At 39.6% G+C, this 57671-nt stretch carries 57 protein-coding genes (1 of these 57 running past the window's edge); 7 read left to right on the top strand and 50 right to left on the bottom strand.

Annotated elements, in window-relative coordinates; genetic code table 11:
- The 7 genes in view from BTO23_RS01920 to flhA are tightly spaced (at most 48 nt apart) and all read right to left on the bottom strand, a layout consistent with a single transcriptional unit that may run on beyond the window.
- On the bottom strand, window positions 1–346 hold the 5' portion of the coding sequence (locus BTO23_RS01920; protein WP_061002998.1) for a chemotaxis protein CheA. It extends 1844 nt beyond the left edge of the window; the window shows 346 of its 2190 coding nt (coding positions 1–346); its start codon is at window positions 344–346; the stop codon falls past the left edge of the window.
- A 9-nt stretch (window positions 347–355) separates the two neighbouring features.
- Entirely contained in the window at window positions 356–1072 is a 717-nt protein-coding gene (locus BTO23_RS01915) for a protein phosphatase CheZ (RefSeq protein WP_060991546.1), read from the bottom strand.
- A gap of 33 nt (window positions 1073–1105) precedes the next feature.
- Window positions 1106–1474: a chemotaxis response regulator CheY gene (cheY, locus tag BTO23_RS01910; RefSeq protein ID WP_011262352.1), complete on the bottom strand. Its 369-nt coding sequence runs from the start codon at window positions 1472–1474 to the stop codon at window positions 1106–1108.
- A 48-nt stretch (window positions 1475–1522) separates the two neighbouring features.
- Window positions 1523–2254 carry an RNA polymerase sigma factor FliA gene (locus BTO23_RS01905; RefSeq protein WP_060991547.1) on the bottom strand — a complete coding sequence of 244 codons (732 nt, stop codon included), beginning with the start codon at window positions 2252–2254 and terminating at the stop codon, window positions 1523–1525.
- Window positions 2247–3137 carry a MinD/ParA family protein gene (locus BTO23_RS01900; RefSeq protein ID WP_105062861.1) on the bottom strand — a complete coding sequence of 297 codons (891 nt, stop codon included), beginning with the start codon at window positions 3135–3137 and terminating at the stop codon, window positions 2247–2249. Before BTO23_RS01900 ends, BTO23_RS01905 begins: the two co-directional genes overlap by 8 nt.
- On the bottom strand, window positions 3134–4618 hold the full coding sequence (gene flhF, locus BTO23_RS01895; protein ID WP_060991549.1) for a flagellar biosynthesis GTPase FlhF: 1485 nt from the start codon (window positions 4616–4618) through the stop codon (window positions 3134–3136). Before flhF ends, BTO23_RS01900 begins: the two co-directional genes overlap by 4 nt.
- 34 nt (window positions 4619–4652) lie before the next feature.
- A complete protein-coding gene (gene flhA / locus BTO23_RS01890; protein ID WP_061003000.1) occupies window positions 4653–6746 on the bottom strand; it encodes a flagellar biosynthesis protein FlhA in 2094 nt (697 codons plus the stop codon).
- Window positions 6747–7010: 264 nt separating this feature from the next.
- Between flhA and BTO23_RS01885 the strand changes: the two genes are divergently transcribed.
- Window positions 7011–7682, top strand: a complete 672-nt coding sequence (locus tag BTO23_RS01885) for a flagellar brake protein (RefSeq protein ID WP_060991551.1) — start codon at window positions 7011–7013, stop codon at window positions 7680–7682.
- A gap of 28 nt (window positions 7683–7710) precedes the next feature.
- On the opposite strand, the gene flhB is transcribed toward BTO23_RS01885, so the two are convergent.
- The 40 genes from flhB to BTO23_RS01685 form a co-directional block, all read right to left on the bottom strand.
- Window positions 7711–8841, bottom strand: a complete 1131-nt coding sequence (gene flhB, locus BTO23_RS01880) for a flagellar biosynthesis protein FlhB (RefSeq protein WP_061003002.1) — start codon at window positions 8839–8841, stop codon at window positions 7711–7713.
- 30 nt (window positions 8842–8871) lie between these two features.
- Entirely contained in the window at window positions 8872–9654 is a 783-nt protein-coding gene (fliR, locus tag BTO23_RS01875; RefSeq protein WP_060991553.1) for a flagellar biosynthetic protein FliR, read from the bottom strand.
- 32 nt (window positions 9655–9686) lie between these two features.
- Window positions 9687–9956: a flagellar biosynthesis protein FliQ gene (gene fliQ, locus BTO23_RS01870; RefSeq protein WP_060991554.1), complete on the bottom strand. Its 270-nt coding sequence runs from the start codon at window positions 9954–9956 to the stop codon at window positions 9687–9689.
- Between the two features lie 9 nt (window positions 9957–9965).
- On the bottom strand, window positions 9966–10835 hold the full coding sequence (gene fliP, locus BTO23_RS01865; RefSeq protein ID WP_060991555.1) for a flagellar type III secretion system pore protein FliP: 870 nt from the start codon (window positions 10833–10835) through the stop codon (window positions 9966–9968).
- The gene (gene fliO, locus BTO23_RS01860; protein WP_061003003.1) at window positions 10822–11208 is read right to left on the bottom strand and encodes a flagellar biosynthetic protein FliO; all 387 of its coding nucleotides are present in this window, start codon (window positions 11206–11208) and stop codon (window positions 10822–10824) included. The genes fliP and fliO overlap by 14 nt, the downstream gene beginning before the upstream one ends.
- A 42-nt stretch (window positions 11209–11250) precedes the next feature.
- Window positions 11251–11634 (bottom strand): flagellar motor switch protein FliN, encoded by a 384-nt coding sequence (gene fliN, locus BTO23_RS01855; RefSeq protein ID WP_060991557.1) that lies wholly within the window; start codon window positions 11632–11634, stop codon window positions 11251–11253.
- A 21-nt stretch (window positions 11635–11655) separates the two neighbouring features.
- Entirely contained in the window at window positions 11656–12690 is a 1035-nt protein-coding gene (fliM, locus tag BTO23_RS01850; protein ID WP_060991558.1) for a flagellar motor switch protein FliM, read from the bottom strand.
- Between the two features lie 7 nt (window positions 12691–12697).
- Window positions 12698–13180, bottom strand: coding sequence for a flagellar basal body-associated protein FliL (fliL, locus tag BTO23_RS01845; protein ID WP_061013045.1), 483 nt, complete (start codon window positions 13178–13180; stop codon window positions 12698–12700).
- A 40-nt stretch (window positions 13181–13220) separates the two neighbouring features.
- On the bottom strand, window positions 13221–14456 hold the full coding sequence (locus BTO23_RS01840; RefSeq protein ID WP_061030204.1) for a flagellar hook-length control protein FliK: 1236 nt from the start codon (window positions 14454–14456) through the stop codon (window positions 13221–13223).
- Between the two features lie 129 nt (window positions 14457–14585).
- Window positions 14586–15026 carry a flagellar export protein FliJ gene (gene fliJ, locus BTO23_RS01835; RefSeq protein WP_060991561.1) on the bottom strand — a complete coding sequence of 147 codons (441 nt, stop codon included), beginning with the start codon at window positions 15024–15026 and terminating at the stop codon, window positions 14586–14588.
- A gap of 28 nt (window positions 15027–15054) precedes the next feature.
- Complete coding sequence (fliI, locus tag BTO23_RS01830) at window positions 15055–16374, bottom strand: flagellar protein export ATPase FliI (protein WP_060991562.1); 1320 nt, start codon at window positions 16372–16374, stop codon at window positions 15055–15057.
- A complete protein-coding gene (fliH, locus tag BTO23_RS01825; protein ID WP_060991563.1) occupies window positions 16374–17171 on the bottom strand; it encodes a flagellar assembly protein FliH in 798 nt (265 codons plus the stop codon). Before fliH ends, fliI begins: the two co-directional genes overlap by 1 nt.
- A gap of 119 nt (window positions 17172–17290) precedes the next feature.
- Window positions 17291–18343, bottom strand: a complete 1053-nt coding sequence (gene fliG, locus BTO23_RS01820) for a flagellar motor switch protein FliG (RefSeq protein ID WP_060991564.1) — start codon at window positions 18341–18343, stop codon at window positions 17291–17293.
- The gene (gene fliF, locus BTO23_RS01815) at window positions 18336–20069 is read right to left on the bottom strand and encodes a flagellar basal-body MS-ring/collar protein FliF (RefSeq protein ID WP_060991565.1); all 1734 of its coding nucleotides are present in this window, start codon (window positions 20067–20069) and stop codon (window positions 18336–18338) included. Before fliF ends, fliG begins: the two co-directional genes overlap by 8 nt.
- Window positions 20070–20086: 17 nt before the next feature.
- On the bottom strand, window positions 20087–20398 hold the full coding sequence (gene fliE / locus BTO23_RS01810; RefSeq protein ID WP_060991566.1) for a flagellar hook-basal body complex protein FliE: 312 nt from the start codon (window positions 20396–20398) through the stop codon (window positions 20087–20089).
- A 100-nt stretch (window positions 20399–20498) separates the two neighbouring features.
- Window positions 20499–21935 (bottom strand): sigma-54-dependent transcriptional regulator, encoded by a 1437-nt coding sequence (locus BTO23_RS01805; protein ID WP_105062860.1) that lies wholly within the window; start codon window positions 21933–21935, stop codon window positions 20499–20501.
- A gap of 2 nt (window positions 21936–21937) precedes the next feature.
- Entirely contained in the window at window positions 21938–22999 is a 1062-nt protein-coding gene (locus BTO23_RS01800) for a sensor histidine kinase (RefSeq protein WP_060991568.1), read from the bottom strand.
- 127 nt (window positions 23000–23126) lie between these two features.
- Entirely contained in the window at window positions 23127–24608 is a 1482-nt protein-coding gene (locus tag BTO23_RS01795; RefSeq protein ID WP_060991569.1) for a sigma-54 dependent transcriptional regulator, read from the bottom strand.
- Between the two features lie 189 nt (window positions 24609–24797).
- Window positions 24798–25208 (bottom strand): flagellar export chaperone FliS, encoded by a 411-nt coding sequence (fliS, locus tag BTO23_RS01790; protein WP_060991570.1) that lies wholly within the window; start codon window positions 25206–25208, stop codon window positions 24798–24800.
- A 15-nt stretch (window positions 25209–25223) separates the two neighbouring features.
- Window positions 25224–25514: a hypothetical protein gene (locus tag BTO23_RS01785; RefSeq protein ID WP_061003009.1), complete on the bottom strand. Its 291-nt coding sequence runs from the start codon at window positions 25512–25514 to the stop codon at window positions 25224–25226.
- Window positions 25515–25573: 59 nt separating this feature from the next.
- On the bottom strand, window positions 25574–27541 hold the full coding sequence (gene fliD / locus BTO23_RS01780) for a flagellar filament capping protein FliD (protein ID WP_061003011.1): 1968 nt from the start codon (window positions 27539–27541) through the stop codon (window positions 25574–25576).
- Window positions 27542–27588: 47 nt separating this feature from the next.
- Entirely contained in the window at window positions 27589–28008 is a 420-nt protein-coding gene (locus BTO23_RS01775) for a flagellar protein FlaG (protein WP_061003013.1), read from the bottom strand.
- A 124-nt stretch (window positions 28009–28132) separates the two neighbouring features.
- A complete protein-coding gene (locus tag BTO23_RS01770) occupies window positions 28133–29269 on the bottom strand; it encodes a flagellin (protein WP_060991574.1) in 1137 nt (378 codons plus the stop codon).
- A gap of 244 nt (window positions 29270–29513) precedes the next feature.
- Window positions 29514–30641: a flagellin gene (locus BTO23_RS01765; protein WP_060991575.1), complete on the bottom strand. Its 1128-nt coding sequence runs from the start codon at window positions 30639–30641 to the stop codon at window positions 29514–29516.
- 450 nt (window positions 30642–31091) lie between these two features.
- Window positions 31092–32225, bottom strand: coding sequence for a flagellin (locus BTO23_RS01760; protein WP_060991576.1), 1134 nt, complete (start codon window positions 32223–32225; stop codon window positions 31092–31094).
- A 347-nt stretch (window positions 32226–32572) separates the two neighbouring features.
- A complete protein-coding gene (locus BTO23_RS01755) occupies window positions 32573–33706 on the bottom strand; it encodes a flagellin (RefSeq protein ID WP_060991577.1) in 1134 nt (377 codons plus the stop codon).
- 318 nt (window positions 33707–34024) lie between these two features.
- Window positions 34025–35164, bottom strand: a complete 1140-nt coding sequence (locus BTO23_RS01750) for a flagellin (protein WP_060991578.1) — start codon at window positions 35162–35164, stop codon at window positions 34025–34027.
- Window positions 35165–35820: 656 nt separating this feature from the next.
- Window positions 35821–37014: a flagellar hook-associated protein FlgL gene (gene flgL / locus BTO23_RS01745; protein WP_060991579.1), complete on the bottom strand. Its 1194-nt coding sequence runs from the start codon at window positions 37012–37014 to the stop codon at window positions 35821–35823.
- A 17-nt stretch (window positions 37015–37031) separates the two neighbouring features.
- On the bottom strand, window positions 37032–38912 hold the full coding sequence (flgK, locus tag BTO23_RS01740; RefSeq protein ID WP_060991580.1) for a flagellar hook-associated protein FlgK: 1881 nt from the start codon (window positions 38910–38912) through the stop codon (window positions 37032–37034).
- 260 nt (window positions 38913–39172) lie between these two features.
- Entirely contained in the window at window positions 39173–40177 is a 1005-nt protein-coding gene (gene flgJ / locus BTO23_RS01735; protein ID WP_060991581.1) for a flagellar assembly peptidoglycan hydrolase FlgJ, read from the bottom strand.
- A 118-nt stretch (window positions 40178–40295) separates the two neighbouring features.
- Entirely contained in the window at window positions 40296–41417 is a 1122-nt protein-coding gene (locus tag BTO23_RS01730) for a flagellar basal body P-ring protein FlgI (RefSeq protein ID WP_060991582.1), read from the bottom strand.
- 2 nt (window positions 41418–41419) lie between these two features.
- On the bottom strand, window positions 41420–42211 hold the full coding sequence (gene flgH / locus BTO23_RS01725; RefSeq protein ID WP_060991583.1) for a flagellar basal body L-ring protein FlgH: 792 nt from the start codon (window positions 42209–42211) through the stop codon (window positions 41420–41422).
- 12 nt (window positions 42212–42223) lie between these two features.
- Entirely contained in the window at window positions 42224–43012 is a 789-nt protein-coding gene (gene flgG / locus BTO23_RS01720; protein WP_060991584.1) for a flagellar basal-body rod protein FlgG, read from the bottom strand.
- A gap of 55 nt (window positions 43013–43067) precedes the next feature.
- On the bottom strand, window positions 43068–43817 hold the full coding sequence (locus BTO23_RS01715; RefSeq protein WP_060991585.1) for a flagellar basal body rod protein FlgF: 750 nt from the start codon (window positions 43815–43817) through the stop codon (window positions 43068–43070).
- 213 nt (window positions 43818–44030) lie between these two features.
- The gene (gene flgE / locus BTO23_RS01710; RefSeq protein WP_060991586.1) at window positions 44031–45329 is read right to left on the bottom strand and encodes a flagellar hook protein FlgE; all 1299 of its coding nucleotides are present in this window, start codon (window positions 45327–45329) and stop codon (window positions 44031–44033) included.
- Between the two features lie 163 nt (window positions 45330–45492).
- On the bottom strand, window positions 45493–46203 hold the full coding sequence (gene flgD / locus BTO23_RS01705; protein WP_060991587.1) for a flagellar hook assembly protein FlgD: 711 nt from the start codon (window positions 46201–46203) through the stop codon (window positions 45493–45495).
- 15 nt (window positions 46204–46218) lie between these two features.
- Entirely contained in the window at window positions 46219–46635 is a 417-nt protein-coding gene (flgC, locus tag BTO23_RS01700) for a flagellar basal body rod protein FlgC (RefSeq protein WP_005420405.1), read from the bottom strand.
- A 2-nt stretch (window positions 46636–46637) separates the two neighbouring features.
- Window positions 46638–47033, bottom strand: coding sequence for a flagellar basal body rod protein FlgB (gene flgB, locus BTO23_RS01695; protein ID WP_060991588.1), 396 nt, complete (start codon window positions 47031–47033; stop codon window positions 46638–46640).
- Window positions 47034–47227: 194 nt separating this feature from the next.
- Window positions 47228–48055 carry a CheR family methyltransferase gene (locus BTO23_RS01690; RefSeq protein ID WP_060991589.1) on the bottom strand — a complete coding sequence of 276 codons (828 nt, stop codon included), beginning with the start codon at window positions 48053–48055 and terminating at the stop codon, window positions 47228–47230.
- Window positions 48056–48126: 71 nt separating this feature from the next.
- On the bottom strand, window positions 48127–49047 hold the full coding sequence (locus tag BTO23_RS01685) for a chemotaxis protein CheV (RefSeq protein ID WP_060991590.1): 921 nt from the start codon (window positions 49045–49047) through the stop codon (window positions 48127–48129).
- 95 nt (window positions 49048–49142) lie between these two features.
- Here BTO23_RS01685 and flgA point away from each other — a divergent pair, with 95 nt between their 5' ends.
- From flgA to BTO23_RS01670, 3 genes are all read left to right on the top strand, one after another.
- A complete protein-coding gene (gene flgA, locus BTO23_RS01680) occupies window positions 49143–49865 on the top strand; it encodes a flagellar basal body P-ring formation chaperone FlgA (protein WP_245922068.1) in 723 nt (240 codons plus the stop codon).
- A gap of 218 nt (window positions 49866–50083) precedes the next feature.
- Complete coding sequence (gene flgM, locus BTO23_RS01675; protein ID WP_060991591.1) at window positions 50084–50395, top strand: flagellar biosynthesis anti-sigma factor FlgM; 312 nt, start codon at window positions 50084–50086, stop codon at window positions 50393–50395.
- A gap of 48 nt (window positions 50396–50443) precedes the next feature.
- Window positions 50444–50872 (top strand): flagella synthesis protein FlgN, encoded by a 429-nt coding sequence (locus tag BTO23_RS01670; protein ID WP_060991592.1) that lies wholly within the window; start codon window positions 50444–50446, stop codon window positions 50870–50872.
- Window positions 50873–51093: 221 nt separating this feature from the next.
- Here the strand turns inward: BTO23_RS01670 and BTO23_RS01665 are convergent, their stop codons facing one another.
- Window positions 51094–51528 (bottom strand): LPP20 family lipoprotein, encoded by a 435-nt coding sequence (locus tag BTO23_RS01665; protein ID WP_060991593.1) that lies wholly within the window; start codon window positions 51526–51528, stop codon window positions 51094–51096.
- An 8-nt stretch (window positions 51529–51536) separates the two neighbouring features.
- Window positions 51537–52172, bottom strand: a complete 636-nt coding sequence (locus BTO23_RS01660) for a FlgO family outer membrane protein (RefSeq protein ID WP_060991594.1) — start codon at window positions 52170–52172, stop codon at window positions 51537–51539.
- Window positions 52173–52340: 168 nt separating this feature from the next.
- Here BTO23_RS01660 and BTO23_RS01655 point away from each other — a divergent pair, with 168 nt between their 5' ends.
- The 3 genes from BTO23_RS01655 (at window position 52341) to BTO23_RS21275 (ending at window position 55875) form a co-directional block, all read left to right on the top strand.
- Window positions 52341–53477, top strand: coding sequence for a flagellar assembly protein FlgT (locus BTO23_RS01655; protein WP_060991595.1), 1137 nt, complete (start codon window positions 52341–52343; stop codon window positions 53475–53477).
- Window positions 53478–53929: 452 nt separating this feature from the next.
- Window positions 53930–55561 carry a tetratricopeptide repeat-containing diguanylate cyclase gene (locus BTO23_RS01650; protein ID WP_181044587.1) on the top strand — a complete coding sequence of 544 codons (1632 nt, stop codon included), beginning with the start codon at window positions 53930–53932 and terminating at the stop codon, window positions 55559–55561.
- A gap of 146 nt (window positions 55562–55707) precedes the next feature.
- Window positions 55708–55875, top strand: coding sequence for a hypothetical protein (locus tag BTO23_RS21275; RefSeq protein WP_170066686.1), 168 nt, complete (start codon window positions 55708–55710; stop codon window positions 55873–55875).
- Between the two features lie 100 nt (window positions 55876–55975).
- On the opposite strand, the gene gltX is transcribed toward BTO23_RS21275, so the two are convergent.
- Window positions 55976–57403: a glutamate--tRNA ligase gene (gltX, locus tag BTO23_RS01645; protein WP_060991596.1), complete on the bottom strand. Its 1428-nt coding sequence runs from the start codon at window positions 57401–57403 to the stop codon at window positions 55976–55978.
- Window positions 57404–57671: the final 268 nt, after the last annotated feature.

Below are 57671 nucleotides of genomic sequence, written 5' to 3'. Positions count from 1 at the left end.
CAGCAGGTTCAACTGCTTCGCCATTTTGAACCGCGCTGAACATTACATTTACACTATCAAGCGTTTCTAAAATAGTATCCATTAACTCAGAGGTAACTTTACGTTTACCGGTTCTAAGAATATCGAACACATTTTCAGCACCATGACACGCATCAACCAGTTCTGTTAATGAAAGGAAGCCTGCGCCCCCTTTTACAGTATGGAAACCACGGAAAATAGCATTTAATAAATCAGAATCGTCAGGACGTTGTTCTAATTCAACTAATTGTTCAGAAAGTAGCTCAAGAATTTCTCCTGCTTCAATTAAGAAATCTTGCAGGATGTCTTCATCCATTTCAAAGCTCATAATATTCCTCTAAAATCCTAGACTGGCTAATAGGTCATCAACGTCATCTTGAGATGCAACTGCATCTTCACGTTCATGTGGGTTTAAAATAGGACCTTCAGCTTGGGAAGGTTTATCAAGTTCGTCTTGTTCACCAAGTCGCTCTTCTACTTTAAACAAAGTCAAAATATCAACCAATCGGTCTTCAACTTCTTGAACTAACGTAATTACTCGTTTAATAATTTGACCGGTAAGGTCTTGAAAATCTTGCGCCATCAAGATGTTAGTCAGCTCATTACGTAGTTCTGAACTGTTCCCTTCAACTTGAGTAAGTAGACCATCAATGTTGTGGCATAACGCTTTAAATTGAGTAAGCTCAATTCTGCCTTTCATTAAGCTGTTCCATTGAGGACGTACTTGAAGTAGTCCCTCATGCAACTCGTCAGCAATAGGAAATGAACGGTCAACAGCATCCATTGTTTTATTGGCTGCCATTTCAGTCTTATCAATCACATATTGCAAACGATCACGTGCATCAGGGATCTCATCATTAGCAATAGCGACAACTCGATGATCAAGCTTGAAGTTCTTTAATGACTCATGAAGATCACGAGTTAAAGAACCAATTTCTTGAAGCATTGGAGGTTCGCTAGCAACCGCTAATGAAGCGACGATTTGATCCGCTTCTTCTTGCTTGCCTGCTTCTAATAAAGCAACAAGCTCTTTGGCATCAGTTAATGAAATCATCTTATTGCTAATCCTTCACCGCGCAACATTTACTTATAAACGTTCAAAAATTTTGTCTAATTTTTCTTTTAATGTTGCAGCCGTAAATGGCTTAACAATATAGCCATTAACACCAGCTTGAGCGGCTTCAATGATTTGCTCACGTTTTGCTTCTGCAGTGATCATTAATACTGGTAAATGTTTTAATTCGTCATCGGCACGAATCGTTTTTAGCAAGTCGATCCCTTGCATACCCGGCATGTTCCAATCGGTTACAACAAAGTCAAAACCGCCTTTTTTAAGCAGTGGTAACGCTGTTAAACCATCATCCGCTTCTTGGGTGTTATTAAAACCTAGGTCACGTAATAAGTTTTTTACAATACGGCGCATTGTTGAGAAATCGTCAACAATAAGGATCTTCATGTTTTTATTCAAAATCGCCTCCAGTGAGGGCAAAGTAACGGGATTTAATTATTCTACTGTCCAAGTTGATAACTTGGCCCGTAGTCGTTGCATTGATTGGCTGTGAATTTGGCTGACACGAGATTCGCTGACACCAATAACCGCACCAATTTCTTTAAGGTTTAACTCTTCATCATAATAAAGAGATAAAACCAGAGCTTCTCGTTCAGGAAGCGTTTTAATCGCTTCCACAAGAGCGACTCTAAAGTGTTCATCGGCAACACCTTGAAATGGAATATTATCGTCAGCGTGCTCTTCTGTTGTAATCACATCATCAGAAACGCCTAAATCTTCCATACCGACTAGTTTACCGCAATTTACATCATTAAGTATCTGATAATATTGATCTAACGGTAATTCTAAATATTCTGCTATCTCTTTATCGACCGGTTCACGAGAAAGTTTAGCCTCAAGTGCTTTAATTGCAGAATTAATCATACGACTGTTTTTATGAACAGAGCGAGGAACCCAATCACCACGTCGGATTTCATCCAGCATCGAACCGCGAATTCGGATCCCAGCGTAAGTTTCAAAACTTGCGCCTTTACTGCCATCGTAATTCTGTTGAGCTTCTAACAGACCGATCATGCCAGACTGAATAAGATCATCAACTAGCACACTTGCAGGTAATCTTGCCATTAAATGGTGAGCAATTCGTTTCACTAAATCAGAATAGCGCTCTAAAAACGCTTTCTGACTGTTTACGTTGCCTTTATGATCGTAAGTTAGCCCATCAGACATAATCGTCCTCAACTTCACTTGCTTTATCTCCTCGTAATAACTTTTCTACGAAGAATTCCAAGTGACCACTTGGCGCTTTAGGTACAGGCCAAGTCACTACTTTATTCGCTAATGATTTCATCGCTAACGCTGCAGGAGAACGAGGATAAGCATCAACAACTACTTTTTGTTTTCTAACAGATAAACGCACTTTTTCATCTAATGGAATACAAGCTACCAATTCCATATTTGCAGATAAAAAACGGTCAGTTACTAACGTTAATTTAGCAAATAATTCACGACCTTCACGGTAGCTTCTCACCATGTTAGCAACAATTTTAAAACGTTGAACGTTATGCTCACGACTTAATAATTTTATTAAAGCGTATGCATCTGTTATTGATGTTGGTTCATCACAAACAACAACAAGTACATCTTGAGCAGCACGAGAAAAACTCGTCACCATGTCAGAAATACCTGCTGCAGTATCAATAAGAAGTACATCGATATCATCTTCTAAGCTACTGAAAGCTCGTATTAATCCTGCGTGCTGTGCAGAGCTTAACTCCGCCATCGATTTAGAACCCGATGTCGCTGGAATTAATTTTACCCCATAAGGACCTTCTACGATGATGTCTGCTAATTCGCATTCTCCATCAAGAACGTGCCCTAGGTTTTTATGCGTTCGAATGCCAAGCATGATATCTATATTTGCTAAGCCGAGATCGCCATCTAACACCATCACTTTCTTTCCTTGTTGAGCAAGTGATAATGCTAAATTCAATGTTACGTTTGTTTTACCCACGCCGCCTTTACCACCCGTCACGGCAACCACTTTGGTCAACGTAGGTTTGGTCAGTCGTCGTAATCCACTAGCCTGATCGTATATATTATTATCAATCATAAGTTGTCTGCCTCTGGCATGTCGCTATTCCAGAAATGAGGGTCCTTTTCCGTCGTTTTTTCTAGTAATTCGTTTGCTTTTGCTACTAAGTATTTTGGTTGAGCCAGTACAATGTCTTCAGGTACTCGCTGTCCATTTGCTATATAGGCTATTGGCAATCCATTTTCAATTGTCACACTGATTAACTCACCTAAACTTAACGATTCATCGATCTTACTCAAAATACATCCAGATAATGGGATACGTTTGAAGTGATCAATGGTTTCTTGTAATACTCTTCGCTGTGCCGTTGCTGGCATTACCAAGTAGCTGCTGATTTGTGAACCACTATTTTCCATTAGTGTGTCAAGCTGCTCTGTTAATCGAATATCACGTTGACCCATTCCCGCAGTATCAACAAGGACCAAACGACGATTACGCAATTGATATAATACTGAAGCCAACTCATCAGCATCTTTCGCAATACGTACAGGACAGCCCATGATACGACCATAGATAGCCAGTTGCTCCTGTGCACCAATTCGGAAGGTATCTGTCGTTACTAGCGCAACTTGATCTGGTCCATATTCCATTGCTGCACGTGCAGCTAGTTTGGCAATAGTTGTTGTTTTACCTACGCCTGTTGGACCAAGCAATGCAACAATACCACCACGCGATAATGTATCTACTTTCGCTGTTGGGATTTGTTCTGCTAGTAATTTAAGTAGTGCTGACCATGCATCTTTTGGTTCTGTATCTTCTGGGATATAACACGCCAATTGGTCAGCAAGCTCTGCCGATAAACCCATTTTTTCTAAACGTTTAATCAACATTGCACGTAATGGCTCACGTCGCTCAACTTCTTGCCACATTAAGCCAGAAACTTGATGTTCTAATAAACGACGAATAGACGACATTTCTGAACGCATATTCTCTAAATCTTCATTAGAATCTTGCGTTGAACGTCTTCCTTTCTCATAACGAGAAGGATCTAATCTAGGCTGTGCAGGCTTACTTTGTTGTCTCATTGGATCATCAGAAATAAGGTGCGCTAAATTAGGATTACTTTGAATCGCACGAGTCATTTCTGATGTATCAAGCTTAGGAGCTTGAGACTTCATTGATTGATAAGAGTTTGACGGCTGCCCTTGAAACTTAGATTGGCGTTTTAGTAATGCCGCTAAACTGTCTTCTTCTCTTTCTGCTTTAACCGGTTCTGGTTCTTGAGCAGCCGAACCGCTATTAGAACCATATTGTTTGATCATGTTAGCAAAGCGTCGAGTCATTGAACCCTTTCCAACGCTTACTTTATCTTCTTCAATTTGGCGAGATGCAGGCGTAGGAAATGAACCCTGTTGAGAGTTAGGGTCAATAGCTGCAACGATCTCAATACCACCGGTTACTTTTTTATTTGACATAATGACAGCATCAACCCCTAGTTCTTCTTTTACTTGAACTAGAGCTGAACGCATGTCTTTTGCAAAAAATCGTTTAATTTTCAATATCGTATTCCTGCGCTAAATTAAGTCGACGCGGTTAGTTACCAACAGCTTGAACTATTCTAATTTGCTTCTCATCTGGTATTTCTTGATAAGAAAGCACTCGTAAGTTAGGAATCGTATTCTTAACAAACTTGGCTAATGTCGAACGTAATACCCCAGAGGTCAATAAGACTGCCGCCTCTCCTTTTAACTCTTGCTCTTGAGTCGCTAAAGTTAAAGAAGTTTGTAAGCGTTCAGCTAGCCCTGGTTCAATACCTGTGGTCTCACCACCCGATGCCTGCATTGTTTGATGCAATATTTGTTCCAATTCAGGAATTAATGTAATAACTGGCATTTCCGCCTCTACTCCATTGATTTCTTGGACAATTAGTCGTTTTAGTGCAATTCGAACTGCCGCCGTCAAAATGTCAGGTTCTTGACTCTTAGGCGCATATTCCGACAAAGTTTGGACAATGGTTCTAATATCACGAACTGGAATTGCTTCATTTAGTAAATTCTGAAGCACTTTAACCACCGCTCCTAACGGTAGCTGATCAGGCACTAAACCTTCAACCAATTTAGGTGAGCTTTGTGAAAGCAACTCTAATAAGTTTTGAACTTCTTCATGACCTAATAACTGCGCCGCATTATTGGTTAATAATTGACTTAAATGTGTTGCTAACACTGTCGCGGCATCCACTACAGTATAGCCCAGAGCTTGAGCATGTTCTCTTTGCTCGCCATTAATCCAAACCGCTTCTAAACCAAAAGCAGGATCGAAAGTAGGCTCTCCTTCAATCGACCCATAAACTTGTCCTGGGTTAATCGCTAGTTCTTTATCTGGACGAATTTCAGCTTCGCCGCCTGCAACACCCATTAACGTAATTCGATATACGTTTGGTGGTAATTCTAAATTATCTCGGATATGCACAGCAGGAACTAAGAAGCCAAAGTCTTGAGACAGCTTCTTACGAACGCCTTTAACGCGATCAAGTAACTCCCCCCCCTGTTCTTTGTCCACCATAGGGATTAGACGATAGCCAACCTCAAGTCCGATAACATCAACGGGTTGCACATCATCCCACGACAGCTCTTTAGGTTGTGATGACGACATCTCCATAGGAGGCGCAGCTTTCTTGTTTTCGTTCTCTTGACCTTTCTTCTTAGTCAAGTAATACGCCCAGCCACCAGCAAGAAGCGCAAGTAAAATAAATGGGAAGTGAGGCATTCCTGGAACTATACCCATTACAAACATGATCCCAGCAGTTACCATCAATGCTTTTGGATTATCAACTAATTGAAATACTAATTGTTCACCCATGTCTTCGTCTGTGTTTTGACGAGTTACCATGATCGCGGCGCCGATAGATAATAATAACGATGGGATCTGAGCAACCAAACCATCACCAATCGTCAGCAATGTGTATATTTGAATCGCTTCACCAAAACCTAAATTAAATTGCGCCATACCGATAATAAGGCCGCCAATGATATTGATGAACAGAATAAGAATACCTGCAATGGCATCCCCTTTTACGAATTTAGACGCACCATCCATTGAGCCGTAGAAGTCAGCTTCTTTGGTTACTTCAAAACGACGAGTCCTTGCTTGCTCTTGATCGATCAAGCCCGCATTCAAATCGGCATCAATCGCCATTTGCTTACCCGGTAATGCATCCAAGGTAAAACGCGCACTTACTTCAGAAATACGACCCGCACCTTTGGTTACAACCATAAAGTTAATGATCATTAAGATAATGAATACGATTAAACCGACCGCATAGTTACCACCGATAACCACATTACCAAACGCATCAATAACGTTACCTGCAGCTCCTGGTCCTTCATGACCATGCAGCAGTACCACACGAGTTGAGGCTACGTTCAAGGCTAAACGAAGTAACGTTGAGACCAAAAGAATGGTAGGAAATGCAGCAAAATCCAACGGGCGACGCGTGTAGATAGTGACCAATAACACCACCATTGCCAAAGCGATGTTAAAGGTAAACATTAAATCGAGTAAAAATGCAGGTATTGGCAATATCACCATCGCTAAGGTAGATAACACTAATATTGGTGCACCTACTGGCGGTAGTTTTTTACCTTTTAAGGCAGACAGCTTGTTTGGAAGGGGCATTTGAAATTTCATTACTTCTGCTTCTTATACTCGACGTTATTATTGAAGATTATCAATAATAAATAACTGATAACATGATGACTTCCCAAATAAAGCAAGTTTCGAGCCAGATTAATGTCACTTTTTTGGCTTTACTGGTCCAGTTTTCTGACAGATATAACAATAATCACAAAGTTTGAATTAACCACTTAATTCTTAAGGAAAAAGATCAATCAAGATTGAAAATCATGACGTCCTTTGTATAATTAGAAGCTTATTTTTTCACTTGGTAGTTGTATGACTGACGTATCGCTTAGTACGGATCAAAACGTGCTTAATAAAATGGATATTGGTGCTAGAGTCATTATCGAAATCACTTGCCCTAATGGTCAATCAGCCCAAGCAAGTTCAACTCTGATTGGCTTTAAGAAGGGTCAATACGTCTTTATTGAATATCCTATTTCACCTCCTTTAGAGTTTAATAAGATCTATCTAGAAGGCGCTGAAGTTACCTTTCGATCAATTACCAATACGACGCATCGCGATGTCATCGCATTTAGGACACAGGTTCACTCTGTTATTTATCGTCCAATGGAAATGATTTGTCTCCATGCCCCAAAAAGTATTTCAATGAGACAAATCCGAACTCACCAACGTCTTGAAACTAAGTTTTCATGTAATTTAGCGGTTGGAAGTCATAACCTAACGGGTGTAATGACTGATTTTTCTGTCGGTGGGTGTGCGGTTTCACTTCCTGCGAAGTTAAATTCAAATAATCTTCTGAACCAAAAAGTCAGTGTCTCTATTGAGTTAGAAACAGTAGCTCCGATTACGGTTACTGGTGAGATAAAAAATGTCGACGCAAAAGAAAAGCAATCCAAACTTGGGGTAATGTTTGATTCTGGCAATATGAGTGAATCAGATCTTCAAACTCTTCATCACCAGTGCATTCTTAAAGGTTGGAGTTAATGAAGAAATAGGAATTACCTTGTTATTCCTATTTCTTTAGCTCATCAGGAATGGTCAGGGTATCTTCATCAAGCTCAGGCTTGGTTCCACCCTTTTTCTTATATTGCTTCATCTGAAATATATACGCTAATATCTGCGCTACAGCGGCAAATAATCCATCTGGGATCTGTTGCTCGACTTCTGTTGAGTGGTATAACGCACGGGCTAACGGCGGCGCTGGTAAAATATCAATATTATGTTCACGCGCAATTTCTCGAATTTTCATCGCAACGTGATCAACCCCTTTGGCGACAACTATCGGCGCGGAGTCTTTGCTTTGATCATAACGCAAAGCCACGGAGTAGTGCTCAGGGTTGGTAACAATAACATCGGCTGATGGTACATCTGCCATCATTCTTCGCTGAGTCATTTCACGTTGCAACATACGGATACGGCCTTTAACTTCAGGCTTACCCTCTGTTTCTTTATATTCATCTTTGATTTCTTGCTTAGTCATTTTCAACTGATTGGCGTGTTGCCAAATTTGAAAAGGAATATCGATAGCAACAACGATCAATAAAGTACAACTTATCAATAAGATAAAATTCAATAAGATATCAAGAGAATGAAAGATATTAGATGGATAAGTATCTAAACTCAGTTGGAATAAGTCCGCCTTACTTTTATCTATCAAATAATAAGCAGTTCCACCAACCAGTGACACTTTTAATATCGATTTTAAAAGCTCAACCCAACTCTGCATACCAAACATACGTTTAATACCTGACATAGGGTTCATCTTCGATGGTTTAGGCATAGCAGCTTCTGCTGAAAAACTAATACCTCCAAGACCTGCGGCACCGATTAATGCTGCAACAAATAAGGTAACTAATATCAATAATACAGGAAAAACTAATGCACCTAATGCGCCACCAACAATCTCTAGCAATTTATTGGTGTCAAAAATCTCTTCTCGAGAAAGGGAGAATAGACGCTCCATGATAGAGAAAAGAGCTTTAGCAACATCTTCACCAAACCACATTAGCGCTACTGAACCACATACGAGTACCGATACTGACGCTAATTCTTTTGACCTTGCAACCTGCCCTTTATCTTTGGCTTGTTGCAAGCGTTTGGACGTGGCGTCTTCCGTGCGTTCTTGACCGTCACTTTCAGCCATGGCTGACCTCCATTACTCTTAATTCAGCCATTAGCAATCTAGCCTTATCATGCTGCATATTTGTGCCTCAGCTCGACCCCAATGTAAATCATAGTGAGTAAATAAACCAAGGATAATATAAGAAGTCAGTAATAAACCCACAAGTAATGCAAACGCAAAGCCTAGAGAGAATATGTTCAACTGAGGAGCAGCACGAGTCATTACACCAAACGATAAGTTAACCGTTAATAAGGCAATAATTCCAGAAAGAGACATACTTAAGCCCGCTTTCATCATTATTCCAAGCCAACCGGCTAACGATTGGTAATCAACGCTAGTTAACTTTCCTACACCTACAGGTAACGTAGTAAAGCTCATCACCACAAAGTTAATCATTTTTAAATGGCCATCTGTTCCCAAAAAAAACAGGATAGACAGAAACATAAATAATTGACCAAGTAAGGGAGTGTTTTGTCCATTCGCGGGATCGACCATTGAGGCAAAACCTAGACTCGATTGCATACCGAGAATTTGCCCAAGTAAGACAAAGGTTTGGGTAACAAAAACAGTCACCATCCCCATCGCCACACCTATGATTATTTGTTCCGCGGTGGTCATAAAACCTTGAAAAGAAACCAATTGAATTTCAGGTGGCATGGCTGGTATTGCAGGCATTACCGCAAAAGTAATACTCAATCCCAGATAGAGTCGAATTCTTGGCGACACAAATCGAGCCCCAAATACCGACATCACCATTAACATGGCAGAGATGCGCGTATAGGGCCAAAAGTAGGTCGCTATAAAATCTAAAACTATTTGAGTTGGGTATTCCATAACATCAGCTCAGCGTTATTCGTTAGTATTCATTAATACAAGATCGTCGGCATTCGCGCGATCAACTCGAAAAAATACTCCATTAGCATTCTTGTCATCCAATGCCCGAACAGCATCAATGCTAATAACGTTACGATTAAACGCGGTAAAAAACTCAACGTTTGTTCATTGATTGAGGTTGCCGCTTGAAAGACAGCAACCACTAAACCAATTAATAAACTTGGGATGATAATGGCACACACCATGATAAGCACCATGTACAGTGCACCGCGGAATAGCTCTATCGCCATTTCAGGGGTCATGTTGGCTCCTTAAGTTGTAAAGCTACCAGCGAGAGTTGAAAGAATTAAATTCCAACCATCAACCAATACAAACAACATCAATTTAAACGGTAACGATACGATCATAGGCGAAAGCATCATCATACCCATGGCCATCAAGACTGAAGCCACCACTAAGTCGATAATTAAGAACGGCAAGAAAAGCATAAAACCAATTTGGAATGCAGTTTTTAGCTCGGAAGTAATAAATGCAGGAATGATGACGGTAATAGGAACATCTTCAGGATTTTCTGCTTCAACACCTGACATATTAACAAACGTTTCTAAATCTTTAACACGAGTCTGCGCCAACATGAATTCTTTCATTGGTACTTGAGCAACGTCGAACGCTTCACGAGCACTAATTTCTTCATTGATATAAGGCTGAATCGCCGTGTCATTCACTTTATCAAACACGGGTGCCATAATGAAAAAGGTCAAAAACATTGCGATACCAATGATAACTTGGTTTGATGGCGTTTGTTGCAACCCCATTGCTTGTCGAAGGATCGACATCACAACAACGATACGGGTGAATGAGGTCATTAAAATAACCATTGCAGGCAAGAAGCCTAGCATGGTCATTAAACCTAAGATCTGAAGATTAACCGAATAATCTTCACCGCCATTAGCATTGGTTGTCATGGTAAAAGCGGGAATGCCACTACCAGAACTACTGCCTTTAGCTATCGTTTTTGCGGCACCAGAATCTTTTTCCATCGCAGTCACGGTCATGCTTTCACCGCTGGCGGCAGTCGCAGGAATAGAGCTTGCTAAATCATCAACCGCCCACGCAGAAGATGCCATGAATAAGAGTGAAAAAACCGCCAAAGTGGCGGCAATTAATTTAGTTTTTAGCATTTTTTTTCATCAGTTGGCTTAGTTGTGTTGAAAATGGCGTTAGCGTTTTTTCAGTAACTTCTAACGGTTTTTCAAGTTTGCTCAGCATATTGATATTTTGAGAAGTGATCCCAATTAGGAATTGCTCTTCTCCAACTTGAACAACGGCAATGCGTTCTTTAGTCCCAACAGGCAGCTGTTTTACAATACTCATTGCACTGCCTGAACCACCAGCGACACCCGGAACTCTCATTCGCTTTAGCAACCATGCAAAAAATAAGATGAGTGCGATAACAAAAATAAGAGATCCCAAGGTTGCAGCTAAATCAACATTGGTACCGCTTGCAGCGAACAAAGGAAAGGGCACGAAGGCCAATAACCATAGCTGTTTCATATTCCTTTCCTTTTTGTTCAAGTACTTAGCTAAGTGGGTAAATTAACGTAGCTTTTTGATACGTTCAGTTTGGCTAATAACGTCAGTCAGACGAATACCAAACTTATCATTCACGACAACAACTTCACCGTGAGCAATAAGCGTACCGTTAACCATAACGTCTAGTGATTCACCAGCGATACGGTCAAGCTCAACAACTGAACCTTGGTTAAGTTGTAATAGGTTACGAATACTAATATGCGAGCGCCCTACTTCCATAGAAATAGTTACTGGAATATCTAGAATTGTATCAAGCTTGCGACGTTCATCTTCGTTAAACGCAGGCGCTTTTTCTTCTAGATCTTCTAAAGGTGCTGATACTGCTTCTGCACTTTCACTTAACGCTGCTGCCCATTCGTCAGCCATTTGTTGTTCATTTGAATCCATGATCCATTACCTTCTTTTATCTTATTCTTCGTCGTCTAGATCAAACAATACGTCTTTGCCTAAGAAGGCTAAATCCGTTTTTACCATATCAGGGCGTTTGATTTTCTCAGTGATCTGTACCGCTAATTTATCGTTAGATTTTCCTACTTTACCGCGATAGGTAGGCAGTTCTTCTACAAATACAGTTGCAGCTTCTGGCATCTCAACAGGGATTATATCGCCCGCTTCTAAGTCCATTAGGTCTCGTAATGAAATTTGGCTTTCTAATAGATTAACCTTCATTTCAACAGGCACATCCATGATTTCATCACGCAGCGCCTTACTCCAACGAACGTCGGTATCCATCTTGTCACTTTGAACACCGGCATCAAGTAATTCACGGATCGGTTCAACCATTGAATATGGGAACACAACGTGGAAATCACCACCGCCGCCATCCACTTCAATATGGAACGAACTGACTACGATAACCTCTGTTGGGCTCACAATGTTTGCCATGGTTGGGTTAACTTCTGAATCTAAATATTCAAATTCAACCCCCATGACTGGAGACCAAGCTTCTTTATAATCTTCAAAAACTACTTTTAGCAATAATTGAATGATACGTCGCTCTGTTGGTGTAAATTCACGGCCTTCGATCTTGGCATGGAATCGACCATCACCACCAAAGAAGTTTTCCACTAGAATGAAAACTAAACGCGCTTCCATGGTTACTAGTGCCGTTCCTTTTAATGGACGGAAACGCACCATATTTAAACTGGTTGGTACATAAAGTGTATTTTGGTATTCACCAAATTTCACCATTGATACGCCATTGATTGAAACTTCAGCCGTCTTTCTTAGCATATTAAATAAACTAATACGCATATGACGAGCAAAACGCTCATTAATCAATTCCAGTGTAGGCATTCGACCACGAACGATGCGGTCTTGTGATGAGAAATCAAAGTTCTTCATTGAACCTACGTTTTCATCACCACCTGGCACTTCATCTTCGACGTCATCTACACCGTGGAGTAGAGCATCAATTTCATCTTGAGATAATAGATCTGTCACATTGAACCTATTGCATTACAAAGTCAGTAAATAATACTTTTTCAATTACAGGTTTAGCTGTAATTTTGGTAAAGGCATCTTGAATATCACGCGTTGCCTGCTCTCGAAGATCAATACGACCACGAGGCTCTCTTAATTGCTCAACTGAAGCTGCGGCAAAAGTAGATAATAAGGCACTTTCAATTAAAGGAGTGTGTTGTATTGCAACGGCTTCATTATCTGCACCTCGCATTACAACTTGAACTTTCAATTGTACTAGACGATCTCGTTTATCACCTGTCACATTGAAAATAAATGGTTGAGGTAGGTTTAAATATAACGCCGGCATTTTTGCTTCTAGTGCAGCAATATCTTGCTCTGTTGGTTCTGCTTTTGGTTCACTCGACATAAAGAACCAAGCCCCTGCACCACCAATAAGTAATAATACAATCAATGCGATGAGAATGATCAGTTTCTTTTTATTTTTTAATGAGGCACCTTGATCAGCCATTGTTTTTCCTTTTGGATAAATCGTAAATTATTATTCTAAATTAGGCGTAAAAACTAATGCCGTCATTTGGTTTTGATACTTGAACACTGACTTCATGCTCTTCAGAAGACATTTCACTAAAACCAGAACCTTGACGAGAAGACTCTTCTTTTTGATAGCCATATTGTGAAGAATCGCCAGAGCTTTGTTGCTGAACTGATGTATCGGCCAATTGAATGCCTTGTTGAGCAAACATTTCACGTAAACGCGGTAAACTTTGCTCTATAGCATCACGAGCATGTTGATTCGATACTGTAAACTGAACTCCAGCACTATCAGCCCCCATATTCAAACGAATATGCATGCGTCCCATTTCTGGTGGATCCAATCGAATATCAACATGCTTTAAGTTTTTTGCCATCATCATATTGATGCGCTCTGCAACTTCATCACTGGCCATTTCTTGACGGATATTTAAAGGCACATTCATCGGATCTGTTCGTTGCGCTTGAGCTGCTGCCGCTTGTTGTGTTGCTGTCGTCCCTGATGCCGTTGCTAATTGCTGAGCAAAAGAGTCTGTTGTTTTTGATTCAGTTAAATTAACTGCGTCACCGTTAGCGACCTGTGTCATTCCTAACGCTGATATATCCATTTTAGCTTTTTTTGCATCGGCTAATTTACCAGACTCGGCTTCTGCTTTTCCGATAAGAGCCGTTGAAGTTAACAGCTCCTTGGTTGATTCTTTATTACCAGAAGCTTCGCCTTTAGTTTGAGCTTCGCCATTCGCAACTTTAGATTGCTTACCCCATTGAATTTCTTGGGTAGGGTCTGACTCATCACCAACGGTTTTACTGCTTTCTTTACCAGCAACAGCACCAACTGTCGCTTGAGTAAGCATGGCTTCTTTTCCGTCTTCCTGATCTAGCTCTTCTTCACTAGATCCTGACGTTTTATCTGCATCTTCTTTGTTTTTCTTACTATCAACAAGCGTACCATTTGCTTGATCAAGGCGAGATAATAACTCAGAGCCTTCACCTACTTTGTCTTCTACGCTGTCTTCTTTTTTTTCTAGTTCGTCGGCTTTTTCTTTTTTCTCTGCCTGACTGACTTCATCAGCTGCCGATTTTTCTTCAACCGCTGCTTTTTTGGCGGCTTCTTTTTCGCTTAATCCCATCAGTTCTTTTAGCTCTTCAACAAAGCCTTCTGAATCTGTTTTTTCTACGGCAGCCGTTTTCGTATCAGGCTTTATAGGCACATTTTTATTGATACTGTTTAATGATAAGTCATGACTGCTCATAGTATGTTCTCTACATTGAGTGTGGATTTTTTGACAAGAGCGATAGAGGCTCAACGTTTGATATTTTAAAGCAAATATTAAGCCAATTTTAATAATAGAAAGGAAATCACAAACAAATACTCAGAACCATTAAGATTGAGAACGACGAGAAAACTGTAACGTTGAAAATTCATCCATCATGTTTTGTTCTTGTTTATCTAACATTTTCTGGCGTTCTGTTTTTTTCTTATCGATCATCCATTCATAAGAACGACGCTGTTTACGAGTTTCTTGCCAATAGGTTTGGCAATTATCCACTTGGGAAGTGAAATGAGATTCAGCACTCTTTTGCTTGGTTAAGGTTTCATCAAGTTGAACTAAAAACTTATTTAAGTGGCTATATTGACTCGCAGTCAATCCTTGCTGGCCACGCTGCAATAGTTGATTACAGTAATCGAGACGGTATTTCTCGATCTGCTTTACTTGCTCGTAAAAGTTCTCAAGCTCGGCTTTGGCTGTATTTAATGCCATCACTGCTTGATTCTCTCTTTCTTGAGATTGTTCTAATAAAAAATCAAACGTACTACTCATGATCTTTCTCTTTTTTCATTATTGCCATTTAGCCACTCAGCAACATTTTTAGCATACTTTTACACATATCAAATGGAACACTTTCTTTCATTCGCTGTTGTAAATACTCATCTAAACGCGGCTTCAACGTAAAGGCTTGGTCTATCGCAGGATCAGTCCCTGGCTTATATGCACCAATCGAAACCAAATCTTGGTTTTTACGACAGATAGACAGTACTTGTCTCACCGCTTTCGACATGAGCATATGCTCTTCGTCAGTAATTTGTGGCATAACACGACTGACTGACTTCTCGACATCAATCGCTGGGTAGTGACCCGCATCTGCCATTTCTCTTGAAAGTACAATGTGCCCATCAAGAATAGCTCGAGATGCATCCGCGATAGGATCTTGTAAGTCATCGCCTTCAGTTAACACGGTAAAAAATGCTGTAATGGAGCCTTGGTCATCATTGCCATTACCTGCTCGCTCTACCAATGCAGGAAGCTTAGCAAATACTGATGGCGGATAACCTTTCGTTGCTGGTGGTTCACCAACAGACAGTGCAATTTCACGCTGAGCTTGAGCAAAACGTGTTAAAGAATCCATTAAAAGTAGTACATCTAAGCCTTGATCACGGAAATATTCTGCAATTGTGAGTGCCGTTTGACAGCCTTTTAATCGCATTAATGCGGATGAATCGGCAGGGGCTGCAACCACAACAGAACGTTTACGACCTTCTGGACCTAAAATCTCTTCGATGAATTCTTTAACTTCTCGTCCACGCTCACCAATCAAACCAACAACCACGACTTGCGCTGTGGTACCACGGGTCATCATGCCAAGCGTTACCGATTTACCCACACCAGAACCAGCAAATAAACCTAAACGCTGTCCTTTACCTACGGTAAGTAGACCATTAATTGCTTTTAAACCTACATCTAGTGGTTCTGAGATCGGCTTTCTTGCTAATGGATTAATTGGTTCAGACGTAAATGAGGCAGTTTGTTCGGTATACAATTCACCAAGCCCATCAATCGGGTTACCTACCCCATCAACCACTCGACCCAATAATTCCATACCAACAGGGATACCACTGCCGCCCACTATTGGGGTGACTTTTGCACCTGGTAATACACCAGATACTTGTTCATTTGGCATTAAAAATAGATTTTCACCAGAAAAACCGACGACTTCCGCTTCAATTTCACCATTAATGGTTTCGACTAAGCAAGAACTACCAATAGGTGCTCGGCAACCTGTCGCTTCTAACGTTAAGCCAACAACACGCACTAATTTTCCTGATGCAATAGCACGAGTGGTTAGCCCTGTTGTTTTATATTGGGAAAGGCGTTCAGACAATGACAACATTACTGATTTCCTTGGTGACGGTTAACCCCACAAAATTTAGCTAATACGCTTTTGATACGTTCTTCTAATAAGTAGCTAACTTTAGAATCGGAAGCTTGGATATTAATGTCACCCACATTCATTGACGGTTCTGAAATAAGAGTCCATTGTTTTTGAACTAATACCTCTTCACCATAAGCATCAATAACGCGTTGTTGATCTTCTGGATTAAGTGAAATGGTGATCTCTCGCTCTGTCACTGGTAACGTTTCAACAGCCTCACGAACCGTATCAAGAAGCACTTGAGGGTTGGTTTTTACCTCAACATGAATCACTTCTTTTGTCAGAGCAAGCACCATATCTACTAGCTGCTTTTCTACCTGAGAGTCGACTAATTCTAATGGCGCTGAAAATTTATCTGCCATTTCAATTAACTGTTTAATTCGCTCTTCTATTTCAGCTTGTCCTGCAGCGATACCTTCGTCATAACCAACTTGGTAACCCTCTGGCTTACCCGCTTCGAATCCTTCTGCTTGGCCCTTTTCTAAGCCTTCTTTGTAACCAAATTCTTGGCCTTCTAACAAACCTTCGTTATAAGCACCTTGCTTGATCTGCTCAATGATTTCATCGGTAAGCACAAACTCTTCAGGCTCTTCTTCTTTAGGTAATGAAGGTGTCCAGCTAGGATCGTAATTTAATGCTGTTTCACGGGCTGGTTTATCTGGATCAGAGTAATCTGGAGATTCCCAAATATTAGTTCGTTGCAGTTCACTCTCATCGGTAATACGAATAAAGCCACGTTTTTTGCTGATACTCATGATGATAACCCGTAAAAATTAGAAGTTTAGAAAGCACAACGGCTATTTCAATAATACCAATCATGTTGATATCAAACCGAAATAGCCGTTTTATTATAACTTAACGCACTGAAAACGTATTATACGAATTCATCCGCACCACCAGAAAGCATTAGGTCACCAGAGTCTGCCATTCGACGTGCCACTGCCAGAATTTCTTTCTGTGCAGCTTCAACATCAGCAACTCGAACTGGTCCCATTGCTTCAAGGTCATCACGCATAAGCTCTGCCGCACGTTTTGACATACACTTAAACATTTTCTCTTTAAGTGCATCGTCTGCGCCTTTAAGTGCTTTTTGCAGCACTTCTTGCGGAACATCACGCAATAGCATTTGAATGCCTTGGTCTTGAACATCAATAAGATTTTCAAAGACAAACATAAGATCTTGGATCTGAGTTGCTGTCTCTTCATCTTGGTCACGAATTTGATCCATCAACATACCTTCAATACTGTTATCTAGGTAGTTCATGATTTCTGCCGCTGCTTTCAGGCCGCCAATTTTGGCTGCTTGAGCACCAGATTGACCCGCAAACTGTTTCTCCATGATTTCATTTAGTTCAGCCAGAGCTGAAGGCTGAACTTCTTCAAGGTGAGCAATTCGCATCATTAGATCAAGACGTACACGTTCAGGGAATTGAGATAAAATCTCTGCCGATTGATCTGGGTCTAGGTAAGACAATACGATAGTTTGGATCTGTGGATGCTCATTCATGATGATGCTTGCCACCTGACGAGGGTCCATCCATTTCAATGAATCCAAGCCTTTAGAACCACTACCAAGTAAAATCTGGTCAACAAGGTTATTTGCCTTATCTTCACCAAGAGCGGCAACCAATGCATTACGCATGAAGTCTTCGCTACCCATACCGATACTAGTGTACTTCTGAATATCTTCTAAGAAAGCACGGTGAATCGCTGACACTTTAACCTGATTTAAATCAGATACAGTTGCCATTGCTGCACCCACTTTCTGAACTTGCTTTGGCTCTAAGTGGCGGATAATGCTCGCGGCATCATCCTCACTCAAACTAAGTAGCAAAATGGCTGCACGCTCTGAGCCTGCGAGTGATGAAAGATCAAACTCTTGGTTATCTTCATCTTTTTTTTCTGCTTCTACAATCTCATTAGCCATTTTCAGATACCCAGTTTTTAACGACTTGCGCCGCAAGTTCTGGTTCGTTCGCTACAAGAGCACGAACCGCTTTCAATAAGTCTTCATCTTTGTGTAGGTTTGGAAGGTCGATACCTGAGCCGAACTCAAATCCATCGCCATCCAAATCACTGCCAATTAAGCCCATTTCACCATCAGCATGACCTTCGCCATTTGCCATCGCATCGTCTTCTGCTTGATTAGGGAATAATAATTTATTCATTGCAGGGCGAACAAGGATAAGAAGCACGGCAATAATAACAAGTGCACCAGCTAACCATTTAACCCAATCATTAAAGTTTGGATTTTCCCAAATAGGAACATCAATGACGATTGGCTGTTCTTCAATAGCAAACTTAACACTTAATACGTTCAGTAAGTCACCACGTTGCTCATTAAGACCAACACTACCAATAATGATTTGACGAATTTTATCAATTTGTTCTGCTGACATTGGTGTGTATGTCACTTCCCCGGTTTCAGGGTTAACGCTTTGGCGCTCTTTTATTGCAACAGACACGGTTTGACGAGCAACTGTTCCACTTTGCTTACGCTCATGGCTGATCGTGGTATCTAACTCAAAGTTTCGTGTTGCTTCTTTGTGTACAGAACCTTGACCTAATACTGAACCGTCTTTTAATTCAGCAATGTCTTGAGGGATCGCAGAATCAACAGGAGGCTGATTACTTAACGCCCCTGGAACCCCTGCAATAACATTACCGTTATTGTAATCTTCTAATGTGTATTCACTTCGAGTAGATGGTGTTTGCGGGTCAAATTGCTTACGAGTTTGCTCAACAGCACTAAAGTCCATAGACACATCAACTTGAGCGGTATAGTTACCTAAACCTAATACTGGAATTAAAATTGCGTCAATTTTATCTCGCAGTGTTTGCTCTTGCTTACGCTCTAATTCTTGCTCTTTACGATGAGCCATTGCCATTGGGTCTTGCGAGCCTGAACTCAATAAACGCCCATGTTGATCTGTTACGGTAACGCGTGTTGGTTTCATTCCTGGAACCGCACTTGAAACCATATCAACAATAGAATCAACTTCTTCTTGTCTTAGGCTAGCACCCATACGCATTGTCAAAAATACCGTTGCTGACGCTTCTTGGTTATGACGAACAAACACACTTTGTTTTGGCATAGCAAGCAGTACTTGTGCTTTACGAATTGGACGCATTTGCTCAAATGTACTGGCTAATTGACGTTCACGGCTTAATTTTAGACGCTCTTGTTCTAAACGCTGTGAAACACCAAAGCCCATGTCTTGCAATAGAATGTCGTCACCTTCATCGACTGATTTATTTAAACCAGCACGAGAAAGATCTAATTTCATTTTACTGAATTCAGAGGCAGGAACTAAGATAGTATTTCCATCTAGTTTGTATTCGGCTTTCTGCGTATCAAGGTGATCAAGAACTTGGATTAGTTCATCCGTTTCATACATACCAAGCGGTCGCATTTCAGGTTCTTGCACCCAAAAGAAGAGCATTACAATTAAGGCAACACAAATAGAAACCGATAACACTAAGATAACTTGACGCAATAGATCAAGATTACCAAGCGCTGAATCTAATTTTGAAGAACTTTGCTCATCTACATCAGGATTTTGTACATCAACGGATCCATCCAGTGCCATTGCACCGCCTGACGACATTCCATCAGATACCGTTAAGTCTGTATTTTTATTTTCTTCTGACACGCTTTACTTCCTAGAAACTATACAGGCATATTCATTAGTGCTTTATAAGCATCAACTAGCTTATTACGCACTTGAATTGTCGCATCAAATGCTACGCTTGATTTGTTACGTGCAATCATTACATCGGATAATGAAACCCCTTCATCACCTCGATCAAAACGCACAGCCAAATCACTTGATGCTTGTTGTAAGCCATTCACGTTATTTACTGCTTTTGCAAACATTGCACTGAAGTCCGCACCGACTTCTTTACCTGTTGCTGGACGCGTTGTATTTGACGCGTCAAGCATCATTGCTTGCATTTCGTCCTGTAAACCACCAATCTTCATTTCTATTCTCCGACCCAGTCAACTAATTGACTTAATTTTACGACCCGAAGTATATAAAGCAATTTACATACCAAAATATCAATAACTGTAAGCGACTGTTTTAGCTTGGGATATCGATTCCAGCATCGCGCATCTTAGCAAGCTTGTATCTCAATGTTCTTGGGCTAATCCCTAGTTTTTCGGCTACATCTTTGCGCTTTCCGTCACACGCTTTTATCGTTTCTAAGATAATAATGTACTCTTGCTCACGTAATTCACCACCTAAGCCTGTCGATGTATTTGCTGCATCAATATTTGTGTTTTCTAACTCGGTAATTGATGGCTCATTTATTGACGGTACCTGTTGCTCAGGTCTAATTGTTGGGGCTTCACCACTTACAACTTGTTGTAAGCTGCTAGCATCAGCCCAATCAACGCCTTCAAGTAATACATCATCAGAAGTGAGCTGATTACCTTCAGCCAAAATTAATGCTCGTTGAACAACGTTATCTAATTCACGCACATTACCAGGCCAAGGGTAAGACTCTAATTTAGCCATGGCATCAACGGTTAATGTTGGTACAGGTAAGCCTTGTTTTTGACAGTGACGTTCTATCAAATGTTTTGCTAAAGGATTAATGTCCCCTTTACGCTCTTTTAATGGCGGCCATGCAATTGGGAATACGTTTAGACGGTAATATAAATCTTCTCTGAAATTACCTTCTTCAACGTATTTTTTTAAATCACGGTTACTTGTCGCTAAAATACGAACATCAAGCTTAATACTCTTACGGCCACCTAAACGCTCAACTTCTCTTTCTTGTAGAACTCGAAGCAATTTCGCTTGTAGGTTAAGATCCATTTCACTGATCTCATCAAGTAAAATAGTTCCACCTTGCGCTTGTTCAAATTTACCCGGACATGCTTGAACAGCACCAGTAAATGCACCTTTTTCATAACCAAATAATGTGGCTTCTAACATATTGTCTGGGATCGCTGCACAGTTAATTGCGACAAAAGGCCCCTCACTACGCTGCGAATTGTTATGTATATAACGAGACATCACTTCTTTACCTGAACCACTAGGGCCAAGTACCATCACGTTAGCGTCAGTTCGAGCCACTTTATCCGCTAATTTAAGTAATTTAAGGCTTTTTTCATCAGCTACAATCGCATCACCCGTTTGCTCATTTTTTACAGGAGCATAGCGACTTACCATATTTAATAGCACTTCTGGCGCAAAAGGCTTCGCCATGTAATCTATCGCGCCTTCTTTCATTGCAGAAACCGCATCTTCAATATTGGCATACGCTGTCATTAGAAGAACCGGTAAATTTGGCCAGTTCAACTTAATACTACGCAATAATGCCAATCCACCCATGCCTGCCATTTGAACATCTGAAACCACAATATCAACGGGTTCTTTTTTCAAAATCAATAGAGCGGTTTCCGCACTATCTGCTTCAATCCATTCATAACCAGCTAATTCTAAGGTGTCAATCAACGCTTCGCGTAGGCCTTCATCATCTTCTACGATCAGTACTTTACTTTGCGCCATGGTTATTCTCCAGATTCTCTTTGAGTTGCGGATTCAGCATAAGTTGCTGTTAGCGGGATCGACATGGTGAAGCACGCACCATCATCCGGTTCTGAATACAATTCAAGTTGTCCTTTATGTGCTCGACACACCATTTGAACAACAGCAAGACCAAGACCAGTGCCTTGAGAGCGTGTTGTAAAAAAGGGTTCCATAATTTTATCTTGTAGCTCTAATGGAATACCGGGACCATTATCTTGTACCGATATTTTTAAAAATCCGTTCACAGGTCTAAAGAAGACATCGATTTGACACTCTTTACCAATAACTTGGATGGCATTCATGATCAAATTACTAATGGCACTCGCAATGGCGTTTGCATTCCCCATTAATACGGTTTCTTCTTCTTCAACCTCTAAGTAGTAATCAACTTGATTTGACTGTAATGCGGTTTCAACCATTGGTTGATATTCAGCAACTAAATCAGCAATCGTAAAAGAGTTAACCACTTTATTATCGCCACCTTTTGCAAAAAGCAGCATGTCATTTACTTGCTTTTCAAGATCGTGAAGACGATCAACCAATTTAGTTTGGAAACGTTTGTGTGTCGCGGCAGGTAAATTAGGAGAGCCCAAATTAGATGCATATAGCATTGCACTTGATAAAGGCGTTCTTACTTGGTGTGCAAGGGACGCTACCATTTTTCCTAATGATGACAGACGTTGTAAATCACTGACTCTAGATTGCAGTAAACGAGTTTCAGTGAGATCAGTAATAAGAATAAGCTGACCGGTTTCTGATGCAGAAATAGCTAAGCGTACCTTACGTCCATTACGTAACGAGATTTCATGACCATCATCTTCTCTAGGATCAAACGAGCGTTGAATCACTTCAAACCAACGTTCACCTAATAATGGCGGCCCTAGAAGCCTGATCGCTTCTGGATTAACTTCACACACGACACCTTGAGTATTCAACAATATTACGCCTGCTGGCATAACATCTAATACTTGCTTATAACGTGTATTTTGTTCTTCTACTGTACCAAGAGGTGAGTTGAGCTCACTCTCTGAATTACCCTGCATAATTTTATTCCCGCCAAAACAACAAAAGGGCTAATGCATTTTACATGCCAGCCCTTTTGTTGCTTATTATCAATAACTTACAATAATAAGTAAGTTTGACGAGTCAATTATTTGTCAGTAGACCTTATTAACGAATATCATCTTTATTAAGATTATATTTACGCATTTTCTCTACTAATGTCGTTCTTCGCATGCCCAGCATATCAGCCGCTCTGGCAACAACGCCATTTTGAGCCTCAAGAGCTTGGCATATCATGTTAACTTCTACATCTGCCAACATCTCTTTCAGATTTAAACCATCTTCTGGTAAATCATTTGACGCTGGACCAAAGCTTTGTGTCACCGCCTGAGGGACTCCACCATCACTAAAGTTTGCAAACATGTCAGCGAGTGCTGCTTGTTCTTGCTCTTCAATGGTTTGCTGATTGTAATTCTCTGGCTGAAACTCTGGAATATCACTATAGCGATATTTGGTCGGTAAATGGTTTACATCAACAGACTCACCAGGGAATAAAATCATTAATCGCTCAATCAAATTCGCAAGTTCACGAACATTACCCGGCCAATGATGCTCCATCAACGAATTGACAGCACGAGGCGTAAGACGAACACGAGTGCTGCCTTCTGCTTCCATTCTTGCAAGTAACTCTTGCAATAACAGAGGAATATCTTGTTTACGCTCACGCAGTGCTGGCATTTCAATTGGGAAGACATTTAAGCGATAATATAAATCTTCACGGAATGTACTTTTCTCAATCATTTCATCAAGATTTCGATGCGTTGCAGCAACAATACGAACATCTGCTTTAATACTTTGATTTCCGCCAACACGCTCAAAACAACGCTCTTGTAAAACTCGTAATAGTTTCACTTGCATTGACATTGGCATATCACCAATTTCATCTAAGAAAAGCGTACCGCCTTGAGCTAATTCAAAACGACCTTTACGAGCGGTAATCGCGCCTGTAAATGCCCCTTTTTCATGACCAAACAATTCACTTTCTAATAAATCTGGTGGGATTGCGCCACAGTTAACCGGTACAAACGGCCCTTTACGACGTGGAGAATGATAATGCAGGTTTCGTGCAACCACTTCTTTACCAGTACCTGATTCACCCAAAACAAGAACACTTGCTTCAGTTCCAGATACTTGCTCAATTAAATGACGAACGGCACTGATCGCTGAACTTTGTCCAACCATACTGCGGAATAACGTATTCTTTCGACCTAGGTGAGGAATACCTAAACCACGGCGGCCCATAAATTCTTGGCAATGACGAAGTGCATCTGTTAATTGAGGATAATTAACAGGTTGGTTTAATTCACCAACATAATTGGTAAGATCATCAAGATCGTACATAGCGCCAGTCATAATTACGACAGGGATATGGTTATGATCGATTAATGATTTTTTGATCAGCTCTTTCTGCGATTCATTAGTTGCTTGGCCTAAAAAACAAGCACTCCAAGGATCACTCCACTCAAAAGTAGACAGTTCTGAAGTTGAAATAGCATGACAATGCTCACCGATAAACTCAAGAATAACCTTGAGGTTATGTCGGTTCTGCTCATCATCTTCAATAATTAGAGTCTTTGCTAAACCTTTCATAGAAGTGTTACGCGCCTTAATTCTTTGATTTAATTGGCTTATTCATTGAACAGCAACGGAATTACTCGACCATTTTATAGCATAAGAAAAATAAGGCAACTATGACTGCCGACTAATAGACAGCCATACCGTAAATGAGAGGTTAATATAAAAATCAGAAAATAAATTTGATTTATAAAATATATTTTATTATATGCCAACTTTATCAGCGGTAAGGTTATGAAACTCTGCAGGAATCTGGTCCCAAGCAGATTTTATTTCACGCAACATATCAACGACATCATCAATCGGCTGAGATTCATTATTTTGGTTTGCTTGTGAAATTTGACGGATCATGAAGTCATACAAAGAATCAAGATTGTTTGCAATATCACCACCATCATCCATTGAAAGGCATGAACGCAAGCTGATCACGATATCCAATGCTTTACCAAGACGTTCGCCTTTTACAGCGGTATTGCCTTGCTGCATTGCCGCTTTTCCTTGGATCAAGCGCTCGATAGCACCAGCCATTAGCATTTGAATGACCTTATGAGGTGATGCAGCACTTAATTGGCTATCAATTGATACCTTCTTATATGCTTGTAGTGAACCTCTCATCGTATTTCCTCAGTTTTATTGAAATTTTCTATATAACTGAACCGATTTTTTTGCATGGTTCAGTTTTTGATAATCTAAAGCAAATTGTTGTCCTAAACCATTCATCTCATTGATAATTAGTTGAGTTCTTTCAATTGCAGCTTGCCATTCAGTAGAATGCACTATTTCTGACACTTGCATGCATTGATGCAAGAGTTGTTCCCGATCTGATAAAAAAACCGCCACTTGCTCAAAATTAATATCATCACATCGATATGAGATCTGTAGCTCTCGATCTAATTTTGCTAATTGTTGTAATAACATCATCAAAGATACCTATTATTAAAGATGGCTATTTATCGGTTTATTTTTTATTAATCGCGTTATTAACCTAACGCATTCATCATTCCGGACAGTTGTGCTTTCATTTTTCCTGTCACGTCTTGCATGTTGGCAAACTTATTACGAGTACGTTCTTGTAAGCTGTCCATTCGACGGTCTAAGTCAACCTGCTGATCATTCAAACGGTAGTTTTGATCTCGCATGGTATTCATTCGTGTACGGATTGGGCCAGCAACACCAGTCATACTTTGGATAACATCTTCCACTTTCTTAGCGAAGCCTTTTGAGCCACCAAAAAAAGTATGCAGTTGACCAAAATTTTCATTCAACTGACGATCAAGCATCGTATCGTTTATTTCTAATGTGCCCTGGCGCGTCGTAGAGATGCCAAGTTCAATTAACGTTTTAATGTCTTTAGGTGCCGACTCAACTTGCGAGACAAAAACAGATTTTAATCGAGACTCTGCTGAACGTACTACGCTGTCTCCAGCAAGTGGACCGCTTTGCCCTGTTGCTGGATCATAACCACTTAGCGCTTGTGTGGTTTCATAAAACTGGTTATAGGTAGAGACAAACTGTTGAATTGCAGCCTTTACACCTTCTCTATCAAACTGAACATCCAAATCAACACGTTTGCTGCTTTCTGCTGTTGTCCCTTTCAGGGTAATATCAACACCATGAACCGCATCTTGAATAACATTTGTGTCGCTGCTTATTCTCGCAACACCATCAAGCACCACTTTTGCACTGCTGGCAGATTGAACTTCTTGCAGACCTGAATACAGTGGCTTACGTGGACCTTCAGGTTTAATCGCTTCGACAACTTTTTCGATCGGTTCTAATTTTTCTTTTGCGATTTCTTTGATCGTTGGCGGCAGTTGTTCAATTTTTTCTTTCGCTACATCAACAAGATCTTTCTTTGGTGCTTCTTGTGGCGCTTCATAAGTAATACCAGCAGCTTGGAATACAGTATCTGGTGTTTGACCAATTTCTGCCAACGCCTCTGCCGCCGACTGGTCGCCTTGTTTTGCCGCTTTAGCTAATTCTATTTTTTCACCTTCACTTGGCAGTGCCGCTTGCAGTGTACCTGCAGTGCGTTCACTCCAACCAGACATGCCTGATGTTGGATCGGTTGGGTCTTCAAGTGTGGATAATGCAGCCGTCGCTTCTTGTTGAACTAGAATTTCTTTTGCTGCTTTTTCTTCACGAGCAAGATCTCTATTCGCAACATCAATTAATGGCTTAAAGTAAGCGTATTTTTCTTCATCACTCAATTCAGGAACTTGTTCTTGAGTTAACGGTTCACCCACTTGTTGAGCGGCTATTTCTGGATTATTTTGATATTGAAGAAGGGTTGGAATATCGAACTTAGTCGATACCGTTGGATCAAAATTTGGATTAAAAGCAAGACGATGAAGCTGATCGTTATATTCCGCATCAACTTCAATTTTTACTTTGTGACTTTCGCCTGGTTTGTCCGACGCTAAGATAAGACGAGATCCGCCATCATCCTTAACGATAGAAGCTTGCACACCAGGATTAGACGGTGCGCCATTAATTTGTTTTAGTAAGTCGGTGATCTTATTATTTTTACCAATAACATCGATAGTGAAGTTTTTATCACCTAACGATATATCAAGTTTACCTGGACCAAATTTGGCATCATCACGAATTGGAGACGAGGCTAATTTTTGAGCTTGAGCTAATTGCAAAACGTCAATGGTATATCGGCCAGCCAAGGCTTCAGGTGTCGCTGTTGCACTTACGACTTCATCATCACTGCTTGAGATAGTTCGAGATGCAAAGGTGTCCTCTTGGCGAAAAGTCGACATGAGATTTTTCATGGTATCTAACGATTCTTGCAGACGACCGTAGCCACTGATATTCATGTCTATGTCTGAGCGTTCACGGTCAATGCGCTGCTGCTTTGGTAAGCGCTCGCTTTCAACTATTTTACCCACCATAGAATTGATATCTAGGCCACCACCCATCCCCATCGGGCTCATACTCATGAAGCATTTTCCTCAGTTAACGTTTTATACCAATGATGGCATTGGTATCATATCCTCTCAGCTATCAATCCAGATGCACTGGCAGCTAATTCTCTAGCAACTTCCAACATTTTTTCATCAGGGATTTGACGAATAATTTCACCAGAGCTGACTTCACGAACGGTAATAACCTGCCGCCCTGATTCGTCATCGAGATGAAATGATAATCCTCGCCCCATGCTTTTAACGTATTCATTCAGCTCTTTCACTGCATGATGAATTTCTTCTTTCTTTTTCGTTTCAAGCTGTTGCTCTGCTTCTACTACAATTGCTTGGCTTGCTGTCAATGTCTCAGACGATTCGCTTGCCGCTATTTTATTTATAGTATTCACAGATGATGTAGGTTGCAGATTAGAACTAGCAATTTGCGTGCCGTTATTGGAAGGGGTAGACGACTGAATTGATGAAGGTACAAATGAGGGGTTCATAACTCTTTCCTCCTAATACGAAAAAAGACAGCAGGAGAGCGGCCCTGCTGTCATATTTCAGTAAGTGGGTTGACGATGAAGCCGCCCACCTACCTATTTAGGTATTATCAATTAATCGAGTGGATTAACGTAATAGACCTAGAGCAGCGTTAGGCGCTTGCTTAGCTTGAGCTAAGATAGAAGAGCTTGCTTGCTGTAGGATTTGTGCTTTAGTCATTTCAGTTGTTTCTTTCGCGAAATCAACGTCTTTGATTTGGCTCTTAGCAGCAGAAACGTTTTCGTTAATGTTGTCTAAGTTGTTAATTGTGTGACCCATACGGTTTTGAGCAGCACCTAGCTCAGAACGGTGGCTATCAACAAATTTCATTGCTGCATCAACAACTGCTACTGCGTCTTGAGAACCAGCTACCGTTGTAACGTCGATGTTACCAACTGTTTTTTGAGCTTGAACAGCGTCAGACATACCAGTTTCGTTAGCTAGAGCACCAGAGAATTCGATTTCGCCTTCGATTGTGCCTTTAGCTGCAAATACTTGCAGTTTGCCATCTTCACCAACAGAAGCGCTAACTTTGTCAGTTTGGCCGTTGATGTAAGTTGCCACTTCTTCGATATCGTCGCCAGCTTTAGCGTTGATAGAAACAGATTGCTCTTCACCCGCTTTGTCTGTGAAAGAGATAGTCATGTTTGCGTCTTTACCAGCAGTCCAACCAGCAGCAACACCTTCTTTCGCAGTGAAAGATTGGCCACCCATGTTTGCTTCGTCAGCACGTAGGTTATTTAGAGTAAGCATTACTGCTTCACCTGAATCTGCACCAACTTGGAAAGATTTAGTACCGAAGTTACCGTTAAGTAGACGTGTGCCACCAAAAGAAGTTGTTTCTGCGATACGGTTCATTTCATCAGAAAGAGCCGTTACTTCTTGTTGGATCGCGCTACGGTCAGCATCAGTGTTTGAACCATTTGACGATTGCAGTGCAAGATCACGTACACGAGAAAGGATGTTTGAAGTCTCTTTCATTGCGCCTTCAGCAGTTTGCATCATAGAGATACCGTCGTTTGCGTTACGAACCGCTACGTCTAGACCACGAGTTTGCGTGTTTAGACGGTTAGAGATTTGTAGGCCAGCTGCATCATCTTTAGCACTGTTGATTTTGCTACCAGAAGACAGACGCTCCATTGATTGGTTAACGTCAGATGTTGCGCTGTTTAAGTAACGCTGTGCAGTCATTGCTGATACGTTAGTATTTACTGTAATAGACATAAATAGATCTCCTAAGGAAAATTGTACAACAGTGGTTTGGTCTCATCCTCCAAACCAGCTATTGATTCTCACATATATTTATAAAGCGTATCTCTATGCACTTTGTAGACTCTCACCTCTACAAAATACATGCGGAATAGCCTAAGTTAATTTTAAAAAGTAAGTCAGACTCACTTATGACCTGTTGGGAAGGAACTTAGCGTGTCGCATAAATTCCCATTCTCACAAGTATTTACTATGCTGATTAGCCCAACAGGCCTAATGCTGCATTTGGTGCCTGCTTAGCTTGAGCTAGAATTGAAGAGCTCGCTTGTTGCAGGATTTGAGCTTTCGTCATTGCCGTCGTTTCTTTAGCAAAATCAACATCTTTGATTTGGCTATTAGACGCATTAACGTTCTCATTAATATTTTCTAAGTTGTTGATAGCGTGGCCAAAGCGATTCTGGAAAGCACCTAGGTCTGCACGGTTTGAGTCAACGTATTCCATCGCTGAATCAAGGATAGCAACCGCTTTTTGTGAACCACCAACAGTAGTTACATCGATGCTTTTCACTGTATCGGCAACTTTATTGCCCATACCTAGTTCATTGCTTAGTGAACCACCAAACTCAATGTCTGTTGCTTCTGCTGCTGCGAATACTTGCAGCTTGCCATCTTCAGTAACCGATGCATTGATTGCGTTGCTTTGACCATTGATGTAAGTCGCTACTTCTTCAATATCATCGCCTGCTTTTGCATTGATTGAGATGTTTTGCTCTTTGCCTTCTTTATCGACAAAGTTCATTGTTAATTCTGTGTTTTCTGCATTTACTGACCAATTTGCATCTTTACCTTCTGTCGCTGAGTAAGTATGTCCACCCATCGCTGTTGTATCAGAACGCATGTTATTCAGTGTTAGCATTACCGCTTCACCTGAATCTGAACCGATTTGGAAAGATTTAGTGCCAAACTGACCATTTAGTAGGCGAGAACCACCAAACGATGTTGTTTCTGCAATACGGTTTAATTCGTCATTCAAAGCAACCACTTCTTCTTGAATCGCAGTACGGTCAGCGTGTGTATTTGAACCGTTTGAAGATTGAAGTGATAAATCACGCATACGTTGAAGGATGTTCGTTGTTTCGTTCATCGCACCTTCAGCAGTTTGCGCCATTGAGATACCATCATTTGCATTTCGAACTGCAACATCTAAGCCGCGAGTTTGAGAAGTTAGACGGTTTGAAATTTGTAGGCCAGCCGCATCGTCTTTTGCACTGTTAATTTTAAGACCTGAAGACAAACGCTCCATTGAGCTGTTTAGGTCGTTAGTTGCGCTGTTTAAGTAACGCTGTGCAGTCATTGCTGATACGTTTGTGTTTACATTGATAGCCATAATTTATTTCTCCACTTTGGTTCCGAATCACTCCGCTCCTGGACCGGAAACCGTATTAATCATCGTTGATACATAACTTAACGACCTAACTTTGAATTACTTTAGAAAAACTTTTTATTTTTTTAAGCTTTTCTTTTTAAAGAAGATTCAACGTTTAACATCGTTCTGTCTTGTAATTAGGTTATCGCTCAAAATCAAAAACTCTTTAGGAAAAAAGACAAAAAAAACGAAAATAATTTAAATCAGAGCTAAAACGTGAGAAAAATCTCTATAAATAGAGAAAGAAAGGCAATTTCAGTCTATTTATTAAACAACTACAAATAATGAGCCATTATACAAACTGATATTCTTTTGGAGTTGGCATAAAAAAAGCCGAGGAAAACCTCGGCTTTGGCTATAGTGTGAGAGCACTACTACCTTAGAAGTGGGTAACGATTCTTAACGAACTAATTATCGTAGCAAGCCAAGTGCAGCATTAGGTGCTTGCTTAGCTTGAGCTAAAATAGATGAGCTTGCTTGTTGAAGAATTTGCGCTTTTGTCATTTCTGTCGTTTCTTTAGCAAAATCGACGTCTTTAATGCGACTATTTGATGCAGATACATTTTCATTAATGTTATCTAAATTAGAAATCGCGTGATTAAAGCGGTTTTGGAATGCACCAAGATCTGCACGGTTAGAATCAACAAACTGCATTGCAGCATCAAGTATAGCAACCGCCTTCTGTGAACCACCAACGGTCGTTACATCAATGCTTTTTACGGTTTCAGCTTGAGCTGTACCCATATTTAATTCGCCAGCCAGAGAACCACCGAAGTTCACCTCTCCTTGGACTTTATCATTAGAGGTAACAATTTGAAGTTCACCTTTTTCAGATACAGACGCATTAATTGAATCAGTCTGACCATTAATGTATGTCGCTACTTGCTCAATATCATCACCAGCTTTTGCATTAATCGTTAATTCTTTCTCTTCACCCGCTTTGTTTAAAAACGACACGGTTAGTTCTGATTTCTCAGCATTTACAGACCAATCTGCACCCAACCCTGTTTCTGCTTTATAGCTTGTTCCACCCATTGATGCTGAGTCTGAACGCATGTTATTTAAGCTAAGCATTACCGCTTCACCAGAATCCGCACCAATTTGGAAAGATTTAGTACCGAACTGACCATTTAGAAGACGAGAACCACCAAAAGATGTGGTTTCTGCAATACGGTTTAGCTCATCATTTAATGCACCAACTTCTTGTTGAATCGCTTCACGATCTGCTGTTGTGTTAGAGCCATTAGAAGATTGAAGTGATAAATCACGCATACGTTGAAGGATGTTAGTCGACTCATTCATCGCCCCTTCTGCCGTTTGTGCCATTGAGATACCATCATTCGCATTACGCACAGCAACATCTAAACCACGTGATTGTGACGTTAAACGGTTTGAGATTTGTAAACCTGCCGCATCGTCTTTTGCACTGTTAATTTTATAACCAGAAGATAAGCGTTCCATTGATTTATTTACGCCATCCGTTGCACTATTCAGGTAACGCTGAGCTGTCATTGCCGATACGTTAGTATTTACTGTAATTGACATAGTTGTATCTCCGTTTAGTTTTCCGATTGTTTTCCGTTTTCGGAAAACTGAGCTTCATTATTTGGAACTAACAATGTTGCCATTAGCGCCTGATACTTAATGTAACGACGGTTAAAAATAAACCTTTATTGATTTTCTTATAAAATTATCGATTACTTTATGAACTATGATCGTGCTTCAAAGTTTTTTAAATTTGACAGAAAAATAGCTAAAGTTTTATTTTTATCATTAAAGATCTTTAAGTTATTGATATAAAAGAAATCTACTCAAATTCTCATTAATAAATACCTTTTTACAGATGAAAAAAAACCAGCAAACGCTGGTTTTTTATACGTAAAGAACTAAAACTACCCAAGCAGCTTTAAAGCGACATCAGGTGCTTGCTTAGCTTGAGCCAATATTGTTGAACTCACTTGTTGTAATATCTGAGCTTTCATCATTTCAACTGTTTCTTTAGCAAAATCAGTATCTTCAATACGACTGTTCGATGCCGAGATGTTCTCATTAATATTATTTAGATTATTAATTGCATGACCAAAACGATTTTGAAAAGCACCTAAAGTGGCGCGTTCTTTATCAACAAACCCCATTGCCGCATCTAACGTTGCAATGGCTTTTTGAGAACCACCAACACTGGTTAAATCTAAATCATTAACTGTATCAAATACCGCTCCACCAATAGCAAGTTCTGCTGATAAAGAGCCGCCAAATGTCACCGCACTTGAGACTAGATCTCCGGCAGTAAATAACTGCAACTGACCTTTTTCATCCACGGATGCTTGAACGGTATCATTCTGTCCATTGATGTAAGTGGCTAACTCTTCAATATCATCGCCGGCTTTCGCTTCTATCGTAATCTCTTGAGCTTTTCCATTTTCATCAGCAAATGACATTGTTAACGTTTGCCCACCTTCAGGTACAGTCCAACCTTTATTAAGCTGATTTTGTGAGGTGTAATGAAAACCACCCATCGCTAAGGTATCAGAGCGCATACTACCTAAAGTAAGTTGAACCGCTTCACCTGCATTAGCACCTATCTGGAAGGTTGATGTCCCAAATTGGCCATTCAATAAACGACGGCCACCAAAAGAAGTGGTTTCTGCAATGCGATTTAATTCATCATTTAAAGCATCAGCTTCTTCTTGGATCGCTTGTCTATCTTGCAAGGAATTTGAACCATTAGATGACTGCAAGGCTAAATCACGCATACGCTGAAGGATGTTAGTCGATTCGTTCATCGCCCCTTCCGCCGTTTGAGCAATCGAGATCCCATCATTGGCATTACGGACAGCAACATTTAAACCGCTCATTTGAGCTTGCAGTCGATTGGATATTTGTAACCCTGCCGCATCATCTTTCGCGCTATTAATACGCTTACCTGAAGAAAGGCGTTCCATCGATTGATTTAATTGATCTGTTGCTTGATTCAAATAACGCTGTGCCGTCATGGCAGACACATTGGTGTTTACTGTCACTGTCATAATGACCTCTCAATAAAATAGCTCTTTGCTGATATAGCAAAGCAGACTCTTATAACGCTTTATCGGCGTAAAAAAAATAAACTTAAGAGAAAATAAAAAGAAAAGAATTAGAAAGGATAGACAATACTTGAGAGGTAAATAGAAAAGGGTAGCCCCAATAAAGGGGCATAAAGCTAGGTTGGTTTTTTATGAGGAGATCTGTGAGAAGAACACAAAAAACCAGTTACCTGAAGCTTGCACAACAATCAAATGAACAAGAGGATGATGAGAGATGAGAGCACCTCTTGTTCACTCAGATGACTGTTGTTAGTTACTCAGTTACTGCAGTAAAGTTAGTGCAGCGTTTGGTAACTGTTTCGCTTGAGCAAGAATAGATGTACTAGACTGCTGAAGGATTTGTGCTTTTGTCATATTTGTTGTTTCTTTAGCAAAATCAGTATCTTTGATTCGGCTATTAGAAGCAGACACATTCTCTTGAATGTTAGACAAGTTGTTGATGCTGTGGCCTAGACGGTTTTGTTTCGCACCTAAATCAGCACGCTCACGGTCGATATAAGCAAGCGCTGAATCGATAACACCAACAGAAACTTGTGCATCACCAACAGAGGTTACGTCTAATTTATCAACAGTAGCTTTCATACCTGGACCGCCAGCTAAACCTAGTTCAGTCGCAAGGTTACCAGATACCGCTAACTCACCTTCAATAGATGGTTCAGCAACAAACAATTGAAGTTTACCTTCATCGCCAACAGATGCAGAGATCTTGTCTGATTGACCGTTGATGTAAGTCGCTAATTCTTCAATATCATCACCTGTTTTAGCACTGATATCGATAGAAATTGCTTCACCCTTTTTAGTTGTGAATTCTAATTTCAGGTCATTTTTGCCAGGTTCAACGTTCCAAGACGCACCTTTGCCGTTTTCAGAAACAAAACGTTGGCCACCCATACTGTCATCATCAGCACGAACTGACGGTAACTTAATTAGAATAGCTTCACCAGCGTTAGCACCAATCTGGAATGCTGATTCACCGAACTGACCATTAAGTAAACGACGACCACCAAAAGAGGTTGTTTCAGCAATACGGTTTAATTCGTCAGACAGTGCATGTACTTCTTCTTGGATAGAAGAACGGTCTTGATCTGAGTTAGAACCATTTGCCGCTTGCAATGATAAATCACGCATACGTTGAAGGATGTTTGTCGATTCGTTCATCGCACCTTCAGCCGTTTGAGCGATAGATATACCATCGTTCGCATTACGCATAGCAACGTCAAGACCACGAGTCTGCGCTGTTAAACGGTTAGAAATTTGTAGACCAGCAGCGTCATCTTTTGCGCTGTTGATTTTAGTACCTGAAGACAAACGCTCCATTGAGTTGTTTAGATCATTCGTTGCGTTATTTAGGTAACGCTGCGCAGTCATCGCAGATACGTTAGTATTTACATTTACAGCCATCGTTGCTCTCCTTTAGCTTCGTTTTCACGAAATCTAATTTCTGCTCTATTCAGAAATATTTAAAATTCATAGTTAAATATCAGCCACAATTGGCCAATGTTTTTCAATGTCATGTAATTTACATATCAAATCTCATGCCAAGATGAGAAGAAATACATGAATTAATGACTGACATACAAAAGCAAAGAGAATTACTCTACCTTGCCATTGCCATGCCACTATTTACCATTGGCAAACTGTGAGCGTCTCAGTCATAGTTATTAATTAGCATAAGCTGTGCCAATTTTAGGAAAAATTCATTTTAAATTAAAAAAAATAATCAACTTATACAATTTCAATAAGTTAAATAGGGTTATTCAGTGTTATTTAACTCTTAACTTTCTATCTAAATTATTTTTTTGCCGCTTTTCAAGTCGATTTGCCGCTCTTGCCTCTTTAATGCTTCCGTCGTATCTCTCTTTATTTATATAAGAAAAACAAAATTCTTGTTCATCTCAAAAATAAGTACTTATACATAATTAAAGACACATCAGCTGCGGCAAAAAACAAAGAGAAACGGCAATTCATTTCCCATATAAAAACTTATTATTCATACAGTTAAAATTAAAACAAAAAAGCCTAGCATTTCAGCTAGGCTTGTCATCAAATGTGTTAATTTACACGTAATTAAATAATGTAATGTCTTTTACTTTACCGAAGGCTTGCTGGGAAGCCTGAAGTGCACGTGTATTTTCATTAAACTCAATCACGGCTTGAGCGTAATCTAAATCTTCAATCGAACTTAATGATTTTGAGATAGTTAAATCAAAATCTTGATGCTGTGATTCTTGCTGATCAAGCGTATTTTGTCTTGTACCCACTTCCGCTCTTGCTTGGCTTAAGTGAATAAATGCAGCATGAAACTCATCCGTTACTTGGTGTAACTCTGCCGTACTAGAGGCGTCAGAAACATCCTTTAATGCAAATTCTTGTGCTTTCTTAAAGGCATCAAAAATACTGATGGTTTTCTTTGGCTCAAGAGTGATGGTATCGCCCGCTTTTAATTGACCACGAACTTGAATATCAACGCCTTCATATTTAATCCCTTCAGAAGGATCAAACTGTGCATTCTTTACCACACTGCCGTCTTGAGATAACTGATAATTATATTGACCATTTGCCGCCGCTTTAAAAGTGACTTCATAGGTAGATGGGTCGGTATAATTAGAATTTGTTGCTTTTGAAAGCAGTAACTCAGACCCTTCTTGTAATGCATATTGTGGATCATAGTCCCCAAATGGATTTTTTATCTCAGTAAACAATTTACTACCAGAGTCATTCACTGCCACCTCAATAGAACCAGAAACCTTTAAGCTACGCTGATATTCATCACCTGCGTAAGCTACAGTTCCATCATTCGCTCTAAAGAAAGGCTGTGTTTTCGACTTTGTACCTGAAAATAAATAGTTACCTGATTCATCTAACATATTTGTTAGATTTAAGAAGTTATCTGCAATGCCTTTAATGTCTTGCGCATGAGCATAACGGTCTTCTGGTGCAAGAGAACCGTTAATCATTTCCATCACGCTGCGCTTTGCGTCATCAGCAAATTGCTCTGCATTCGCAATCGCAACCTCATGACGTTCTAAACGGTTACGTGCTAAAACAATAGTATCACTGTATTGACGTAACTCTTCTTTCTTCTGTGTTAGGTTTTGTGCGTATAACGCAGCAACAGGGTCGTCACCTGCGGTTAATAGCTTTTTACCTGACGCCAGTTGTGCGCTGTTTTGATGAACTTTCGCTTCTTGACGAGAAATATCATTCTGCACTGATTGGTAGTTATGAAAGCTTGAAATACGATTTAACATACTCTATTGCCTCCTAATTACGATAATTGCAAGATTGAATTAAACGTCTCATCTGCCGCTTTCATGATTCGAGAAGAGGCCATGTACGCTTGTTGGAACTTCATCATATTTGCCGCTTCTTCATCTAAGTTTACGCCAGCAACTGAAGCAACACGACTTTGCGCCGCTTCATTCTCTACACGTGAAACTTCAGATAAACGAGAAGCAGTGGCTTTTTTAAGACCAATTTCTGTATTTACGTTTTGGTACAAATCAATAACGGTTGAACGACCTTCATCCATCACTTTACGTGTTTGCAAACCTTGCATTAATAGTAGGTTGCCGTTATCACCTTCTGATGGAACTAAGTTAGCCGCAAATTTATCATTTGCTGCTGCACCACCAGAAAGCTCAAATGTAGTACCACCAACAGTTACCGGACCTTGCGGTGGGTACGTTTGTGGTTCTAATAGCATTTTGCCTTTCATATCCAGTACTGCAAACTGATTTGCCGCTGGAGAAATAACAACTTGGAACTCTTTTAATGGACCAGCTTGTAAGACTTTAAATTTAGCATTACCTGTTGCAAAGGTTGCTGAGCTTGCATAGCTTTGTGCTGCAATCTTCTCTGCTTCATTCATCTCAAGCTTCATTGTGCCTGCCGCAATACGCGTTGGGCGAAGTAATACACGCTCACCGGCACTTAGTGGTTCACGAATTTCAACTCGCATACCGTCTAAGAAAAAGGTCGATGGGTTACCGGTTGGGTCTAAGCGCTGAACTTCACCCGTAGGTCGGGTCACGGTATATTGGCTACCATCATACTTAAGAGCGTAATCCCCTGCTTTTAGTTGGCTAATATCATCAATAAATACGCCAACTTCAGCAGACGAGTCACCAGAAATGATGGCACGGCTACGAACTGCTTGTTCTGAATTCACATCAGAGAAAATATTTGCACCAACTTGACCACGTAAATCAATTGCTTGACTCTGTAGGCGGTTAACTTCACTACTGAAACCAACTGACACACGGCCTAGTTCATCCATAATTGTTGGGATTGTGCTATCACGCAATTCAAATAATGACGATAATTTACCGCCAATACTGTCATGTTGAATCGCTTTCATTCCCTTACCTTCAACCATTGCTAGTCGGCGCTGTAATGGGTCAGGAGAACCTGCAATCATTTTCAATTCACTTGCATTAGTACCAGACACTAACATGTGCCCACCACCAATTAAGACATTGAATGCGTTCTCGTTATCACGCTTAGTAATGGTAACTTTTGTGTATTGAGACAGTTCTTTAATTAACTTTTCATGACGATCCATTAGGTCATTGTGCGGACCAGGGGTCTTAACCATCATTTGGTTAATTTCTTTTAACTCTAGAGCAATACCATTCATACGCTCTACTGTTAGATCCATCTTTTTATTTACGTCTGAATTTTGCTGACGTACGTTTTCATAAAAGTCATTTAAGCTTTGTGAAACAAGACGTGATTTTTCAAGGACTACTTTACGCGCACCGATTTCGTTAGGGCTATCGGCAAGAGTTTTTACAGCATCAAACCAATCATTGATGTTTTCAGGAATACGTTTAGCGCCAATAGACGACATCATATTCGTTAGAACATCTAGGTTAGCTTCTGTATCCATAGAGTAATTAAGGTTAGTTGTTGATAGGTTCAGCTCATTAGTTGCAAACTGATCAAACGAACGTCGCACAGCGGCAACATGCACGCCTGCGCCGAGGTTTGCACCTGACACCCAATGAGGCATATTTGTTTCTTGAACAACCGATTGACGACTAAAGCCTTCAGTATTAACGTTGTTAATATTGTGACTGGTCGTATTCAGTTGACGCTGCGCCGTAAGCACACCTTGTGTACCCAGATGTAGCAGATCAAGTCCCATGTAGCCTCCAAAAAACTCTATAAAAGATGCAATAAATATTTCCTAACGAATCTAATATAGCAATCAATGTGCCAACTTTTATTTCCTTTAATATCAAACAAATAGAAGATAAAACAATCATTACGACTCCTTATTGCCTCTTTCTAATCTATTTTATTGCCTTTCTTTGCCTCTTTATTATTTAAGCGGCAAAAAAAAATCCTGCCGCTAGTATTAACAAGGCAGGATTTCTAATGCTTTCAATAAAATATAAGTAACGGCTATTTAGTTAAGCTTTCTACCGTTTTCATTACACTCATTACTTTATCTGAATAGTTTGGATCCGTTGCATAACCCGCACTATGAATGCCTTTAATGAAGCTTTCAGAGCTTTGAGTCTGTTGCAGTGCACGTTCATAGCGTGGGTTTTGATTTAAGAAACGAACAAAATCACTGAAGCTTTCTTCATAATTATCGTATGAACGGAAAGCGGCATTTTCAGTAACCGCAATGTTATCGTGATATTCCAAGGTGTTTTTAGCGATCTTATCACCCTGCCAGCTTCTATCCGCTTTAATGTTAAATAAGTTATGACTTGAATCGACAGAGTTTTGAATTACTTTCTTACCCCAACCAGTTTCTAATGCGGCTTGTGCAATAAGAACATTTGAATCAATACCTAACGCTTTTGCTGCTTTTTCTGCATAAGGCTTCATAGTGTCTACAAACTGCTGAGGAGACTCGAATTTCTGTGGTTGTTGCACAGGTCTTGCTGCCAATGCTTTTTCTAATTGAGCAATCGCTGGAGATTCTACTTGTGACTCTTGCTTTGCTTCAGATGTATTTGGATAAACATAATCCGCAGGTAGACGTAATGTTTCATCCGTTGCCGCTTTGCGCATTGCCGTGCGTGCATCTTGCTCTAAATTATTGCCGCTTTGAACTGGTGGCTCTTGATTCATTGATGCACCAAGTTGAGCGACGATCATATCGGCTAAACCGAGAGATCCTTTTTTCGATAACTCAGTCGACATTTGATCATCACGCATTTGCTCAAAGAACTGCTGATTATCACTACTCATCATGTCTGATTTAAATGAACTGTTTGCGTTACGCATTGATTTAAAAAGCATTTGTGTAAAGATTGATTCAAATTGCTCAGCCGCAGCACGCAGCGCTTTATCCTGGCTATCTTGATCGCCATTAACTGCACTTTTACGTAATTTATCTAGACCACCCACATCATGGATGAAACCTACGTCTGTCATGTTTACTGAATTATTCATCTTTACACTTACTCTTTCTAATCAGCGTGATTACTCTATTACCTAGAGCAAGTTTAGTGCCAAAAAAAACGCACCTCCGAAGAAGTGCGCTTTCTAAAATCATTCCATCACATATTTACTAGATAATGATCAGTTGACCTTCAATTGCACCCGCTTGTTTCAATGCTTGAAGAATCGCCATTAAATCTGAAGGCGCAGCGCCCACTTCATTTACTGCACGAACTAAATCATCTAATGTTAAACCCGGCTCAAACTTGAACATTTTACCCTGTTCTTCCGTTACCTCGATGTCTGAGTCAGGTGTCACTACTGTCTTACCATCACTGAATGGGCCCGGCTGACTCACTTGAAGGTTTTCTTTAATAGCAACCGTCATTCCGCCATGCGTTACTGCTGCAGCTTTTAATTTAACATGCTTACCAACAACGATTGTACCAGTACGTGAATTAACAATAATCTTTGCTGAACCATCTGCTGGATCAAAATCTACATTCTCAACTGCAGATAAAAAGGCAACTCGTTGACTTATATCACGCGGAGCACGAACTCGTACAGATGTAGCATCAATCGCTGATGCCATATTTGGACCAAGGAAATTATTAACGGCATCTGCCATGCGTTGAGCTGTGGTAAAATCTGACTCTAATAAGTTAAACGTAATAAAATCACCACGACCAAATGGAGACGGAACTTCACGTTCAACCATTGCTCCGCCAGAGATACGACCTACTGTTGGGTTATTACCAACAATTTTAGAGCCATCTGCACCCGTTGCACTAAAACCACTTACGATTAAATTACCTTGTGCAATAGCGTAGGTCTTACCGTCTAAACCTTTTAAGAACGTTTGCAGTAAAGTACCACCACGTAAGCTTTTTGCAGAACCAACAGAAGAAACAGTAACATCAACCACTTGGCCTTGTTTTGAAAACGCTGGCAAAGTAGCAGTAACCATTACTGCGGCTACGTTTTTGGTTTTTGGTTTTGTACCCGGTGGTAATTGAATGCCAAAGTTTTGCAACATGGCATTAAAGCTTTGATCGGTAAACGGTGTTGATTCACCCGTTCCCGGCAAACCAGAAACTAAGCCATAGCCGATTAATTGGTTACTACGAACTCCTGCAACTTCTGACACGTCTTTAATACGTGCTGCTTGTGCAGTAGAGATACTTAGGCATAACCAAGTAAAGATTAAGGTAACTAGGCTTTTATTCACGTCAAAACTCCAACGATTCGTCATTATTACAGTGCTACATTAAAGAATCGTGCCAAGAATCCAGGTTCTTGCATATCTTGTTGATCACCCGTACCAGAATATTGAATACGTGCGTTTGAAATTCGGGTTGATGCGATGGTGTTATCAAAATTAATGTCTTCAGGACGAATAGTGCCACTCAAACGAATATATTCATCACCGGTATTAAGTGTTAGCCACTTCTCACCGCGGATCAATAAGTTACCATTTGATAATACTTCAATCACTTCTACCGTAATTGAACCACTTAAGCTATTGCTTTGGTTTGCTGATGTATTACCAGTGAAATTATTGTCATTTGATAATTCATACGAGAAATTGTATTTCCCACCCATTTGCAGCTCTTGACCACCCACTTGCAATGGATCCATGCTTGAATCATTTGTTTTTGATAATTCTGCATCAGCACTTTTTGCCGCTTTAGTATTTTCAGCAAGCGTAACCGTTACAATATCACCTAAACCACGCGGTTTAGTGTCATCATACATATCCTGTGCATGATCAACATTAAATAGTGACCCCGTTGCTGCTGCATAATGTTCAGGTTTTTCTTTAGGATGAATAGGAGCCCAAGCCGGATCGCCTGAGATTGGATCATTACGGCCACGAAGTGTATCGATAATGCCACCACCTTCTTCTTTTGCTTTGTCGCCTTCTACCGCATCAACATTCGTTGTGGCAGAAGTCACCTCATTATCTTGTAAGTTCGGATTTTGAACTAATAGTGATTCACACCCCGTTAAGGCTGTTAGCACTAATAAACAAAGAAGACGTTTCATCCTAATCACCAATTACAGTTGTTGGTTAACAAAGCTTGCCATCTTATCAACAGCAGAAATTACTTTAGAGTTCATTTCATAAACACGTTGTGCTTCAATCATGTTTACTAGCTCTTCAGTTACATTTACGTTTGATGCTTCAAGCATTGATTGACGAATTGAACCTAACCCTTCTAGGCCTGGAGTTCCCTCTTGAGGATCACCACTTGCGCCTGTTGGTAAATAAAGATTTTGTCCAACAGGTTCTAAACCGCCTGGATTAATGAAATCAACCGTCGTAATTTGACCAATCACTTGGTTATCTTGTTGACCACGTAGACGAACTGATACTTCACCATCCGTACCAACGGTCACGTTGATTGCATCTTCAGGCACCACAATTTCAGGCTCTAAACGGTAACCAGCACCAGTAGTTACGATTGCACCTTCATCATTTAATGTAAATTGACCATTACGAGAGTAACCGATATTGCCATCTGGCATCGTGACTTGGAAAAAGCCTTTGCCTTCGATCATCATATCCATGCCGTTCGAAGTAGTTTGTGCATTACCATTAGTAAATACTTTTTGTGTTGCCACAACTTTAGAACCTGAACCAAGCATTAAACCTGTTGGTAGCTCAGTATTTTGAGTTGATTGAGCTCCTGCTTGGTTTACGTTTTGGTAAAACAGATCTTCAAATACGGCACGACTCTTTTTAAAGCCAACCGTTGAGGCATTCGCCAAGTTGTTTGAAATAGTCGCAATATTCGTTTGTTGTGCGTCTAAACCGGTTTTACTTACCCATAATGCTGGATTCATTGTGTATTCCTCTAAATTCTTTAATGTATTAAGTTAATCAAAGTTAATTATTCAATTAACCCATACGTAATAATGAGTCTGAAGCTTTATCCATCTCTTCAGCGGTACTCATCATCTTGACTTGCATTTCAAACTGACGTTGCAAGTCAATTAAATTGGTCATTTCACCTACGGCATTTACGTTACTGCCTTCTAGTGCCCCTTTTAGTACAGTGACATTTGCATCTGCTTGAAAGGCATTATTAGGATTTTTAGAACGGAACAAACCATTCGTATCTTTAAATAAATCACGATTATCGGTTTTTACTAATTTGATGCGGTCAACTTCTGCCATTGCTTCTGCTGGTGCACCTTGCTCAAGAACAGAGATAGTACCGTCCTTTGCAATTTGAATTTTTGAAATTGGAAGTGGTAAAGTGATTGGCGCGTCATTTTCACCTAATACTAGGTGACCACTGCCATTCATCAGTAAACCCGTTTCATCAATTTTTAGATTACCAGCACGAGTTAAACCTTCACGCCCAGTGTTATCCATAACCGAAATCCAACCATCGCCTTCGATAGTTAAATCTAAATCACGTCCTGTTGTAATCACTGAACCTTGAGAAAAACTGCTTCCTGGACGCTCTGTCATATTAAACACACGAGTCGGCAAACCTTCACCATACGCTTGCATTGAACGCGCTTGCTCTAAGTCGGCACGAAAGCCGGTTGTGCTTACGTTAGCAAGGTTGTTTGAACGCAGCTGCATAGCTTGCATGTTTTGCTTTGCGCCACTCATGGCTAAAAATAATGCGCGATCCATAATGAACTCCAATAATCTATCTAAAAGTATAATAGCAATGAGTGTGCCAACTTTTATTAGTGTTTATTTTCAAATAGTTAACTTATTACCTGATGAGGTATATAGAGATTAAATAAATAAAGAGGAAAGGAAAGGAAAGTAAGAGGCAAAAAATCTGGGTAAAAAATTGCCGTCAAGGTTGACGGCAATTCTGTAAAAACAATCTCGTTTAAATTAACGAATTTGTAGAATGTTTTGTTGCAGTTGGTTATGTACATCCAATGAACGCGAGTTCGCTTGGAAATTACGTTGTGCAGAAATCAAATCAACCAATTCTTGAGTCATGTCGATATTTGATTGCTCCAAGGTACCGCTTTGAATATCACCAAATGACCCTTGATTTGCTTCACCCCAAATTGCAGCACCAGACGCTTGTGTCGTAGACCACTGAGTGCCACCGTTTTGTGCAAGGCCTTGCTGGTTAGTAACACGAACCATAGCTACACGACCTAATGTTACATCTTTACCATTTGAGTAAGAACCAACAATGTTTCCGCTTTTATCAATATCTACTTTTGATAAATAACCTGTAGTTGCACCATCTTCACTAAAACGACGCATTTCAAACGGCGCTGAGAATTGAGTTGGATTATCAAAATCCATGGTTAGCGTTTGTTCTGTATCCGCACCATTCAAGTTTAGACCATTAGAGCCTAACGTCGTTGTTGTCACAGGCTGGCCAGCATTCACACTTTGAGTCGTGCCATCATTATTAAATATGATTGAATGACCAATTTGGCCTGCGGCATTTGTTGCATCACCCGCATTAATATTTACGGCTTTTTCACCTTCCGTATCCGTTGAAGAATAGAACACATTCCAACGATTTGGTTGTGTTGCATCTTTTACGTAATACGTGGTCATTTTGTATGGTTGACCTAATGAATCGTATGTCGTTACGGATGTCGATTTATTATAAGTATCAGGATCATTCATATCAAAAAGAGCAGGATCTTTTGGTACTTCAGTTGCTGGCAAGTTCATACCAATCTCAACATTCTCAGTTGCTCTTGGTTTACCAAATTGATCTGGGATCTTCAGTGCTTTTGGTTCATAAGAAGATACGTTACCAGACTCAGGATCTACTTCGTAACCAAGTAAAAATTCATCGTTTGATGTCGTTACGTAGTTCTCATTATTTAAGTGAAATGCACCGTTACGGCTTAATTCATTTGTCGCTGGTTGCAAACGATCTTTTGCTACACCAAAGAAACCTTGACCAGAAATACGTAAATCCATTGGATTATTAGTATAAATGCTTGAACCTTCGTGAAATTGCTGAGCAATTTTTGTGGTTTGAGCACCACCACCTGTTGTGGTTTTTGCATTAGAGAATAATGATGATGAATACACATCACCGAACTCTGCACGGGATTCTTTAAAGCCAAAAGTATTGGCATTTGCTAAGTTGTTTGATGTTGTATTTAAGTCTTTTTGAGCAGCGGCTAGACCACTTAATGCTACGTATGACATTTGATATCTCCTATCTAGCTACGCTGATTATTTTCCAATTCCATTAACGATCACAGTCATTGGGAATGTTAAAGGAATTGGCATAGCTCTATTTATTAATGAATTTTTACGATACAAATAAGGGTATTCAGGCAGCGTCATGCTGCACTGAATATTCGCCCTTTTACGCCTTACCTACTTCTAACACTTCTGCTAGTTTCATAGGTGAGGTAAAGCCAGCAAGATTAAGCAGAACATTGCCATCGCCTTTGCCTAGAAGAACACTGTTGACGTTAGCGTATGTTGATACGCCAAATTCTTTGTTTTCTCCATCAAGCACGCCCGCCGCTTTAATACTGTAGCGACCAGCAGGCATTGCATTGCCTTTTTCATCTTTGCCGTCCCACTCAACACGAGTGTCGCCAGCAGGTTTAGCGCCCACATCTAAAGTACGAATTAATTGACCTTGCTCGTTTTCAACACGAACCATTAGGTTATTAACTGACTGTGGCAATTTAACCATTGCCGCCATACTTTTATCTGCTTCTTTTAAGCCTTTAGCGCCAGGTACTAGAACATCACGGCCAACAAGCGAAGACGCTTGTAGTGCTTGGTTAGATGTCATTGATGAATTCAAGCTATCAAACTGTGTATTCATCTTGCCAATACCATCAACGGTTGCAAATGATGCCATTTGCGCAATCATTTGATCGTTTTCAACCGGCTTAAACGGGTCTTGCTGAGACAACTGCTTGGTTAATAATGAAAGGAAGTCTTCTTGCTTCAGTTCATTTTTACCACCAGTAGTCTTTTCAGGCTTATTTGCCTCTTGAAGACTTTTAAGCTGGTCGATGTAGGACAAGCCGTTTTGACCAACGTTATTGATTCCAGTCATAGCTACCTCCTATCCTTATTGACCCATTCGCAGAGTACTCTGCAACATTTGTTTACTTGCATCTGCCACTTGAACATTCGTTTGATATGAACGAGAAGCAGAAATCATGTTTGCCATTTCTTCCATAACATTAACGTTTGGCTTAAAAATATAGCCATCGTCATTTGCCATAGGGTGGTCAGGGTTATATTCTGCACGCAGTGGTTTTTGGCTTTCTACAATACCAAGAACTTTTACAGGAACTGTATGATCTTGTTTGTATTTTGCTTTGCTCAATTCCGCACCAAAAACAGCTTGGCGAGCTTTATACGTTTCAGCAGCGGAGCTACTTACGCTATCAGCATTTGCCATGTTACTTGAAGTGGTATTAAGACGAACTGACTCTGCACTCATTGCAGAACCTGTAACGTTAAAAACATTAAATAAGCTCATCTCTATTCCCCTTTAATTGCTTTGGTTAGGTTTTTGAATTTGCTACCTAAAAATTCCAATGATGCTTGATGACGAAGTTGGTTTTGCATAAATAAATTACGTTCCAAATCTACATCAACCGTATTCCCATCACCCGTATCTGGTTGAGTAGGTACTCGGTATTGAATTTCCCCTGCCATTCGTGTTGAGGCATTAATGTGCCGACCATCGGTGCGACTAAGACCCATGCTTGCCTTCGATGTTGCCGACTGCATTGCTTTTTGAAAATCCATTCCTTTTGCTTTATAGCCTGGTGTATTTGCTTGAGCGATGTTTGTCGCTAGCATTTCAGCACGTTCAGAGCGAACTCCTACCGTGTACTGATGAATACCTAATGCGTTATCAAAAGAAATTGCCATTTCAAACCCTCCACAAGAACTGACTAGCAGTATATATAATTTCTATATAGCAACCTGTATGCCAACTTTGTTACTTAACAAACAGATTGACGATACTACTAGTAAAAATATAGCAATTAACATGCCGAACCTGCTTTTCAGGCACAAAAAAAGCGACCTAAGCCGCTTTTTGTTGGTAATTTACTCAAATATGATTATTTAAGTTTATAAATAATTCCTGGATTACAGCGAACCATTTCAAATTTATCCGTCAAACCTGTTAATGACTCAGAAGCACCAAGCAATAAATACCCACCAGGGTTAAGACTTGCCGCCATCTGATTTAACACTTTCGCTTTCATGTCTGGTGAAAAATAAATAAGTACATTACGGCAAAAGATGATGTCAAATTTACCTAATAAACTGTAGCTGTCCATTAAGTTTTGAGGTCTGAAATTAACCATACGTTTAATTTTATCGTTAATTTTCATTTTTCCATCACCCGCGTCTTCAAAAAATGCACGACGGCGTTCTGGAGATAAACCACGACTTAATGCAAGATTATCGTAAACACCTGCTTTACAGTTTTCTAGCATTGATGGTGAAATATCAGTTGCTGTAATACTAATGTTTGGAAGAAAACCAGGCTTACGCGCTTGGATCTCAGCAATGGTCATCCCCATTGAGTAAGGTTCTTGACCTGATGAACTTGCCGCTGACCAGATTTTTAATGGGCGACGGTTTGCCGCTAACTCTGGAAGAAGCTTTTCAGACAATACCGTGAACGGGTAACCATCTCTAAACCATAATGTTTCATTGGTTGTCATTGCATCAACCGCAGCAACACGCAATTCACGATTACGACCCGAAATCACTTGTTTTAGTAAATCAGACAATGAAGCTAATGAAAACTTAGCAACTAAAGGACTCAGTCGGCTTCTCACTAGATATTGCTTACTGTCACCAAGAACAATGCCACATTGAGACTCAAGAAATCGGCTAAAATCACGATATTCTTGTTCGTTGATAGTTATAGTTGTCATTAACGAATAAATTTCCAAATAAAAAAATGAATGTCACCTTACAGTGCAGGTGACAAAATAACAGGTAGGCTTTATTTTTCAACCGCTCTTTTTACTGCGGCACCCAACTCATCTGGATTAAACTTCGCAATAAATTGGTTTGCACCAACACGTTCTACCATTGCTTGGTTAAATACACCACTCAATGAAGTATGTAATATCACGTGTAGATCTTTCAGTGCTGGCTCACGACGGATTTCAGCAGTTAAGGTATAACCATCCATCTCTGGCATTTCTACATCAGAAATAACCAAACCAATTTGCTCGTAAATATTGCCTTCGTTCGCCATATCAACCAGCTTATCTAATGCTTCTTTACCATCTTTAACCATGATAGTTTCAAAACCAATAGATTGAACTGCTCGTTGAACTTGTTTACGAGCAACACTTGAATCATCTGCAATCAATACTTTACGTACAACTTCAGGGCTAATTGCTGCCATTTCTTCAACCAATGTTTCATTCATAGTTTCATCGATAGGCGCAATTTCGGCCAAAATCTTTTCTACATCAAGAATTTCAACCAGTTCATCATCAATGTTAGTTACTGCTGTTAGGTAGTTTGCACGACCCGTACCTTGCGGTGGTGGCAAGATGGCTTCCCAGTGCATATTTACAATACGCTCAACAGACTTAACAAGGAACCCCTGAATAGTACGGTTAAACTCAGAAATAATAATAAAACACTTATCAATATCTGTTGTTGCACGTCCACCAGTTGCAAGGCTCAAATCAATCACAGAGATCGTTTGACCTCGAATGTGAGCAATTCCTTTTACTAATGGATTTAAATTTGGCATTGAAGTCAACTTCGGACACTGTAATACTTCTTTTACTTTAAAAACGTTAATACCATAACGTTGACGTCCCATAAGACGGAAAGTAAGTAGTTCTAAACGGTTTTGTCCAACAAGTTGTGTGCGCTGATTCACCGAATCCAGTATACCTGTCATATATGACTCCATCTTGTGCCATTATCAATGAACCGTGAGCCTAACATAAACCCATGAAGAACACGATATACCATATGGCATTTTATAATAAAAATATGATAATAAAAAAACGTGATTCCAAGATCACTTTTTATCGACTTATAAGCGTTATCGGCGTATTCATAAGTTTCTTTAATTCTATTGCGTATGCTGCCACAGATGAGCAACTAAACGCAATCAAACAAACGGCAGAGTCTTTTATTCAAACCCAAATTGAAATCCCTAAAAATGGGACTATCAGTGTAGAGGCGGCACGTATTGATAATCGAATTTACGCAACAGATTGTCCAAAACCGCTCAGTGCATCTTTACCTGGACGTTTAAATACAAGTGGCAACACATCAGTATTAGTTGAATGCCAACTTGATGATTGGAAAGTATATGTTCCTGTCAAAACAGAATTAATGATGCCACTAGTTACTGCAATATCTCCTTTATCAAAAGGACATTCAATATCAAGCAGTGATTTAGTATTAACGTTAGTTAATAGCCGAACTTATCGACGAGGGGGTTACGTTAACCCAAATGATATTATCGGCTCTAGAATTAAACGCAGCGTAAGAGCAGGCGAAGTTGTCGAAAAAAACGACATCTGCATGGTGTGTCGCAACGACAGTGTTATAATTAAAGCAGTAAAAGGGGAATTAAGCATTCTAACAAAGGGAACGGCACTAGGCGACGGGACTTTAGGCGATAAAGTAAATGTTGAAAATGACAAATCTAAACGTATTGTCAGCGGTATCGTAACTGCCGTAGGTGAAATTAGTATTCGCTTTTAAACGCTGGATTTAATCCAGTGCAGAATATTGAATTTTTTTCTAAACTTCTTTGAGTTAATGCCGATATGACTTTTGTGGCATTATTTATGCTTAGTTTTACCACAGTTTAAAATAATGAAAAAAGCGTCAAAAAAATTCATTATTTGCTTAAGTTAATTTTTTGACAGCCGATAGATAGATTATGAGAATGTATTAACCGGCGAAAAGGCTTGAATAATATGACAAGTATTGACCAACTACGTGCTAGCCAAGCAATGGCAACTGTACGCAATCAAGCTCGTGTTGATTCTGGTGATAAGTCACCTGCAAGTTCAGCACCTGCATTGTCTGCAAAAACAGATGCAGTCTCTTTGAGCAATCAAGGAAAAGAAATTGGCCAAATGCACCAACAACTAGCAACAGAACCTTCTTTTAATGAAGACAAAGTTGCCGCAATTAAAGCAGCTATTGCAAATGGCTCTTACTCTGTTGACCCTGAGCGTCTGGCAGACAACATGATTAAATTTGAAGATGAATTAGCCGGCCTATAACCTAGGCTGGTTACTTTTCTCATTGTATACCTTTGATATAGAGACAACATGGCTCAAACATTAACTGAATTATTGGATCTACAACGCAGTGTTGCATTATCACTTTCGACTGTTCTTAGCCGAGAGAAGGTAGCTATTGCAAGTAGAAAACCAGCAGAAATGGAAAGTATTGCCCACGATAAATTGGGATTATTAAACCAACTACGTCAGTATGATCAATTATTAGGCAGCCATGCAGAAAGACAACTTCTTTCTGAAGATAGTGCACTAAATGAAAAAGTGGTTGAGATAAAATCTATCATCCATGATTGTAAAGAAGAAAACGTCGTTAATGGCGAAGCACTTCAACGTGCACAATTGAGTTTTAATAAATTAAATAACCTCATGCAACAAAGTCGCGGCAAGAATGGCATGACATATACTGCAGAAGGTCAAACTCGTAATATCACTACGTTGGGTACTAACGTAAAAGCCTAATTTCCCCTCTTTTCCATCACCTTCTAATATCGATAATATAATCCTCGATATACGGCATAGTGCTATCTGTTCTTTTATCTTTTATCTTTTCTTAAAACCTAGCCCCCTGCTTTATCTATTCTAATTCATACCTAAAATCTGGTCACAGCTTCCTATAAAAAAGCCCTCGGAGCTAAAAGCGCCAAGGGCAAATATGTTGAATGAGAGTGTTTATTCGTTAATTAGAACAACGTTGTTTTTCTTTGTGTTGATGGTACGTCATAAACTTGACCCTGATTCTTCATGCGTTCCATCTTTTTCAAATCAAGTTTGAGCTCTGTAACATAACTGTCTCCAACTGGATAAGTTCGAACCACTTCTGCGCCACGGATAATACCGTCAACACCAGCACTGGTTGTTTCTTCACCCAGTTGTTGATCATTCATTTCAACTTTACCACTAATACGCATTCCGTAAACTTGCTCAGCCAGTTCACGATAGGCATCAACCTTTGATGCTCGCATAGCTCGGATACGTTTTTCATCAATATTCTTTCCAGCTTGTTCACTAATGCTCGCATATCCGACAGCATTCAAATGATCACTTTCACGCATCACGCCAAGAGGTTGGCAACCAACAAGTACTAATAATGCTAATAAAAACCAATGTTTCATCATTAGACCTCCTATGGACGTAAGATAATTGTATTACGCTCTGCTTTCTTCACATCAGAACGAATAAGAACACCATCTTCCATACGCATGGTGTTTAAGGTATCTAAATCACGGCCAATTCGATCCGCAGGAAGGAAACCTTGTGCCGAGGCAACAACAATTCTAGTCTGCATACCAATAACTCGAGCATTAATTAGTACACCACCATCTTGGCGAAGCATCGTGCCAGTTAATACGTAATCAACCTGCTGTTCTTGTACTAACTCTTTCCAGTCACGACTAAAAGCAAAATCACCCTGTTGAGTTACACGAATATTGCCTGTTGTTTTATAATCAATAACTTTAAAACCACGGCGTTGTAACTGGAACATAAATCCTTCTGTCACTGAATTACCTAACCAGTTGGTTTGATCCATCTGTTGTAAATCTACAAAAGAAGTAATTGCAATCGGAGATCGTGCCGACAATGTCGTGTTCGATGTTACCAATTGCTCTGTTAAACTCTCAATAAAGTAATCCATTGTATGTCGCGGTGTATCTGCCAACATAAATGGGCTGCCATTATAAGGTTCTTTACCATTATAAATTGGTGAGTAGGCGCATGCGCTCATCACCATTGACAGCAAAATTACAACTAATACTCTCATTCTATTATCTCCAGATAATGTTTTTATGTACTTACTCGCTTGATTTAAGCGTCAAATTTAAACTAGGAACAAAAATTGCAGTAGTTTAGGAAACGCAATTTGTAAGTACTTTTATCAATCAACAAATATTAGTTAGCAAATTTCATACCCACTTGGCAGATAGCAGCAATGAAAAGAATATTTTTTTTACTTACATCAATATTAACAATAGGTTACACCTTACCTGCTAATGCAGAGTGGTTTGAGGTAACTGGCTCAGCAAGTGTATTAACCAGTAAAAATGCGGCAAGACCTCATGCACTAGAAGATGCCGCTTATCAAGCAATGCTCTTTTCAGGGGCCGACATTAGCCGTTTAAATGATCTTAAAGTCTTCTTTGAGAATGATGAAAAACGCTATCAATTCAGTGGAAGTGAAATTCGCAGTATTGAAGTTGTGAAAGAAAAGAAAAAAAATGGAAAGTTATACATTACTGCTCGTATTGATATTTACCCTTCGGCAAACAGTTGCCATGTTGGTCAATACAAGAAAACCATAATGACAAGTGAAATAACGGTAGACTCGCCACAGCAAGCAGTTATGGGTAAAGTTTATAAGTTAGGTGAAGACCTAAGCACCGTTTTCTCTCGTCAACTAGATAAAGAGTCACAAAGCTTTATTTCTGTTGGTACATCTCATGTCCGAATAGATAAACGCCAACCTGAAGTTGCAAAAATGATTGCAGAAGATCATGGCGCTCAATATATTTTCTCTGGCAACATTACAGATCTAAGTGCAACGATTGATCAGAATTTATTAAAGAAAGACACGATAAATCGTCAATTCGCTATTGAGGTTGCTGTATTAGATGGTAAAACAGGACAAACAGTCTATAACAATAACTATCGTGAAGTTGCTCAGTGGGACTTTCCAAAAACAAGCGAAGTCGATACTCAGAGTGCTCGCTTTTGGACTTCAGCTTATGGTGAAATGGTTCTTCGAGTGAACCGCGATATGATGTTAGATCTTGAAAACCAATTCGCTTGTAAGATTACTCTCCCACAAGTAGTCAGTATTAATAACAATCGCATCACGATGGATCTTGGTCGCATTCATGGTGTTAGCAAAGGTGATAAATTAGATCTTTGGCATACTGGTTCATTCATTGATCAAAATGGTCTACCACGTAATAAAGTAGCAAAAACCAACATCACATTAACCGTTGATCGAGTGTATGAACAGAATGCTGAATTGATAATAGATCAACCGCAGCTCATCAATAGCGTTCAAATTGGTGATGTAATGCATAAAACTGTCATTCAATAAAAGTAGATGTAGATCATTAATATCTAAGAGAAATTATCAATTATGGTAGTTTCTCTTTTTTTTATGAGACTTATCCTCGTTTTACCCTCAATCTTGAGATATTCTTTCCAATATAATTAGAACAACATTCCCATTGAGTCGTAATGCTAGGACAGTTCCGTTTCATTATTAGTAGTTTATTATTACTGATAAGCTTTGTTTCATCTGCTAGTTCAGTTATGTCAGAAGAAGCCTGGCAAAAACAATACCACCAATATCGTATACAGGATCAAAACAGAGCCTTATCGATGCTTAGTGACGTCTATTCATCACTGCCTCCTTCCGCTGAGCGAGTATATACAGCAACTCGTATTCATGGTTTTGTTACTCGCAGAGGCGATACTTACCTCCATCAAACAAACAACTACAGTGCTGATCTCTATGAAAATATTGAACATTTGATTTTAAAGGCAATGGACTTAGAAGATGAAGGGAAATATAAAAAATCACTGCACTATATTAAAACAGCTCAGAACAAAGCAAAAAGTCTTAATAATTTAGATTTAAATAGCTTAATTCAACTCCATCAATGTCGAGCCAATTTAGCATTAGGAAATCACTATTTGGCTGAGTTTTACTGTCAGTCGGCATTAAAACATTTAGAAAAAACGCCAAACAATTTTATTGATATAAAATGGGGATATCGCTTGTTAGCTTTAAGCTACCAAGGCGTTACCAATTATCAGTCTGCATTAATTGTTAGTGAAAAAGCCCTTTCCCTGACAAAACCTTATGAAATTAACGATACTGCTTATAATAATATAAGTTCCTTATTGCTAAAGATGGGCAAAATAAATTCAGCGAAGGAATATGCGATTAAAGCACTAGATATTCGTATAGAGCGAAACATTCCACAAAAGATAGCTCAATCACACCTTATACTTGCTAAAATATATTTACAGTCATCAGATTACACTCAAGCTAAGATCTCTGCGACATTAGCTATAGAGCAACTGCAAGACAATTATAACGCTAACACATTAAGTCGAGCATACCTTATCTTTGGCTGTGTTCTTAATGCTCAAGGTTATTATGATGAAGGTATTGAGTACCTACTACTTGCCCTTAAGCAACTTGATCTTAATTCGAATTCAGATCTAAACATCGAAATATACCAAGCACTCAGCCAAGTTTACTTAAAATATGAGAATGTAAATAAAGCATTAAATTATATCGCTATCGCTATAGATAAATCTGAAAAATCACAAAATCAACAGGCTTTATCTGCCTCTTACTTAATTCAATCTCAAATACATGAATTTATTGGTAATTTTGAACCTGCATTAAGTTCTCGAAAAAAATACGAAGAAATTATAAATAAAATCCATTCTATTGATCACCAAGAAGCTTACGCTGCCTTACAACTACGTAAATCTCTTATTGAAAAGGAGGAGCAACAACTCAATAATTTAAAGGTTGTTCATCAGAAGCAACTTGAAATAAACATAGAAAAGAAATATCGCTTACTGTTTCAAATCATCATTGTTCTTCTCAGCATTACTATCTATTTTATTTTACGCTCAAGAAAACGCCTTAACACTTTGGCGCATAAAGACGTATTAACTAATGCAAATAATCGACATTCTATATTTGAAATAATAAATAAGAAATTAGCGAACTTTCATGATCAAACAACATTAGTCATGTTGGATATTGATAACTTTAAACAATTAAATGACCTACACGGTCACCCAAATGGTGACTTAGGACTTAAACATCTCTATTCAATTTTAGAAGAGGCAATGCCACCACCTCATCAAATAGGCCGTATTGGTGGAGAAGAGTTTTTAATCTTACTTTCTAATGAAACAAAAAATGCATGTTTTGAAATGATTGAATCAGCTCGTTCAAATTTAGAGAAAAGCAGTTTTAATACGCTGGATGGGAAAAAACTATCTATTACCGCGAGTTTTTCTTGGGTCTACCTTGAGCGGGAAATGAAGGATGTAGAGCAGATATATTTCATATTAGATGAAGGGCTTTATCAAGCAAAACAAAATGGCAAAAACTGTATTGTAGATGCTTTAGTTGATCCTATAATTTAAACCTCATTAGCGGTGTAATAAAATGTAATTAACCGATTCTCATTTACAAGATCAAAACAATGTCTATATTTAAATAAGCAATGGATGTGCAGCAACCAATAACCATAATGGATTAATCAATAGAACGTTTATTGAGGATCATAAAAATGAAATATGCACGGTTAACAATTTTAGTTACTCTTTTTTCTTTTAATTCGTTTGCTTTAGAAGGCTCTACTGAAATCGGACCGAAAGTGTCCTGTGAACAAACTGATGGTAGCATCGTAATAACGTATGCAACACTTTGTAAAGTGGCAAAAGGCACAATTAAATAGATGTTTAATCAATAAAAAAAAGCCGCTGAATAGTAAACCTTTCAACGGCTTTTTTATTATATTTCAATAATATACTTAAAACTAAACTCTATACTCAGTATTACTGAGCGTTAGCTTCACGTTCAGCAATAAATGCTAATGCCATCTTGATACGAGCAACAACACGCTCTTTACCAATTAATTGCATTACCGCGTCAACGGATGGAGATTGACCACCACCAGTAACAGCAACACGTAAAGGCATACCAATCTTGCCCATACCAATTTCAAGCTCTGAACATACTTCTTCAATCATATTGTGAAGGTTTTCAGTTGTCCACTCTTCTAGAGCTTCAACTTTAGCAAGAGCAAGCTCTAATGGGCCTTTAGCAACGCCACGTAGATGTTTCTTAGCAGCACCGGCTTCGAACTCTTCAAAATCTTGGTAGAAGTAGCGAGATTGCTCAGCTAATTCGATTAGCGTATTACAACGCTCACCAACTAAAGTGATTACATCAGTAATTGCTGGGCCATTTTCAAGAGAGATCTCTTTTTGATCTAAATGCCATTGTAGATATTTGGCAACATACTCAGGCTCTGATGTTTTAATGTAATGGTTATTTAACCATAACAGTTTATCAGTATTGAATGCTGATGCTGATTTACTTACCGCATTTAAGCTAAATAAATTAATCATTTCTTCTTGAGAGAAGATCTCTTGGTCGCCATGAGACCAACCTAAACGAACTAAGTAGTTATTTAGCGCATTTGGTAGATAACCTTCATCACGGTATTGCATAACTGATACTGCGCCATGACGCTTAGACAGTTTTGCACCATCATCACCTAAGATCATTGCACAGTGTGCAAACATTGGTACTGGAGCACCTAATGCTTCATAGATGTTAATTTGACGAGGTGTGTTGTTGATATGATCTTCACCGCGGATAACTTGAGTAATACCCATATCCCAGTCATCAACCACAACTACGAAGTTGTATGTTGGTGCGCCATCAGTACGACGGATGATCAAATCATCTAATTGGCTGTTTGAGATCTCGATACGACCACGGATTTGGTCATCAAATACTACCGAACCTTCTTTAGGGTTACGGAAGCGGATCACACAAGCATCACCTTCTTTTGCTGCAGCATTAGCTTCAACAATTTTAGGGTGGTTTGCATCATAGCGAGCCATCTCTTTGTTTTCTTCTTGTTCTGCACGAATTTCATCAAGCAATTCTTTTGATGCGTAGCATTTGTATGCTTTATCTTCTGCAAGCAGTTGATCTACAACTTCGTTGTAACGGTCAAAACGCTTAGATTGGTAATAAGGGCCTTCATCCCATTCCATACCCATCCATTGCATACCTTCTAGGATCGCATCAACCGCTTCCTGAGAATTACGCTCAAGGTCAGTATCTTCGATACGAAGAACAAATTCGCCGCCTTGGTTTTTAGCAAAAAGCCATGAGTAAAGTGCAGTACGTGCACCACCAACGTGAAGGTAGCCTGTTGGGCTTGGAGCAAAACGAGTTTTAACCGTCATTGTTATTACCTTTTGAAGAGGTTGCGCTGAATCTGTCAGCACCACATAATTTATGCGCTATTTTAGCACCATAAGGTAAATCTACAATGGGAAAGAGGGAGAGTGCCTAATTTAAAAAATAGAAAAAGTGGTTAAGTAACTCACTTAACCACTTTTAAAATTCAGATAATTATTTATTTAGTAACCAAGTCAAAATCTGAGCTTTGTCTTCAGAAGATGCTTTCTCATACCAATAGCTCAACATCTCTAATGATTTCGATGATGTCGC

Origin of the sequence: Aliivibrio sifiae (genome assembly GCF_002954715.1) — a bacterium.
Taxonomy (GTDB): Bacteria; Pseudomonadota; Gammaproteobacteria; order Enterobacterales; family Vibrionaceae; genus Aliivibrio; species Aliivibrio sifiae.
Note: the sequence above shows the minus strand (reverse complement) of the source record. Positions and strands in the feature narration are given on the sequence as shown.

Excerpts from the sequence above, each read along its gene's own strand:
- BTO23_RS01915 (WP_060991546.1), bottom strand. The coding sequence starts at position 1,072 with ATGATTTCATTAACTGATGCCAAAGAGCTTGTTGCTTTATTAGAAGCA.
- cheY (WP_011262352.1), bottom strand. The coding sequence starts at position 1,474 with ATGAAGATCCTTATTGTTGACGATTTCTCAACAATGCGCCGTATTGTA.
- BTO23_RS01905 (WP_060991547.1), bottom strand. The coding sequence starts at position 2,254 with ATGTCTGATGGGCTAACTTACGATCATAAAGGCAACGTAAACAGTCAG.
- BTO23_RS01900 (WP_105062861.1), bottom strand. The coding sequence starts at position 3,137 with ATGATTGATAATAATATATACGATCAGGCTAGTGGATTACGACGACTG.
- flhA (WP_061003000.1), bottom strand. The coding sequence starts at position 6,746 with ATGAAATTTCAAATGCCCCTTCCAAACAAGCTGTCTGCCTTAAAAGGT.
- BTO23_RS01885 (WP_060991551.1), top strand. The coding sequence starts at position 7,011 with ATGACTGACGTATCGCTTAGTACGGATCAAAACGTGCTTAATAAAATG.
- flhB (WP_061003002.1), bottom strand. The coding sequence starts at position 8,841 with ATGGCTGAAAGTGACGGTCAAGAACGCACGGAAGACGCCACGTCCAAA.
- fliR (WP_060991553.1), bottom strand. The coding sequence starts at position 9,654 with ATGGAATACCCAACTCAAATAGTTTTAGATTTTATAGCGACCTACTTT.
- fliQ (WP_060991554.1), bottom strand. The coding sequence starts at position 9,956 with ATGACCCCTGAAATGGCGATAGAGCTATTCCGCGGTGCACTGTACATG.
- fliP (WP_060991555.1), bottom strand. The coding sequence starts at position 10,835 with ATGCTAAAAACTAAATTAATTGCCGCCACTTTGGCGGTTTTTTCACTC.
- fliO (WP_061003003.1), bottom strand. The coding sequence starts at position 11,208 with ATGAAACAGCTATGGTTATTGGCCTTCGTGCCCTTTCCTTTGTTCGCT.
- fliN (WP_060991557.1), bottom strand. The coding sequence starts at position 11,634 with ATGGATTCAAATGAACAACAAATGGCTGACGAATGGGCAGCAGCGTTA.
- fliL (WP_061013045.1), bottom strand. The coding sequence starts at position 13,180 with ATGGCTGATCAAGGTGCCTCATTAAAAAATAAAAAGAAACTGATCATT.
- BTO23_RS01840 (WP_061030204.1), bottom strand. The coding sequence starts at position 14,456 with ATGAGCAGTCATGACTTATCATTAAACAGTATCAATAAAAATGTGCCT.
- fliJ (WP_060991561.1), bottom strand. The coding sequence starts at position 15,026 with ATGAGTAGTACGTTTGATTTTTTATTAGAACAATCTCAAGAAAGAGAG.
- fliI (WP_060991562.1), bottom strand. The coding sequence starts at position 16,374 with ATGTTGTCATTGTCTGAACGCCTTTCCCAATATAAAACAACAGGGCTA.
- fliH (WP_060991563.1), bottom strand. The coding sequence starts at position 17,171 with ATGAGTATCAGCAAAAAACGTGGCTTTATTCGTATTACCGATGAGAGT.
- fliG (WP_060991564.1), bottom strand. The coding sequence starts at position 18,343 with ATGGCTAATGAGATTGTAGAAGCAGAAAAAAAAGATGAAGATAACCAA.
- fliE (WP_060991566.1), bottom strand. The coding sequence starts at position 20,398 with ATGAAGATTGGTGGTTTACAGGACGAAATGCAAGCAATGATGCTTGAC.
- BTO23_RS01805 (WP_105062860.1), bottom strand. The coding sequence starts at position 21,935 with ATGGCGCAAAGTAAAGTACTGATCGTAGAAGATGATGAAGGCCTACGC.
- BTO23_RS01800 (WP_060991568.1), bottom strand. The coding sequence starts at position 22,999 with ATGCAGGGTAATTCAGAGAGTGAGCTCAACTCACCTCTTGGTACAGTA.
- BTO23_RS01795 (WP_060991569.1), bottom strand. The coding sequence starts at position 24,608 with ATGAAAGGTTTAGCAAAGACTCTAATTATTGAAGATGATGAGCAGAAC.
- fliS (WP_060991570.1), bottom strand. The coding sequence starts at position 25,208 with ATGAGAGGTTCACTACAAGCATATAAGAAGGTATCAATTGATAGCCAA.
- BTO23_RS01785 (WP_061003009.1), bottom strand. The coding sequence starts at position 25,514 with ATGATGTTATTACAACAATTAGCAAAATTAGATCGAGAGCTACAGATC.
- fliD (WP_061003011.1), bottom strand. The coding sequence starts at position 27,541 with ATGAGTATGAGCCCGATGGGGATGGGTGGTGGCCTAGATATCAATTCT.
- BTO23_RS01775 (WP_061003013.1), bottom strand. The coding sequence starts at position 28,008 with ATGAACCCCTCATTTGTACCTTCATCAATTCAGTCGTCTACCCCTTCC.
- BTO23_RS01770 (WP_060991574.1), bottom strand. The coding sequence starts at position 29,269 with ATGTCTATTACAGTAAATACTAACGTATCAGCAATGACTGCACAGCGT.
- BTO23_RS01765 (WP_060991575.1), bottom strand. The coding sequence starts at position 30,641 with ATGGCTATCAATGTAAACACAAACGTATCAGCAATGACTGCACAGCGT.
- BTO23_RS01760 (WP_060991576.1), bottom strand. The coding sequence starts at position 32,225 with ATGTCAATTACAGTAAATACTAACGTATCGGCAATGACAGCTCAGCGT.
- BTO23_RS01755 (WP_060991577.1), bottom strand. The coding sequence starts at position 33,706 with ATGACAGTGACAGTAAACACCAATGTGTCTGCCATGACGGCACAGCGT.
- BTO23_RS01750 (WP_060991578.1), bottom strand. The coding sequence starts at position 35,164 with ATGGCTGTAAATGTAAATACTAACGTATCTGCGATGACTGCGCAGCGT.
- flgL (WP_060991579.1), bottom strand. The coding sequence starts at position 37,014 with ATGTTAAATCGTATTTCAAGCTTTCATAACTACCAATCAGTGCAGAAT.
- flgK (WP_060991580.1), bottom strand. The coding sequence starts at position 38,912 with ATGGGACTTGATCTGCTACATCTGGGTACACAAGGTGTGCTTACGGCG.
- flgJ (WP_060991581.1), bottom strand. The coding sequence starts at position 40,177 with ATGAATAATTCAGTAAACATGACAGACGTAGGTTTCATCCATGATGTG.
- BTO23_RS01730 (WP_060991582.1), bottom strand. The coding sequence starts at position 41,417 with ATGACGAATCGTTGGAGTTTTGACGTGAATAAAAGCCTAGTTACCTTA.
- flgH (WP_060991583.1), bottom strand. The coding sequence starts at position 42,211 with ATGAAACGTCTTCTTTGTTTATTAGTGCTAACAGCCTTAACGGGGTGT.
- flgG (WP_060991584.1), bottom strand. The coding sequence starts at position 43,012 with ATGAATCCAGCATTATGGGTAAGTAAAACCGGTTTAGACGCACAACAA.
- BTO23_RS01715 (WP_060991585.1), bottom strand. The coding sequence starts at position 43,817 with ATGGATCGCGCATTATTTTTAGCCATGAGTGGCGCAAAGCAAAACATG.
- flgE (WP_060991586.1), bottom strand. The coding sequence starts at position 45,329 with ATGTCATACGTAGCATTAAGTGGTCTAGCCGCTGCTCAAAAAGACTTA.
- flgD (WP_060991587.1), bottom strand. The coding sequence starts at position 46,203 with ATGACTGGAATCAATAACGTTGGTCAAAACGGCTTGTCCTACATCGAC.
- flgC (WP_005420405.1), bottom strand. The coding sequence starts at position 46,635 with ATGAGCTTATTTAATGTTTTTAACGTTACAGGTTCTGCAATGAGTGCA.
- flgB (WP_060991588.1), bottom strand. The coding sequence starts at position 47,033 with ATGGCAATTTCTTTTGATAACGCATTAGGTATTCATCAGTACACGGTA.
- BTO23_RS01690 (WP_060991589.1), bottom strand. The coding sequence starts at position 48,055 with ATGACAACTATAACTATCAACGAACAAGAATATCGTGATTTTAGCCGA.
- BTO23_RS01685 (WP_060991590.1), bottom strand. The coding sequence starts at position 49,047 with ATGACAGGTATACTGGATTCGGTGAATCAGCGCACACAACTTGTTGGA.
- flgA (WP_245922068.1), top strand. The coding sequence starts at position 49,143 with ATGATAATAAAAAAACGTGATTCCAAGATCACTTTTTATCGACTTATA.
- flgM (WP_060991591.1), top strand. The coding sequence starts at position 50,084 with ATGACAAGTATTGACCAACTACGTGCTAGCCAAGCAATGGCAACTGTA.
- BTO23_RS01670 (WP_060991592.1), top strand. The coding sequence starts at position 50,444 with ATGGCTCAAACATTAACTGAATTATTGGATCTACAACGCAGTGTTGCA.
- BTO23_RS01665 (WP_060991593.1), bottom strand. The coding sequence starts at position 51,528 with ATGATGAAACATTGGTTTTTATTAGCATTATTAGTACTTGTTGGTTGC.
- BTO23_RS01660 (WP_060991594.1), bottom strand. The coding sequence starts at position 52,172 with ATGAGAGTATTAGTTGTAATTTTGCTGTCAATGGTGATGAGCGCATGC.
- BTO23_RS01655 (WP_060991595.1), top strand. The coding sequence starts at position 52,341 with ATGAAAAGAATATTTTTTTTACTTACATCAATATTAACAATAGGTTAC.
- BTO23_RS01650 (WP_181044587.1), top strand. The coding sequence starts at position 53,930 with ATGGACTTAGAAGATGAAGGGAAATATAAAAAATCACTGCACTATATT.
- BTO23_RS21275 (WP_170066686.1), top strand. The coding sequence starts at position 55,708 with ATGAAATATGCACGGTTAACAATTTTAGTTACTCTTTTTTCTTTTAAT.
- gltX (WP_060991596.1), bottom strand. The coding sequence starts at position 57,403 with ATGACGGTTAAAACTCGTTTTGCTCCAAGCCCAACAGGCTACCTTCAC.